The 57,671-nt window shown below is 45.1% G+C and carries 35 protein-coding genes (1 of these 35 running past the window's edge); 19 read left to right on the top strand and 16 right to left on the bottom strand.

Annotation, left to right across the window (positions count from 1 at the left end; all coding sequences use genetic code 11):
- A protein-coding gene (locus tag KJB35_RS22955) for a TonB-dependent siderophore receptor (protein WP_005382608.1) crosses the window boundary here: on the top strand, positions 1–86 show its 3' portion. Its footprint begins 1,921 nt before the window's first position; only the last 86 of its 2,007 coding nucleotides appear in the window; its start codon lies beyond the left edge, outside the window; its stop codon occupies positions 84–86.
- 41 nt (positions 87–127) lie between these two features.
- Entirely contained in the window at positions 128–409 is a 282-nt protein-coding gene (locus KJB35_RS22950; RefSeq protein ID WP_005376622.1) for a DUF2218 domain-containing protein, read from the top strand.
- Between the two features lie 88 nt (positions 410–497).
- Here the strand turns inward: KJB35_RS22950 and KJB35_RS22945 are convergent, their stop codons facing one another.
- Positions 498–749: a YgjV family protein gene (locus KJB35_RS22945; RefSeq protein WP_005376619.1), complete on the bottom strand. Its 252-nt coding sequence runs from the start codon at positions 747–749 to the stop codon at positions 498–500.
- 861 nt (positions 750–1,610) lie between these two features.
- Here KJB35_RS22945 and KJB35_RS22940 point away from each other — a divergent pair.
- Entirely contained in the window at positions 1,611–20,228 is an 18,618-nt protein-coding gene (locus tag KJB35_RS22940) for a retention module-containing protein (RefSeq protein ID WP_285358051.1), read from the top strand.
- A 184-nt stretch (positions 20,229–20,412) separates the two neighbouring features.
- On the opposite strand, the gene KJB35_RS22935 is transcribed toward KJB35_RS22940, so the two are convergent.
- From KJB35_RS22935 to yccS, 3 genes are all read right to left on the bottom strand, one after another.
- Entirely contained in the window at positions 20,413–20,715 is a 303-nt protein-coding gene (locus KJB35_RS22935; RefSeq protein ID WP_017635368.1) for a hypothetical protein, read from the bottom strand.
- 80 nt (positions 20,716–20,795) lie between these two features.
- The gene (locus KJB35_RS22930) at positions 20,796–21,026 is read right to left on the bottom strand and encodes a hypothetical protein (RefSeq protein WP_005376575.1); all 231 of its coding nucleotides are present in this window, start codon (positions 21,024–21,026) and stop codon (positions 20,796–20,798) included.
- 189 nt (positions 21,027–21,215) lie between these two features.
- Complete coding sequence (yccS, locus tag KJB35_RS22925) at positions 21,216–23,369, bottom strand: YccS family putative transporter (RefSeq protein WP_033906473.1); 2,154 nt, start codon at positions 23,367–23,369, stop codon at positions 21,216–21,218.
- 324 nt (positions 23,370–23,693) lie between these two features.
- On the opposite strand from yccS, the gene helD reads away from it, so the two are divergent.
- On the top strand, positions 23,694–25,763 hold the full coding sequence (helD, locus tag KJB35_RS22920; protein ID WP_033906474.1) for a DNA helicase IV: 2,070 nt from the start codon (positions 23,694–23,696) through the stop codon (positions 25,761–25,763).
- A 77-nt stretch (positions 25,764–25,840) separates the two neighbouring features.
- Here helD and KJB35_RS22915 read toward each other — a convergent pair whose 3' ends face one another.
- On the bottom strand, positions 25,841–26,296 hold the full coding sequence (locus tag KJB35_RS22915; protein WP_005376571.1) for a methylglyoxal synthase: 456 nt from the start codon (positions 26,294–26,296) through the stop codon (positions 25,841–25,843).
- Positions 26,297–26,360: 64 nt separating this feature from the next.
- Positions 26,361–27,410 (bottom strand): TMAO reductase system periplasmic protein TorT, encoded by a 1,050-nt coding sequence (gene torT, locus KJB35_RS22910; protein ID WP_285358068.1) that lies wholly within the window; start codon positions 27,408–27,410, stop codon positions 26,361–26,363.
- A 43-nt stretch (positions 27,411–27,453) separates the two neighbouring features.
- On the opposite strand from torT, the gene torS reads away from it, so the two are divergent.
- Positions 27,454–30,417 carry a TMAO reductase system sensor histidine kinase/response regulator TorS gene (torS, locus tag KJB35_RS22905; RefSeq protein ID WP_064369292.1) on the top strand — a complete coding sequence of 988 codons (2,964 nt, stop codon included), beginning with the start codon at positions 27,454–27,456 and terminating at the stop codon, positions 30,415–30,417.
- A gap of 50 nt (positions 30,418–30,467) precedes the next feature.
- Here the strand turns inward: torS and KJB35_RS22900 are convergent, their stop codons facing one another.
- The 3 genes from KJB35_RS22900 to KJB35_RS22890 all read right to left on the bottom strand — a co-directional run bounded on the left by KJB35_RS22900 (position 30,468) and on the right by KJB35_RS22890 (position 33,499).
- Entirely contained in the window at positions 30,468–30,659 is a 192-nt protein-coding gene (locus tag KJB35_RS22900) for a hypothetical protein (protein WP_005376565.1), read from the bottom strand.
- 18 nt (positions 30,660–30,677) lie between these two features.
- A complete protein-coding gene (locus KJB35_RS22895; protein WP_054701750.1) occupies positions 30,678–33,032 on the bottom strand; it encodes a fatty acid cis/trans isomerase in 2,355 nt (784 codons plus the stop codon).
- An 80-nt stretch (positions 33,033–33,112) separates the two neighbouring features.
- A complete protein-coding gene (locus tag KJB35_RS22890; RefSeq protein ID WP_005376561.1) occupies positions 33,113–33,499 on the bottom strand; it encodes a winged helix-turn-helix domain-containing protein in 387 nt (128 codons plus the stop codon).
- Between the two features lie 306 nt (positions 33,500–33,805).
- On the opposite strand from KJB35_RS22890, the gene KJB35_RS22885 reads away from it, so the two are divergent.
- Positions 33,806–35,353: an arylsulfatase gene (locus KJB35_RS22885; RefSeq protein ID WP_005376560.1), complete on the top strand. Its 1,548-nt coding sequence runs from the start codon at positions 33,806–33,808 to the stop codon at positions 35,351–35,353.
- A 135-nt stretch (positions 35,354–35,488) separates the two neighbouring features.
- Here KJB35_RS22885 and KJB35_RS22880 read toward each other — a convergent pair whose 3' ends face one another.
- Entirely contained in the window at positions 35,489–36,346 is an 858-nt protein-coding gene (locus KJB35_RS22880; RefSeq protein WP_025767859.1) for a LysR family transcriptional regulator, read from the bottom strand.
- 140 nt (positions 36,347–36,486) lie between these two features.
- On the opposite strand from KJB35_RS22880, the gene KJB35_RS22875 reads away from it, so the two are divergent.
- The 11 genes from KJB35_RS22875 (at position 36,487) to yegS (ending at position 48,592) form a co-directional block, all read left to right on the top strand.
- The gene (locus KJB35_RS22875; RefSeq protein WP_285358057.1) at positions 36,487–38,013 is read left to right on the top strand and encodes an arylsulfatase; all 1,527 of its coding nucleotides are present in this window, start codon (positions 36,487–36,489) and stop codon (positions 38,011–38,013) included.
- A 106-nt stretch (positions 38,014–38,119) separates the two neighbouring features.
- Positions 38,120–39,421, top strand: coding sequence for an anaerobic sulfatase maturase (locus KJB35_RS22870; RefSeq protein ID WP_053303500.1), 1,302 nt, complete (start codon positions 38,120–38,122; stop codon positions 39,419–39,421).
- 85 nt (positions 39,422–39,506) lie between these two features.
- Positions 39,507–40,490 carry a MoxR family ATPase gene (locus KJB35_RS22865; protein ID WP_005376549.1) on the top strand — a complete coding sequence of 328 codons (984 nt, stop codon included), beginning with the start codon at positions 39,507–39,509 and terminating at the stop codon, positions 40,488–40,490.
- A gap of 12 nt (positions 40,491–40,502) precedes the next feature.
- Positions 40,503–41,465, top strand: a complete 963-nt coding sequence (locus KJB35_RS22860) for a DUF58 domain-containing protein (RefSeq protein WP_005376547.1) — start codon at positions 40,503–40,505, stop codon at positions 41,463–41,465.
- Positions 41,466–42,044 carry a DUF4381 domain-containing protein gene (locus tag KJB35_RS22855; RefSeq protein WP_005376546.1) on the top strand — a complete coding sequence of 193 codons (579 nt, stop codon included), beginning with the start codon at positions 41,466–41,468 and terminating at the stop codon, positions 42,042–42,044. It begins immediately after the preceding gene.
- Positions 42,037–43,107, top strand: coding sequence for a VWA domain-containing protein (locus KJB35_RS22850; RefSeq protein ID WP_005376545.1), 1,071 nt, complete (start codon positions 42,037–42,039; stop codon positions 43,105–43,107). The genes KJB35_RS22855 and KJB35_RS22850 overlap by 8 nt, the downstream gene beginning before the upstream one ends.
- The gene (locus KJB35_RS22845; protein ID WP_206954607.1) at positions 43,100–44,830 is read left to right on the top strand and encodes a VWA domain-containing protein; all 1,731 of its coding nucleotides are present in this window, start codon (positions 43,100–43,102) and stop codon (positions 44,828–44,830) included. The genes KJB35_RS22850 and KJB35_RS22845 overlap by 8 nt, the downstream gene beginning before the upstream one ends.
- Positions 44,827–46,128 carry a BatD family protein gene (locus tag KJB35_RS22840; protein WP_005376543.1) on the top strand — a complete coding sequence of 434 codons (1,302 nt, stop codon included), beginning with the start codon at positions 44,827–44,829 and terminating at the stop codon, positions 46,126–46,128. The genes KJB35_RS22845 and KJB35_RS22840 overlap by 4 nt, the downstream gene beginning before the upstream one ends.
- Positions 46,129–46,177: 49 nt before the next feature.
- Entirely contained in the window at positions 46,178–46,603 is a 426-nt protein-coding gene (locus KJB35_RS22835; RefSeq protein ID WP_005376542.1) for a bifunctional diaminohydroxyphosphoribosylaminopyrimidine deaminase/5-amino-6-(5-phosphoribosylamino)uracil reductase RibD, read from the top strand.
- A gap of 172 nt (positions 46,604–46,775) precedes the next feature.
- Positions 46,776–47,681, top strand: coding sequence for a LysR family transcriptional regulator (locus KJB35_RS22830; protein ID WP_005376541.1), 906 nt, complete (start codon positions 46,776–46,778; stop codon positions 47,679–47,681).
- 8 nt (positions 47,682–47,689) lie between these two features.
- Positions 47,690–48,592, top strand: a complete 903-nt coding sequence (gene yegS, locus KJB35_RS22825; protein ID WP_005376540.1) for a lipid kinase YegS — start codon at positions 47,690–47,692, stop codon at positions 48,590–48,592.
- 81 nt (positions 48,593–48,673) lie between these two features.
- Here the strand turns inward: yegS and KJB35_RS22820 are convergent, their stop codons facing one another.
- The 4 genes from KJB35_RS22820 to KJB35_RS22805 all read right to left on the bottom strand — a co-directional run bounded on the left by KJB35_RS22820 (position 48,674) and on the right by KJB35_RS22805 (position 52,752).
- Positions 48,674–49,009 (bottom strand): NirD/YgiW/YdeI family stress tolerance protein, encoded by a 336-nt coding sequence (locus KJB35_RS22820; protein WP_285358064.1) that lies wholly within the window; start codon positions 49,007–49,009, stop codon positions 48,674–48,676.
- 15 nt (positions 49,010–49,024) lie between these two features.
- Positions 49,025–49,672, bottom strand: a complete 648-nt coding sequence (locus tag KJB35_RS22815; protein WP_238843164.1) for an AcfA family outer membrane beta-barrel protein — start codon at positions 49,670–49,672, stop codon at positions 49,025–49,027.
- A gap of 165 nt (positions 49,673–49,837) precedes the next feature.
- Positions 49,838–51,451 carry a VRR-NUC domain-containing protein gene (locus tag KJB35_RS22810; RefSeq protein ID WP_213907692.1) on the bottom strand — a complete coding sequence of 538 codons (1,614 nt, stop codon included), beginning with the start codon at positions 51,449–51,451 and terminating at the stop codon, positions 49,838–49,840.
- A 68-nt stretch (positions 51,452–51,519) separates the two neighbouring features.
- Complete coding sequence (locus KJB35_RS22805; protein WP_005376536.1) at positions 51,520–52,752, bottom strand: OFA family MFS transporter; 1,233 nt, start codon at positions 52,750–52,752, stop codon at positions 51,520–51,522.
- 576 nt (positions 52,753–53,328) lie between these two features.
- On the opposite strand from KJB35_RS22805, the gene KJB35_RS22800 reads away from it, so the two are divergent.
- On the top strand, positions 53,329–53,685 hold the full coding sequence (locus KJB35_RS22800; RefSeq protein WP_005376535.1) for a hypothetical protein: 357 nt from the start codon (positions 53,329–53,331) through the stop codon (positions 53,683–53,685).
- A gap of 102 nt (positions 53,686–53,787) precedes the next feature.
- On the opposite strand, the gene dcuC is transcribed toward KJB35_RS22800, so the two are convergent.
- Positions 53,788–55,155, bottom strand: a complete 1,368-nt coding sequence (gene dcuC, locus KJB35_RS22795; protein WP_005376528.1) for an anaerobic C4-dicarboxylate transporter DcuC — start codon at positions 55,153–55,155, stop codon at positions 53,788–53,790.
- A gap of 359 nt (positions 55,156–55,514) precedes the next feature.
- Positions 55,515–56,639 carry a fatty acid desaturase gene (locus KJB35_RS22790; RefSeq protein WP_171345645.1) on the bottom strand — a complete coding sequence of 375 codons (1,125 nt, stop codon included), beginning with the start codon at positions 56,637–56,639 and terminating at the stop codon, positions 55,515–55,517.
- Between the two features lie 271 nt (positions 56,640–56,910).
- On the opposite strand from KJB35_RS22790, the gene KJB35_RS22785 reads away from it, so the two are divergent.
- Positions 56,911–57,459 carry a GNAT family N-acetyltransferase gene (locus tag KJB35_RS22785; RefSeq protein ID WP_005376525.1) on the top strand — a complete coding sequence of 183 codons (549 nt, stop codon included), beginning with the start codon at positions 56,911–56,913 and terminating at the stop codon, positions 57,457–57,459.
- The last annotated feature ends 212 nt before the right edge of the window (positions 57,460–57,671 follow it).

Here is a 57,671-nt window from a genome sequence, read left to right as displayed (position 1 = left end):
CTCGTTCGGGTACTGCACGTGGCTTCACGCTTGATGACTACGAGCCGGGTCGCAACTTCAAGCTCTCTGCAGCTTATCAATTCTAACAAGGTTCTTCATAGGACGTTTCAAAGTAACGAGTAAGTTCATGATTAAAGAAAGCACCCGAATAGATAGTGAACACGCTGACAAATACTTAGTGACGCTTTGTCGGCATTTTGGACGAAAGGTTCCTGCTACTTGGAATGAAAATAGCGGTTTGGTGACATTTCCGACGGGAAAAGCGGAGTTTAACCTTTGTGCATCTAGCCTAACTATAACCTGTGAGGCGGATTCAGAAGAGAAACTGAATACGGTTAAGGCGATCATTTCATCGCATGTGGACATGTTTTCTCGTCGAGAAACATTAGCACTTAGCTGGGTTCGTTAGCGCTCGTTTAAGGATGCTGTGATAGAAAGGGAATGTTAAAAGCAAAAGCCCGCAATCTTATGATTTGCGGGCTTTTATTGTTTGAATGCTATTGCGCTTTCTCAGGCTCTAGGCTTTTTTTTTCCTGCTGCATTTTTGCTAGGAAGTAGATGTTAACGCAAGCTATAAAACCGTTAGTTAGTACTACAGGCCAAGAATCAATCATTAGTCCGTAAGCGGTAAATAGCGCACAACCAATAAAGTTAAGGATACGAAGCTTAACAATATCTTTCATAGTTAGCGAAATAGCGACCATGATTGAAGCTGCATAACCTAAAATCTCAACCATATTCATGTCCATTTTTTGACCCTCTTAAAATCTGCCGAATTTTGTCGGTACCAATTCTTCTCATCTTGAGATTAATGAGGAAGCTCCATGCCTCGAATGGTCTTTTTTTGTTGTATGGACGCACTATATCAATGGAAAAACCGTGATAAAAGCCTCAAATCAAGGTTAAGAGAAGGTTAGCGATTACGCAAACGTTTAGGACTGGAATTACTGATAATTTTACTTATTGTGTTGATTGATAATAACGATGACATTAATAGCTCAAACACCATTGAAAGTAAGGGAATATTTACATATGATTGAAAATGATAATTATTTTCAAGTGCTGTGTTTATGTATTTTATTATTAGCTTGGTCGTGTTTTTTTTGTTGTATATCAGAACAAAACCGAACTCGTGGTGTGCGGGGATTCATATCGTAAGCCACATTTTTATCGTTGCATTTTGTCCTGCAATTTATGTTGTTCAATATTTAATCGTTACGTTTTTTTCGTCACCGATATTGATTAAGCTGTCATCACGCTCCGGTGTATACAACATTCTCATTGCTTTTCTTCCATCATTGATCGCAACCGGCAGTCTGGCGTTTAGCTGAATGATTTCATCTTTCTTCTTTTCTTAAAACAACTACACTTAATTAGAATAAGGTATCAATTTCATATAATTATTCGATATCTACGCGTCAGCACATGTGTCACATTTCTGTGACTACGAGTAAGTTTTACTTATGTTGCTCGGTAGTAGGGTATTTATCGATTGTTTAATGATTCAATACTTAGTTTAATCGCATAAAGGTGTGCAGTATGCCGCACTAAATTAATAAGAAATTATCTAAAAAGGTTAATGGGAAACGTAAGCCATTAGCGGAGGTCAGATGAGTACGCACACGGTACCGCAGAGCGCGATTGTAAATGCTGTCAAAGGTGAAGTTTTGGTTTTGGGCCTGGATGGAAACGTTAAGGTCATAAAAGCGGGGGATGAGTTAAGACCTGGCGAGATTATTATCACAGAAAATAATGCTTCTCTCGACGTACAGATAAATAATGAGCTTTATCTGGTCGATGCAAATTGTGTTGCTTGTCTTCCTGTGCCTTCTTCTGAACCGTTAGAACCAGTATTGGTACAATCTCCAGTTAATGGCTTGGTGACTTTTGACCCAACGGCTATTGGAAGTGCTGACTTCGACGCCAACGATATTGCCGCTATCCAGCAAGCTATTTTAGACGGAGCTGACCCTACCGCTATCTTAGAAGCAACAGCTGCTGGCGCAGGTGCTGAAGGCTCGGCTAATGCTGGCTACGTGACGGTTGAATATAATAACCCGGAAGTACTCGCGTCTACTTTTTTTGAAACGTCTGCGACTCGCAGCGGAGAAGATGATCGCGACGAAGATGACGGTTTGAATGTCACGATCTTTGCTGATGGTGGGCAGTCACTGCAATCTAGCGTAACAGAAGGCTCAATTTCTCTATCTAGCTACCCGCAAACCATTTCTTCTAGTGTGCTGGTTGAAGCAGGGGATCTCGCACTTGATACTGCTTCATTTGTGCCTGAAACGTCCTCATTAGAGTCTTTGTTAACCGAGTTAAACAGTGACATTACCTCTGGTGGTCAGCCAGTAGCGTTCGTTTACGACGAAGCGCAAAATGCCATTATCGGCACTCAAGGTGGTAACGAAGTGCTTCGTATCGAGATCGAAGCGACATCTTTAGGCCGTGATTTAGAGTTAGAGGTCGTTACCACGATTAGCCAGGGTATTGACCATGTGGCGTCCATCGCTGATGGCCAAGTATCTATCGTCGGTGATCAAATCAATATCGCTTTTGACATTACAGGCGCAGATATTGGTGGTAATAGCATTCAAGCGCCTATCGATTTTACGACAACCGTTATTGATGGCGATGATCCTGCGCCGCAGAACGTTACTTTTGAAAACGTTGAATCTTCTTCTACACCAATGACTGGCACTTTTGTTGATATTGGTAGTGATCAATTGGCAACGGTCACGTTTAATCAAGAAGGACTTAGTCAGTTCGATGGCCTACTGAGTGATAATCAGGCGACAGAAGCGGTACTCTCTGAAGACGGCAGTACTATCACCTTGTCCATTGCGGGCTCGAATGAAACCGTCTTAACCATCAGTTTGAATACTGATGGTACCTACCAATTTGAGCAATTTAAGCCGTTAGAACAAACAAACGGTGAAGATACGATTGAGCTCTCTTTGCCAACCACAATCGTCGATTTCGACCAAGATACGGCAAGCAACACCTTTACGATGACCATCCTCGATGGCGATAATCCAGTGATTGAGAACGTGACGGGCTTGTCTTTAGACGAGGCGGGGGTTGACCAAGGTTCACAGGAAGGCGCGGCAGTAACAAGTGGTACTGGGTCGATCACGACAGCGGTCGGAAGTGACATCATTGATCACTATGAGTTGGAACCTACAGAGTTCAATGTTGGTGGAGAACTCCAATCTCAAGGGCAGGTTGTTCAACTAGAACTAGCGTCCGAGAGTAACGGCGTACGTACTTACGAAGGCTTCATCGAGCTGGATGGTGTGCGTATTACCGTATTTGATGTGGCGATTGATGCACCTGCATTGGGCGAATACCAATTCAACTTGTATGAACAACTTGACCATACGGGTGCTAACGATGACTCGCTCACTTTCTCACTGCCAGTTTACGCGGTAGATGCGGATGGTGACCGCTCCTCGATTACCGACGGCTCGAACACACCAGAAGCAGCGCAAATTGTCATTCAAGTTCAAGATGACGTTCCTACGATTGGTGGCGTTGAGGCTCTAGCCGTCGATGAAGACGATTTATCAAGCATAGGCTCCGATCAAAGCGACTCTGTGCTCGCGCAAGGCAACTTCACGACGACTCAGGGCTCAGACCGTGTCGTAAGTTATCAATTAGAGAGCGGCACTGATCCACTCAATGGGTTGGAATCACAGGGTCGATCTATCTCTCTGACGGAAACAACCAATTCAGATGGCAGCTTTACCTATTCTGCAACAGCTGAAGGGGATGCTATCTTCACCTTACAAGTGAACCCTGACGGTTCTTATTCATTTACCCTTGAAGGTCCAATCGATCATGCTGCGGGTAGTGATAGCTTAACTCTAGACTTCAATATTGTCGCAACGGACTTTGACGGTGACACCAGTTCACTTGTTCTACCGGTTACCATTGCTGATGATGTGCCAACCATTAACAACGTTGTTGCTCTTACCGTCGATGAGGATGACTTGAGTTCGGTAGGCTCTGACCAATCACAGCCAACGCTGGTTGAAGGTCAGTTCACGACGACTCAGGGTTCTGATGGCGTCGTACAGTATCAGTTGGATGTAAACGCTGATCCTTTAAAAGGCCTGCAATCTCAAGGTCAGACCGTCTCCATTGCCGAAACGCAAAATGCAGACGGCAGTTACACCTACAGCGCAACGGCAAATGGCAGCGCAGTTTTCACATTAATTTTGAATACCGACGGCTCGTACAGTTTTGAGCTGCAAGGTCCAATCGACCATGCGGCAAATAGCGACAGCTTAACCCTCGATTTTAATGTTATTGCTACTGATTTCGATGGTGACACAAGCCAAATCGTATTGCCTGTTACCATCGTGGATGATAAGCCGACCATTACCGACGTCGATGCGATTACCGTTGATGAAGATGACTTAGGCACGATTGGGTCAGATCAGACTGACCCGATTTCAATCGATGGCAACTTCACCACCACACAAGGCTCGGACCGAGTAGTGAGCTATCAGCTCGATGCTTCTGCAACACCAGTTGACGGCCTTACATCACAAGGCGTGGCAGTTACGCTGACTGAAACCGCAAACGGTGATGGCAGCTTTACTTACGAGGCGACAGCGGGTAGTGAAGCGGTCTTTACGCTGACGGTGAATACTGATGGTAGCTATAACTTCACGCTTGAAGGTCCAATCGACCACGCGGTAGATAGCGATGAGCTGACACTCAACTTCCCAATCATCGCAACAGACTTTGATGGCGACACCACAAATGCCATTATCCCAGTGACAATCGTGGACGATAAGCCTGTGATTACCGACGTCGACACCATTACGGTTGATGAAGATGATCTAGCGTCAATTGGCTCAGACCAAAGCAATCCAATTTCTATTGATGGCAACTTTACTACCACACAAGGCTCTGACCGAGTGGTGAGCTACCAACTCGATGCTTCAGCAACACCAGTGGACGGTTTAACATCGCAAGGCGTGGCTGTCACACTGATAGAAACCGCAAATGGTGATGGTAGTTTCACTTATGAAGCGACTGCGGGTGGCAACCCAGTATTTACTCTGACAGTAGATACTGATGGCTCTTACAACTTCACGCTAGAAGGGCCAATTGATCACGCGGTGGATAGTGATGAGCTGACACTCAACTTCCCAATTATCGCAACCGACTTCGATGGCGACACCGTTACTGAAACCATTCCAGTCACGATTGTTGATGATGTACCGACCATCACAGCGGTGGATGCGTTGAGTGTCGATGAAGATGACCTTAGCGGCGTGGGCTCAGACCAAACTGACGCTGTGTTCGTTGAAGGCGCGTTTACCACTATTCAAGGCTCTGACCGAGTGGTGAGCTATCAACTGGATTCAACGGCTGATCCTGTTGCGGGGCTAACGTCTCAAGGTGAGGCGATTACCTTGGTGGAAACCGCGAATGGCGACGGCAGCTTTACTTATGTTGCGACCGCAGATGGCAATCCTGTCTTCACGTTGAATGTAGCAGCAGATGGTACTTACGACTTTACGCTGCAAGGCCCGATTGACCATGCAGCTAACAGCGACAGCCTGACGATTGATTTCCCAATTATTGCCACCGATTTTGATGGTGATACGACTTCGGCGACCATTCCAGTCACCATTACGGATGATGCACCAATCATCGATAATGTTGTGCCTCTGGCTGTAGACGAAGATGATTTATCAGGCATTGGTTCAGACCAAAGCGACGCTGTGTTTGTTGAAGGCGCGTTTACGACCACCCAAGGTTCAGACCGTGTGGTGAGCTACCAACTTGATTCAACTTCTGATCCTGTCGCAGGTTTAACTTCTCAAGGTGAGCCTGTTACTTTGGTAGAGACGGCGAATGCCGATGGCAGCTTTACTTACGTGGCTACCGCGGATGGCAATCCGGTTTTCACCATGAACGTGAATGCTGATGGCACATACAATTTCCGTCTGGAAGGGCCGGTCGATCACGCGTTAAACAGCGATGAATTAGTACTGAACTTCCCAATCATTGCAACAGACTTTGACGGCGATACGACGACCGCGACCATTCCCGTCACGATTACTGATGACGTTCCAACTATCGACAACGTTGTTCCACTCACGGTGGACGAAGATGATCTCGCCTCAATTGGCTCAGACCAAAACGATGATGCGTTTATGTCGGGTTCTTTCACCACAACTGAAGGCTCAGACAGCGTTGTTAAATACCAGCTTGATGCAACAGCAGATCCAGTATCTGGGTTGACCTCTCATGGTGAGCCTGTCGTGCTTGCTGAAACTGCTAACGGCGACGGTAGTTTTACTTACACAGCCACGGCAGATGGCAATGCCGTATTTGAATTGATTGTGAAGCCAGATGGCAGCTACAACTTTACACTGCAAGGTCCACTAGACCATGCGGTGAATAGCGACAGTCTGCAAATCGACTTCCCGATTATCGCAACAGACTTTGATGGCGACACCTCATCGGAGACGTTACCTGTCACTATCGTTGATGATAAACCAACCATCACTGACGTAGACGCAATCCGTGTGGATGAAGATGACCTAGCGACGATTGGCTCTGACGGCTCAGATCCAATTTCAATCGATGGCAACTTCACTACAACGCAAGGTTCTGATGGGGTAGTAAGCTACCAATTAGATACTGCTGCAACGCCAGTTGATGGCCTAACATCGCAAGGTGTGGCAGTGACGCTGACGGAAACTGCAAACGGCGACGGTAGCTACACTTATGAAGCGACAGCAGGAACTGAAGCCGTATTTACGCTGACCGTGAATACGGATGGTTCATACAACTTCACGCTTCAGGGGCCAATTGACCATGCGACAGACAGTGATGAGCTGACACTGAACTTCCCAATCATCGCGACGGATTTTGATGGTGATACCACCACAGAAACGATCCCAGTCACCATCGTGGATGATAAGCCGACCATTACCGATGTCGATGCGATTACCGTTGATGAAGATGATTTAGGCACGATTGGCTCAGATCAAACTGACCCGATTTCAATCGATGGCAACTTCACCACCACACAAGGCTCGGACCGAGTGGTGAGCTATCAGCTTGATGCTTCTGCAACACCAGTTGACGGCCTTACATCACAAGGCGTGGCCGTCACGCTGACTGAAACCGCAAACGGTGATGGCAGCTTTACTTACGAGGCGACAGCGGGTACTGAAGCGGTCTTTACGCTGACAGTGAATACTGATGGTAGCTATAACTTCACGCTTGAAGGTCCAATCGACCACGCAGTAGATAGTGATGAGTTGATACTGAACTTCCCAATCATCGCGACCGACTTTGATGGCGACACCACAAATGCCACTATCCCAGTGACGATCGTAGACGATAAGCCAGTTATTACTGACGTGGATTCCATTACGGTTGATGAAGATGATCTAGCGTCAATTGGCTCAGACCAAAGCAACCCGATTTCTATTGATGGTAACTTCACCACCACGCAAGGTTCAGACCGAGTGGTGAGCTACCAACTCGATGGCACATCAACACCAGTTGACGGTTTAACCTCGCAAGGTGTGGCTGTCACGCTAACAGAAACTGCAAATGGTGATGGCAGTTTTACCTACGAAGCAACAGCGGGCTCTGAAGCGGTCTTTACGCTGACTGTGAATACTGATGGCTCTTATAACTTCACGCTAGAAGGGCCGATTGATCACGCGGTTGATAGTGACGAGTTGACACTTAACTTCCCAATTATCGCAACCGACTTTGATGGCGACACCGTTACTGAAACCATTCCAGTCACGATTGTTGATGATGTACCGACCATCACAGCGGTGGATGCGTTGAGTGTCGATGAAGATGACCTTAGCGGTGTGGGCTCAGACCCAGGCGGCGATCTGTTCGTTGAAGGCGCGTTTACGACCACACAAGGCTCTGACCGAGTGGTGAGCTACCAACTGGATTCAACAGCAGATCCTGTTGCGGGGCTGACATCTCAAGGTGAGGCGATTACCTTGGTGGAAACCGCGAATGGTGACGGCAGTTTTACCTATGTGGCTACCGCTGACGGCAATCCTGTCTTCACGTTGAATGTCGCTACAGATGGTACGTACGACTTTACGCTGCAAGGCCCGATTGACCATGCCGCTAACAGAGACAGCCTGACGATTGATTTCCCAATTATTGCCACCGATTTTGATGGTGATACGACCACGGCAACCATTCCAGTCACCATTACGGATGATGCGCCAATCATCGATAATGTTGTGCCTCTGGCTGTTGATGAAGATGATTTATCAGGCATTGGCTCAGACCAAACTGACGCTGTGTTTGTTGAAGGCGCGTTTACGACTACTCAAGGTTCAGACCGAGTGGTGAGCTACCAACTTGATTCAACTTCTGATCCTGTTTCAGGTTTAACTTCTCAAGGTGAGCCTGTTACTTTGGTAGAGACTGCGAATGCTGATGGCAGCTTCACTTACGTGGCTACCGCGGATGGCAATCCGGTCTTCACCATGAATGTTAATGCTGATGGCACATACAATTTCCGCCTTGAAGGGCCGGTGGATCACGCGTTAAACAGCGATGAATTGGTTCTGAACTTCCCAATCATTGCAACAGACTTTGATGGCGATACGACAACCGCGACTATTCCAGTCACGATTACTGATGACGTTCCAACCATCGATAACGTTGTCCCACTAACAGTAGACGAAGATGACCTTGCCTCAATTGGCTCAGACCAAAACGATGATGCGTTTATGTCGGGCTCTTTCACCACAACTGAAGGCTCGGACAGTGTTGTTAAATACCAGCTTGATGCAACAGCAGATCCAGTAGCAGGGTTGACCTCTCAAGGTGAGCCTGTCGTGCTTGCTGAGACAACAAATGGTGATGGCAGCTTTACTTACACTGCCACAGCAGATGGCAATGCCGTATTTGAATTGGTTGTGAAGCCAGATGGCAGCTACACCTTTACCCTGCAAGGTCCATTAGACCATGCGGTGAATAGCGACAGCCTGCAAATCGACTTCCCGATTATCGCAACAGACTTTGATGGCGATACGTCGAAAGAAACACTGCCTGTTACCATCGTTGACGATAAACCAACCATCACTGACGTAGACGCGATCCGTGTGGATGAAGATGACTTAGCGACGATTGGCTCTGACGGCTCAGATCCAATTTCAATCGATGGCAACTTCACTACAACGCAAGGCTCTGATGGGGTGGTGAGTTACCAATTGGATGCTGCTGCAACGCCAGTTGATGGTCTAACATCGCAAGGTGTGGCAGTGACCCTGACGGAAACTGCAAACGGTGATGGTAGCTTCACTTACCAAGCGACGGCAGGTTCTGAGTCGGTCTTCACGCTAACAGTAAACACGGATGGCTCATACAATTTCACGCTTCAAGGTCCAATCGACCATGCGGTAGACAGTGATGAGCTGACGCTGAACTTCCCAATCATCGCGACGGATTTTGATGGTGATACCACCACAGAAACGATCCCAGTCACCATTGTGGATGATAAGCCGACCATTACCGATGTCGATGCGATTACCGTTGATGAAGATGACCTAGGCACGATTGGCTCAGATCAGACTGGCCCGATTTCAATCGATGGCAACTTCACTACCACACAAGGCTCGGACCGAGTGGTAAGTTATCAGCTTGACGCGTCTGCAACACCAGTGGCTGGCCTTACATCACAAGGCGTGGCAGTCACACTGACGGAAACCGCAAATGGTGATGGCAGCTTTACTTACGAGGCGACAGCGGGTACTGAAGCGGTCTTTACTCTGATAGTGAATACTGATGGTAGTTACAACTTCACGCTTGAAGGTCCAATCGACCACGCAGTAGATAGTGATGAGTTGACACTGAACTTCCCAATCATCGCAACAGACTTTGATGGCGATACCTCTGCTGAGACAATTCCTGTCAAGATCGTTGATGACAAGCCGACACTTGGTGGAATCGAAGCAACAAGTGTGCAAACGGTTGATGAGGATGATATCCCAACAATCGGATCTGATGGTACACAGTCGAACAGCATTGCCGGTAACTTCATCGCGACTGATGGTTCTGATGGCATTGTCGAGTACAGCGTTTCTGACCTAACGACGCCAGTACAAGGCCTGACCTCTGGTGGTCAATCTCTGGTTATGGTTGAAGTATCAAACGCAGGTGGCGTTTCAGTTTACGAAGCTCGTATTGATGGCACGACGACACCAGTATTCCGTGTAACCCTCGATGCCTCTGATGACAGCTACACGTTCGATTTGCTCGCTCCTCTCGATCATCCAAATGCTGATGGCCAGAATGAACTGATCATAAATTTACCGATAAACGCGACTGACTTTGATGGAGACGTGTCGAACAACATCACCTTACCAATTACGGTTGTGGATGATGTTCCGACCATTGATGGTTTGCTAGCAGGCAGCGAACAAACCGTTGATGAAGATGACCTACCAGCAGGTACGGATGCTGCAAGTGCAGAAGATACTGTTATTTCAGGTACTTTTGATATCACCGAAGGTGCTGACCAAGTTGCTTCTATTCAGCTGAGTGACCTGACCACGCCAGTTGCGTCACTGACTTCAGATGGTGACGCTATCACCTTAGTTCTGTCTTCTAGCGCAAACGGCGTGAACGTATACCAAGGTGTCGCTGGCAATCCTGCTGAAGTGGTTTTCGAACTGACGTTGGATGCAACGAACAACACCTACGAGTTCGATTTACAGAAGCCGCTTGATCATCCAGATGGTAATCAGCAAAACGAGATTGTTATTAACCTCCCTGTGACGGCGACAGATAATGATGGTGATACTTCACCAGCCTTCACATTGCCAATTACCGTTGTGGACGATGTTCCAGTTGTTACCAATATTGAAAGTCTACGTGTCGACGAAGATGACTTACCTCTTGGTTCTGATGGCACTAAAGAGCCGTTAACGGTATCAGGTGAATTCGAAGTCACTAGCGCAGATGGTATTGATGCTTTCGAATTGGATCTGAGCTCAAATCCTATTCCGAACCTGAAATCGGGTGGAGAAGAGGTAACACTTTCTCAAGACGTTGGCGCTTCAACTGCTGACGCGCTTGTTTACGTGGGACAAACTCCGGGTGGAGTGACGGTCTTCACGTTGACACTTCATCAAGATGGTAAATACGACTTTGAGTTATCTGGTCAGTTAGATCACGCGGTTAACTCTGATGAGATTTTGTTGAATCTACCTGTGAAGATCACGGATGGCGACAACGATACCATCACTGCGACCTTGCCAGTTACGATCGTAGATGACAAACCAACCATTGATGCTATTAGCTCTGGTAGTACCTTGTCTGTGGATGAGGATGATATTCCAAGCCAAGGTTCGGACGACACGCCAGAATCCAATATCATTGGTGGCAACTTTGACGTTACTGATGGTGCCGACTCTATCGTTAGCTTCCAGTTGGATAGTTTAACATCGCCTGTTTCTGGCCTTACCTCAGGTGGTCAACCGCTTGAGTTGGTTGAGTTTTCAAATTCAAACGGTGTGATTGAGTACCGAGCTTATGTACAAGGTACGACGGACACCGTCTTTAAACTGACGCTAAATGGTTCAGCAGACAGTTATGAATTTGAACTGTTGGGTGCACTTGATCATCCTGCGGGTAACGATGAAAACTCGTTGGTCATTAACTTCCCAGTCAACGCGACTGATTTTGATGGCGATGTGTCCAATAACATCACCTTGCCGATCACCGTGGTGGACGATGTCCCAGCTATTGTGAAAGTGACAGACTCTAGCCAACAAACCGTTGATGAAGATGATCTTTCCGGTGGCTCTGACACGACAAGTAGTGATTCAACGGTATTGAACGGCGGATTTGAGGTCGTTGCTGGTGCAGACAAGATTGTCAGCTACCAAGTTTCAGACCTCGATGCAGTCGTGTCTGGTTTAACGTCGAACGGCAGCAGCATCGAGTTGAATCTAGTAAGCACGAATGGTGGAATAACCAGTTACGAAGCGGTTATTACTGGCACATCAACTAAGATCTTCACGCTGTCTCTTGATGCGAATAATGACAGCTACCAATTTGAGCTGTTGGGACCAATCGACCATGACGCTGTTCAAGGTGAAAACAACCTTGTCATTGATATTCCAATTACAGTAACAGACTTTGATGGTGACACGTCATCATCACTGAATCTTCCAATTACCGTAGTTGATGACATTCCCGAAATTAAATCAGCAGATGCTTTGGCTGTTGATGAGGATGACCTTGCCAACGGCTCTCAGGCAACCAACAAAGACAGCCTAGAAGCAACGGGCAATTTCGATACGGTGGAAGGGGCAGATACCGTTGTCTCTTATCAGCTGGATCTTACTTCTAACCCGATACCAGGAGTAACTTCAGGTGGTTTTGCGGTGACGTTAGTTCAAACCGCGGTAAGCAACAACAACTTTACTTATCAAGGTCAAACACCTGATGGTAACTCAGTGTTCACACTAGTTTTGAACGCTGACGGCTCTTACAAGTTTACGCTTGAGGGTGCGCTAGATCACTCAACTCAAGGCGAAGATACACTCATACTTGATCTCCCAGTCTTTGCGACCGATGTCGATGGTGATACGGCAGGTATTAACTTACCAGTGACGATTACCGATGATGTTCCAACCTTGCACGATGCATCTATTTCGCGTGTTGAGGGGCAAGGCAGCCGCACGGTTCGTTTATTCCGAGACCCTGTAGAGGGGGATGATGACCTTGGTGCTGACGGCGCACAAGTGACTTCATTCTCGGCTGATGATTCAGGCATTTACTTTAAGCAAAACGGTGTTGATTCTGATTCTGTCGATTTGAACGGCAGCGACCAAGTCGTATTTGTTCACAAGGTTCTTGACGGAGTGGATACTGAAATCGGTCGTTTGGTTGTTCGAACCGATGGCAGTGTGTCATTCCGTCCGAATGACGACCTTGACCATACCGAAACCGACTCGATTGATTTCACCATCAACGTTGTTGCAACCGATGGTGATGGCGATATCGCAGATGCCGATGTGGATATCTCGATAAGAGACCGCAATGCGCAAATTGACACGTCTACCGTTACTGCGTTCGAAGACCAAGGGCGTGATGGTGTCGTTGTGGGCGTTGACTCTGCAAATACTCAGGACAACTTGTCGACGCTGGATGTTAGCCCTGCGAAAGTCGACTTGGTTATCAATTTACACGATATCGACCGTAACGAGAGCTTAGGTGACATCACTATTCGAGATGCTGATACTCACAACGGTACGTTCTACTACAGAGACGGCAGTGGCAACTACATTGAATTAACATCTGTGGGCAATACGGTTGTTCTCGACGCATCAAATGTTGAGCAGTCATTCAATGGTGAGCTTGTCTCGCTAGATAACTTGTACTTCGTACCAGATCGTCATACATCAACCGATCCTTCTGGTATCGATCCTCGTATCCGCGTGGAAATTCTTAACAATGGTACGCCAGATCATACGATTAATGGTCGTTTAGACATTGAAGTTGCTGCCGTTGCAGATATTGCAACGTGGACGGCAAGCAGCGAATTTAACTACTCGGTTGATGAAGATGGAAACAATGTCGCACTTAACATCACGGCTGAAACCCAAGACACTAGTAACCCTGAAGGCATTGTGTACGAGCTTGTCTTTACACAAGGAGAAGGTAACGCAGAGTTAGTCTATTCAGATGGTAGTGCGATACCAAAATCCAGTGGTGTTTATCTGGTGGATGCAAGCCGAATTGATGAAGTTCAAGTTGATCCGATAGATAACTTCTCGGGCGAAATCAGAATTGATGTCACCGCTATTACGACGGAAAACAACAATCCACTGCTTGGGAAAGATACCGCTCGCTCAGAAACCGAAACCATCATTATTGATGTAAACCCAGTTGCGGATAAAGGTAGTTTTACTGTAAACCGAATTAATGTGTTTGAGGATAATGCTCGAACTCAAAATACGGTAGACCCTGTCACTGATCACGACCCACTCCAATTAAGTGAAGTGATCACCATGAAACCATCAGCGGACTTAGATGGTTCTGAAGCGTTATTTGTGCGCATTTCTAACTTCTCAATTGATGGGGTTACTTTGGTGTGGCTGGACTCAGCAAACCCAAGTCAGATAGTAGAAGTGACCGACTCAGGCGGCAATGTACTTTATTACGAAGTGCCAGAGTCTGAATTAGCGAACGTCGAAGTTCTTCCTCCGTTGCACAGCAATGATGACTTTACTTTCAATGTCGAAGGCATTGTGAAAGACACAGCATCATTGTCTACCGGTACGACAGAAGATGTGTTGTCACTGGGCAGTAAGACTGTCATCGTTGGTGTAAAAGGTGTTGCTGACATACCAGACACGGTATTAATTGACGCGGGGAACGTTTGGAACCGATTCGTAGACGGAGATGTGGCCGGGATAGAGACGACTATTGAAGAGAATGGTGTTGTAAACCTCAACTTCTCGGTTGTATCAGGTGAAGTTGCCGATAGACCTCTGGATGATTCAGAAGCCATTACTGTTATCCTGTCCAACATCCCCGATGGTGTTCGTGTCGTAGATTCAGACGGTTCAAGCGTTGACCTCACCTTTGTTGGCTATGATGGTAACGGTCAACCGATTTACGAAGCAAACATCACTGGGCTGAATTTTAATTCCGGTATTCAAATTATTCCAGAAGCCTCTTCAACCGAAAACATTGCGATTACAGGGACGATCATTGTTACCGAAAATGATGGTCATAGTCGTGTGATTGAAAGAGAGGTAAGGATCAAGGTCGAACCCGTTATTGACGCTCAAGATAACTACGTTGTTCGATCTGAGGGAGATGAAGATACGCGCTTTGACATCGATTGGAAACCGACGCTCGTACAAAGCCCTGATACCGATGAATTCTTTAGTGATGTAACCATCTCTGGATTTCCTCCAGGCAGCACGGTCTATGTAGATGGTGTGGCACAAACGCTTGTTTCTGGAACACTAACGCTTTCACCGCAAGCCGGTGAATCAGAGCAAGATTTTTCCGCTAAAATCTCTCAAAGTGGCTATGTTCAAGTCCAGTTGGAGCAGGATTCAAGTACTGACTTTGACTTGACCACGACCGTCACTGTGAAAGAGATTGACCATGAATATGTTGACGCTTCGAATCCCGGTGAAGGTATCGCTGAGAAAACCATCAATGGTACGGTGAATGTCCAAGTTAATCCAATCGTTGAGCCAGAGGATAAAACGGGGGCAATAGATGACCAAACCCGTCTGCTTGTCACTGAAAGTGGTGGTGGTGCTACCGATATCGTGAAGTCAGACGATCAAGGTAACATTGACTTTACGATCAACACTTCTATGGGGGGCGAATCTGGTGCTCATATCATTAAATATCAAGAGTTTGATGTGTCTTCAGATGAAGTGGTGACTCAACTTGTTGTTCAATTTCACAATGTGGACCCTGAGATCCTCAACCAATTGGTTATCGTCGGTGCACTAAATGAAGGTGGAGGTCGTTGGACAGTAACCAATGAAGACAACTTCTCAATTAAAGCGCCGTCTGGACTTGATTTAACACCAAACGATGACAGTGACGATGGCGATAACGGTGGTCTCTCTCAAATTGGCTTAACCATTTACGCAGAAGTAAATGATTTGGGCGAAGATTTGGGCAACGAAAAAGATGCGACGGTCGTGCGTCAAACGGATGTGACACTAGAGTTTCCAACCGTCCTCACACCGAAAATGAGTGTAGCGGCAGAGATTCAGGTGGCTGATGATGTCCAAATTCAAGCGTTGGAAGACAATTCTATTAACCTTGGTGCTCAGTTGACGTCGAAAGTCGATGCGATTAATGCAGATGGTGTGGAAGATGTCTTAACTATTATCGTCGACCCGACAGCTCCTGGCATTCCTCCTGGTTTGGTGATCACGGGGACGGATGTTGATTTTGTCAATGGTAAATACGTGTTCCAAGCCCATATCGATGCGAGTGGAAATATTACTGGCCTTGATGGCTTGACGATGCACTTGGCAGAAGATTACGCAGGTGATTTCGAATTACCAATTCGGTTTGTCACTAAAGACACTGAGTCCGGTGATGAAAAAGAAAATAATGTCCAGTTTCCAGTTCAGGTTTTACCGGTTGCAGACGTTCCGAGTTCAGCCGGGGATCAGCCGTTGGATAGCGATGTCACACCAAATGTAAGAGTAGATATCGTCGGTACTTTCGGCTTGGATGCAAACAAACAACCTGTAACTGATCTAAATAACGACGTTCCCACGGCGGATGGTGTTGGTTACGAAGATGGCTTAATCCAACTTAACTTGAGTGTTGATTTTGCCGATCAATTTAACAACACTCAAGGTGGTCGAGAAACACTAACGAACATCAAGTTAGAGCTTGATGACACAACATTAGGTGAGTTTGTTGATGCCAATGGTAACAGCTTAGGAACCAGTATTGAGTTTAATGAAGCTGAGATTTTAGCTGGTGCGCTTGACAATGTTCTGTTTAAGCCAAAAGAAAATTACCCCGTAGGTAGTGGCCAAAATACCGTCAAGATTAATATCGAGGGAGAAATTACTGATGAAGCTGTGTTTGATCAGTCTATCTTGAATAACTCTGGCGATAATATAGATGTGAGAACCTTCACTGACGATGTCACATTTGAAGTTACGCCAGTCGTTGATGACATTACCATTACAGGTGCCGATCCGACGCAGCCAATCACGGTGATTGGTGACGAAGATACTTTAATTTCGCTGAATCAATCGGGCTCTGGTGTTTCGATCAGCCTGAACGATAATGACGGTTCTGAGAGTTTCGTTTCACTCAAGTTAACGGGGCTTCCTGATGACTTTATCGTTAAATCCAATTCCTCTGATTATGTTGTTAAGAACAACGGTGGGGGCGAATGGAGTATTCAACTAAAAGATCTCACTCAGACGTCCATTGACCTGAGTGACATCCAAATTAAACCGCCAAAACACTTTAGTGGCGAGGCTGAGATAGGTATTACGGTCTTCATTCAAGAGGAGTTGCTACAAGTTCCAACGGAACGAAACAACAACTTTACGCTTATTGTCAATCCTATTGGTGATGATGTTGATGTGAATCCCGATACTTCGGCTGCAGGTAATGAGGGCGAAGACATTGTTATTAATGTAAATGCGTTAGTGGTTGATAACAAAGAGTCCATCGGAGATGGTGCAAACTACCAGGAAAATGATCCAGAGACGCTGAGAGTTGAGGTCTCCAATGTCCCTGATGGGGCGAGTGTTTCATTACCTGATGGGACAGTGTTTACTGACCAAGGCGGCGGCATTTTTGTCTTAGAAATCAATGCTCAAGACTTGGATCAAGTGGTGTTTAATTCTGGGGATCGCAACGATAACTCATGGGATGGTTCGCTGCATTTCAAAGTGCAAGCCGTTGATACTGGGCTCGATGGCAGTCAAAGCTTGGGCTCCGCAGAGGAGTTTGATGTCACTGTTGATGTTGAAGCAGTGAACGATCGTCCAGAGTTCGTCAATACCGTGGATGTGGAAACACCAGAAGATACGCCAATGCTGCTTGATGGTTTCAGCATTACCGATATTGATGCCGTACTCGATGATCCGAATGCTGAATATGTACTCAATGTGAACGTCGACAGCGGTATCTTGGAGCTTAATCCAACGCTCATCGCTACTTACAACCTAACCGTGAGCGGTGATGGTACGGACTCCGTTGAACTGAAAGGTACAGTGGCCGATCTAAACAATGCCATTGCAGACGGTCTGATTGAGTTTAATCCAGACCTGAACTTCTTTGGTGACGTTCAGGTGGACGTGACAGTCGATGACCAAGGTAATGAAGGTATCGTAATTGGTGGGGTAGATGACACCCTAAATACCAACAGCAGCAGCTTCAATATTGAAGTGACAGCGGTGAATGATACCCCAGAAACTACGCCAGTGACGCTACCGGATATTGAAGAAGATAGTGGTGTGTTCTCCATCTCTGAAGCGGATCTTATTGCGAATGCGACAGACGTAGAGAACGATAACCTCACGGTCAGCAATGTTCAGTTAACGGATCCGAATTCGGGTAGCATTACTTTCAACAGTGGTACGGGAGAGTGGGAATTTACCCCAGCACCAGATTACAACGGTCCAGTTGAAATCACGTACACCATTACAGATGATGGCACGACAAGTGGTGCATCCGATCCTAAATCGGTTAACGGCAACGCATCGTTCAACGTAACGGAAGTCAATGATGCTCCAACGACGTCTGAAGTGGTACTTTCTGATATCGCAGAAGACAGTACGGCGGTTGAAATTACCCAAGCTGATTTGTTAGCGAATGCTTCTGACATTGAAAACGACACCTTGATGGTGAGTAATGTCCAGTTGGTTGACCCAAGCAGCGGCACATTGGATTTCGACAACGTAACAGGTACATGGTCATTTACTCCTGCGCCTGGCTACAACGGCAAGGTCGATCTGACCTACGACATTACCGACAACGGTACAACGAACGGTGTTTCTGATCCTCAAACGGTGTCAGGAACGGCGACCTTCGAAGTCACTGAGGTGAACGATGCACCGGTAACATCAGAGGTAACGTTGAGTAGTACCGAAGAAGATGGTGGTTCGGTAACTATTACGACTACTGAGTTGCTGAGCAACGCAAGTGATCCTGAGTCAGACAACTTGACCGTCGATAATGTTGCGTTAGTGGACCCAGCTTCCGGCACGCTGACTCAAGTGAGTGCGACAGAGTGGACGTTTGAACCCGCAGCAGATTTCTTTGGTGACGTTAATTTCACTTATGAAATCACAGATGACGGAACCACTAACGGCGCTCCAGACCCAATTACAATCGCGGGCACAGCAGTGTTGAATGTTGAAGCGACCAATGACGCACCTGAAATCACTGCAGCATCGGTAACGGATACGATCAACGAAGCCGATGGCCAGAAAATAACGGGTATTAGTGTAAGTGACATCGACTTCACTGGTGCGCAGGCGAATGAAATCATGACGGTGACTCTTACAGTTACCGAGGGCGACCTTCGTGTCGAGCCGCCAGCAGGTAGTGGTGTGACTGTTGGGGCGGGGATGGCTGGTGAAATAACCCTAATGGGCACACCAGATAATATTAACTCCGTTCTTGGAGCAACAGACGCTTCTGAGGGTGTATTTGTGGATGCAGGAGATGTCAACGCAGCTTCAATCACTTTATCGGTGAAAGTCGAAGACAACGGCGTGTACTTCGAAAATGCGGGTACCGCATTGGAAGCGAATCAAGATTTCACTATCAATGTGACACCTGTAGCTGATGCACCTACATTGAGTATAAATCCTCAGTTTAATTACATTCGTCAAATTGCGGCTAGCCAAACCGCGAGCAGTCAAGGTTTAGCGATTGTCGGAATCATGGCGGCGCTTACTGATATTGACGAGGTGCTGTCTTTGGAGCTAACGGGCGTACCAGCTAGTGCTGAGGTAACAAGTGGCGTTTCTCCATCAGGCATTAGCTTCGATGGTACCACTTGGACAGTACCAAGCGATGAAATTGATACGCTAGAAATTGTCGCAACAGATACTAACAGTGGTATTGATGTCGGTTCTTACGATATTTCGCTTACGGCGATATCAACGGAATCTAATGGCGATGAAGCGCAGTCTTCACCTGTCCAAATTAGTTTGGATGTGAGTAGTGATAGCGACGATATTGACCAGTCAACCGCAGTGGACGACAGCTATTTAGTCGGCGGAGACACAGGTATCAACTTGATTGGTGGAGACGGTGACGACGTTATTCTGGGTGGTGATGGTGATGACGTGCTTATCGGTGGCTTAGGTTCAGATATCTTAACGGGTGGAGACGGCAGCGATATCTTCAAGTGGACGGTAGATTCCGTTGATGAAGGGGCAGTGGATACCATTACTGACTTCACTGTTAACGAAGACAGTATCGATTTACGTGAAGTTATCTCTGATCTCAATAACTCAATGATCGACATGGATGATCTGCTTGGTCACATTTCAGCAGACTACGATGCATCGACGGAAAGTGTTTCTCTGAACATTACGACGGATGCAAATGTTCAGCAGACTATTGTCGTGGAAAACTTAGGTACTTCAATCGACTTCAACGGTCTCAGCTCCAACGAGATTGTAGAGTCATTGCTGAACAACGGTGTTATTGATAACGGATAAACCTGTATACAACACAAAAATGGGCGGCTCTGATAAGCCGCCCATTTTTTTCGGGAAAGCTTGATTTTAAACAGGAGATATTTGAATCGAAATAGAAAGAAAGAGCGAAGCAAAGGGGTTATCTTGTTACGACGTTATAGTGATAGTTGGAAATTAAAATAGCGATAATTTGACGTTAAATCGCCTAAACGTGGATGTCTAGCAAGCTGCCAATGATTTCATTGTTTTTCTCTATGACAGACGCGCCAACTCGGTTATAACCAGCGGCTTGTGCTAGGTTGATGAGAGATTCAACTTTTTGAGAGGGAAGGCTAGGTGTTGAGGCTGTTATTGCGACATCCGCAACCGCAGCTAAATCGATGTTGTGATCAGAAAGCTCTTCTTTTACCTTACTTACATTATTGTAAATGCCATGTGCAGCTTTCTCGGCCATTTGTTGTGACATCTGAACGATGTGGTGTCCAGATTGAATTCCTGATACAGGCATATCACTACTCCCAACATTATGATAGTGAGAGCATAGGTGGAGTTTATAAAACGTTCAAGTGTTTTATATCAATGACTTGATTAGGCAAACAGTTTGGCAAGCATTTCTCTTTCTTCACCAGATAGAACCGGTTTTTGCGCTTTATTTAGTTTCACGCTGATCTCACCTTGTAATGACTTTAACTGACTTGCCGTTAAATCACTGAGCTTTTGTTTAAGTTCATTAAATTGTTGTGCGTTCATCTCAATACCTTCGTCGTGATTCGGTTTATCCGTCGTTGCCCGAAATTCTTCATCCTTTGGATACAACATATTTATTCAACCAAAATAGATTAGAATTTGATCGATTGCTTTTTGTCCGAATATTGTCAAGGTGTGTTAAGTGATACGTCAGATTTTTCCTAAGAAGGTACATAATTACCCACTTTGGGGTAGATGGAAGCGTAAAAAGAAAAAGGGAAGCGATATAGCGCTTCCCTCTTACATATGGTTTGAATGTTACTAACTTACCCTGACGGCAAACTTACTAGCAAGTGAATGAAGCTCTGGGAGCATGCGATAGATAAGATGAAGTTGCTGCAATACCATGCGGGCAGAGCTGTCGTCTTCATCGCGCCATTCGTTTAAGCGTTGCTCGAGTCCAGCATCATCAATATTAGATAGGTCACACTCCTCACAATGCTGGTGAAGCTGTTTATGAAGTACATCCAGATGCTGATGAATACAACGGTGAGCATCTAAAACGAGTTTATGAATTGACTCATCTTCGATGCGAGTTCTGTGCGCGCCTAATGCAGAAATATAGTTCAACATTGCGTGATTTAACGTTAGGAAGCGAAAACTTTCATCAACAGCTGCGCGATATTTGCCAGGCTCCGCCAGCATCGTACTAATCGCAGAAGAGAGTGAGGCATCATTATTATGGGCCTGGCGGCGAGCGATACGGTAGCTCAAATTGTCTTTCTTGCCGATTCTATACTGACCAATGATCTGATCGAGATACTGCTTGTTCGCCTCTATCGCATCCGACATAACTTTGTGAAGCCTTCTCGACTGCCAGTCGGGCAAAATAACTAATACTGCTCCTACTGCAAGCACACACCCGATGAGGGTATCTGCTAGTCGAGGAAGGACAACTGCGTAACCTTCACCTAGTTGATTAAATAAGAAGAGGACGAGCAGTGTAATAAAACCAGTCGCGTACCCATAGTTGTTCATCCGGAAGGCGAAAAACATCACACCAGAGATAACGATAAATACTAACTGGCTTTCTTGAGAAGGGAAAAAAGTCAGCAATGGTACACCAATCAACAAACCAGCTAATGTACCTATTACTCTTGCCGTCAATTTTTGGCGAGTGGCACTGTAGTTCGGTTGGCATACGAATAAAGTGGTTAAGAGTATCCAGTAACCTCGGTCGATGTTGAATATTTGAATGATTCCATAGCCAATCGTTAAGGCAATTGACATACGTAATGCATGCCGAAACAGCATCGAATCTTTGTGTAAATTTGCTGATATACGCTGCCACATCGCTTTTAGCGTGTGTGGGTTGGTATCGGCGAGGGTATCTTCTTCGAGGCCTTCAACATCTGGGTTGTTAATGTTATTAAGTTGTTTTTCTACCGTCGCTAAGTTATTGAATAAATATGTTAACTGCATCAGCAGACGTTTCCAGTGCCCTTGCTTTTGTTCTTCTAGATAAGCAAGAGAGTTTTGTACTTCAGCTAATGCCAGAATAGATTGATCGGTATGGGAGTATTCATTTCCTAGCTGAATGGCTAGTGCAATATCACGACACGCTTGGGCTTGAGACTCCAAAAGATATTTAAAACGAAACAGCACATCAGAACGTTCAAATTCGGTCGCTAAATCCTGATAGCGATAATGGCTAGAACTGACGCGTTCGTGAATGTCTTGAGCGATGAAATAAATATTTAAAAATCGGTCACTAGGCCCATCAATGTGACCCCGTTTCGATCGGTTAAGTAATGTGGTTTTACAAGCGTTTAGTGCCGTAACCGTGGCAGCATTGCATTTTGCAGCTTCAATCCGCAGCGGTTGTGGCGTCAAGTTGGTCACAGGGTGAAAAAGCTTGGCTTTCGCATCAAGATAATTCGCCATTTGGAAGAACACATTGGCTAAGCTTTGTTGCACCGGTTGAAGAGGCCAAAATATCTGCCAAATCATGGACATGAAGTAATACCAGGCGGCACCAGTTAAAAGCAGTAGTGGCTGAAACCAAATGTTGGTGCTTTCATGTGCGCCAAGCATAGTATAAATAGCGATCAGCAACGAACCAAAAGCAATACTCGCGTACTTAGGACCTATCGCTCCAAGAATGATGAAGCCGAAGGTTGAGATAAATAATCCCAACGCAAAAGCCCAAGGGGTATCGAACAAGATTTCAATTGAAAAAGCAGCAAGCGCAAAACAGAGAAAGGTGAGAGTCAGAGCCTTGATGCGTCCAGTGAAACTGTCATCACTTTCAGCCAAAGCAGCAGCAATAACACCTAATATTAATGGCGTTATCAGCGTGTTTTGCTCGAAGTACCAAGTTGGGATAACCACACCCAGTAAGGTAATAAGGATAAGAACGCTGTAATTTATCGTCTTGTTTGCCCAATATAGCCGAAATTTAGAAGTTGCTTGCACAATGCGCCTTATGTTTCCGATGAAGAACAGGGGGAATACTACCAGACCCACTATAGCGCGTTTATGATTTACTTTAAGAAAAATTCGTGGTTGTTGATAAAATCAGCAGGGATGTCATCGACTTATATTAAAACTGCCAGGTCATGTATTGAGGATTGTAAAGCCAGCTTCAAATAACCTCAGCTTTAGGTTATTAAATCGACAGTAATGTGAATTTTATTAAAGAATAGAAGAAGAAGCTTACTTAGGAGCTCGCCGTTGCTACAATTTAGCGCCTTAAAATGATATAAATCGACAACTTCTAAACTAAAAGGCGCACGTTTCATGCAGCTTACTGCCACTAGCAAAGCACAGTTTTTTATTCAAAATGAGTACCATCACGTCGAAATAAAAGAGAACAGTGTTTTATTAAGCTCGATAGGCAGTGAAGAACATATTCCTTTTACGATCTGGAATGGCAAAGTTAGCGTAAAGCGTGGGTTATTATGGAGCTCTTTACAGTTTTTTGCTCATGAACACGAAGGCAAACAACAAAGCTGGCTAGTCCAAGGTTTACCGTGGCCACAATGCCGAAAGTTCGCGCTTGAGGCCGTTCGTCAATATCAAGAGTGGCACAACACTCAGTGCCGAAAACTGGCTGAGTATCTACCTAAGTGGGAAGAAGAGCTTTACAAACTAAAGCACTTGCCTGCTTACTTATCGCATTCTCAAGTGGTCTCCTGGGTTGAAAGCCTTAACCAAGAGTTAAGCGAGATGAAAACCACCCTAGAAGAAGCCAAAATGCGAATGCCGAATCGTATGTCGCAAATAGAGCCTTGGCTCATTGATACCTCTGAGGCGCTTGGTGAGCGTAATCGCGATTGGCTAGAAGCAGAACGTCCAAATTGGGAAGTGCTGTTTAATCAAATTGAATCCTCTCCTTTGAATTTATCCCAGCAATATGCGGTATTGCTCAACGACGACCACAACTTAGTTCTTGCTGGGGCCGGCTCGGGCAAAACCAGCGTTTTAACCGCACGAGTTGCCTATTTGTTGCAAAGCCATCAAGCTCAAGCAGAAGAGCTTCTCATGTTAGCGTTCGGTCGTGATGCGGCGACTGAAATGAAAGAACGCTTAGTAGATAAAGTGGGCATGGCGGCAGACGGTGTGCGCGTAAACACATTCCATCAGTTGGGTTTGTATATTCTTAAACAAGTCGAACAGCAACCTGTCGAAATTAGTCCTTTAGCGTTGGACGAAAATCAACGAACAGCATGGTGTGTAGACTGGTTGAAAAAACATTGGATGACACCCACCAACTTTAAACGTTGGCAAAAACATTTAGACAAATGGCCGATTGCGTACCTAAAAGGGGATGATGAGTTAGGAAGCCATTCAGAAAATCCAAAACTGATCGCTTGGCTAGATTCGCAGCTGTCTCATTTAGCGTCGGTAGGGTTGACCAAAAAGCAAGTACAAGAAAAGCTCGTAAACCACCAAGACTATACGCGTTTAAATAGTGAACTCGCCTTATGCTGGCCATGTTTTACAGCGTGGCAGAAAATGCTTAAAGAAAGCAACCAAGTGGATTTCCCAACCATGATCAGTCGTGCGACAGATTATGTGAATAAAGGGAAGTTTGTCTCGCCATGGCGCTTTATTATGGTCGATGAGTATCAAGATATCTCTCCAGATCGTCTGGCATTGATTGAAGCACTGTGTGAATCCACTCAGAAACAAGCAGGTGCCACGTTATTTGCTGTTGGCGACGATTGGCAAGCGATCTATCAGTTTGCAGGAGCGGATGTCGATCTTATCACTGGCTTTAAAGAACGCTTTGCTCACTCTACCGTTCATCACTTAGATACAACTTATCGTTTCAACAATCAGATTGGTGATGTAGCGAATACATTCGTGCAGCAAAACCCATCGCAGTTGCCGAAAACACTAAACAGCCACAAACAACGCAAGCAGAAGAGCGTACATACCGCGCCGAGCAATCAAGTGGAAAAGATCTTGGATCACTTGAATCAGCAAGCCAAGCAAACCAAGTCAGTTTTATTGCTAGGACGTAACCATTACCATAAGCCCGATTTGTTCGACGATTGGTTGCGACGTTTCCCTAATCTCGATATTCGCTTTATGACTTGCCATGCGAGTAAAGGACGCGAAGCTGACTTTGTGATTATTCTTTCTGTGGATGAGGGGCAATTCCCCGCTAAGAAGAAGCAAATTCACATTGATGGTGCGTTGACGGAGTCCAAAGACAAATTCCCTTACGCAGAAGAGCGCAGGCTATTTTACGTGGCGATTACACGTGCGAAAGAGAAGGTTTGGATCACGCATACTGGCGCGGGATCTGCATTCGTTCAAGAGCTCGTTAATGGTGACTATCCCATCGTGACTTCCCGTTAAATGCAACGTTTAGAATGTTAAAAACAGCAAGGGCGATACTTGGTATCGCCCTTGCTTTATTTGGTTGGCATCAAAGCTTACATGCGCTCAGCAAGATAGGCTTCGTAATCCGGTACTTCGATGTCTACTTCTTGCTCAAGAAGAGGGGAGTTAAACAGGAACTTAGCTGTGGCTCGGTTCGTTGCTACAGGAATATTCCAAACACTAGCAATACGAAGAAGCGCTTTAACATCTGGGTCGTGAGGTACGGCATTCAGTGGATCCCAAAAGAAAACGAGAACGTCGATTTTGCCTTCTGAAATGAGAGCGCCTAGTTGTTGATCACCGCCCATCGGACCACTGATCATGCTCTTGATCGCAAGTCCAGTTTCTTTACTCAGCATGTGTCCTGTCGTGCCAGTTGCGTAAAGGAAGTGACTCTGTAGCTTTTCTTTGTTTTCTTTTACCCAGCGAAGTAGCTCAGGTTTGCAGTTGTCGTGAGCGACCAAAGCCACATGTTTATGGGTTGGCATGGTACGAATGGTTTTTTGCATCAAGATGTTTCCGTTTGTATGATTTTAAAATTGTTGTGACTCAATAGAACACGTTTTTGGTCTTTCAATCAACAGCCTTAACACGGAATGTCGGCCTATATTCTGACGGAGATAACGATTCTTCGATCGTGTCGTCATGAAGCGTCTTCGGAGTCAGTGGTTTGATGGTTGGTGAGGCATGTTTGTCATAAGCTTCACCTCTTAAGTAATGCGTTGCTTGCATCACGGAAAGCCGACCTTGCTGCACCATTTTATCTGTTGGTGCGAAGAGTACTTTGTTACGTAACAGGCCTCGATATACACCATGACTTAAGTACACAGAAACTAAACCGATCTCCTCAGCTTTGCCGGCACTGCGCAGCTCACTGATGGCCGCTTCAATCGCCACTGCACTGCCAACAATGTAATCTATATTTCCCATATCGATCACACGTTGAACTAGGTTACGTTGTAACTCCTTGTCGTTGTCTGCCCAAAATGAGTCAACAATGTTGATATCACTTCCTTGTATCGCTTCATAAAATCCGGCAGTAACGGGTTTCGTACCACCACGAGTTCGCGGCCCCAAAAGTAAGGCAATGTTGGTTTTTCCTGACCCCTTTGGATGGCGAGCTGCCAAATATTGACCCGCTTCGTATCCCATCCAATGCCAGTCAACACCGACAGTCCCTTTTAGCAACTCACTTTGTTCTTCATCCAAGTCGAGTTGGTTCACAGTAGCAAAAACGGGAGTATTCCCCACCCAATTTTTAAGTGAATGCTCGTAAGCCTGTGGGTCCACGGTCCCAAGGATAACCGCATCTGCTCCCCATTGGTTACACAGTGCGAGTTGTTGTTCTTGACGGGTTTTGTTTGGGTAGCCGCCCGCTTCAAGGACTCGTAGCTCGACACCTTCTCTTTTCGCTTCGGACACCATTCCATAGTTTACTGACAACCAGTATGAATCCTTTAGGTGAGGGTATATTGCACATACTTTCTCTGCGGCAACCGCTGGCAAAGAAGCAACTAGGGTTAAAGTGGCTGCAGAATGTTTGAAAAATGTGCGAAATGCGTGTTGATTTTTAACCATGAAATGAAGTTCGTTGGCATAGATTAAGTAAACACTGCAAAATATAACGTAATATGTCGCTGAACACGAACATTAAGGTCATGAAAATATGCTGCTAGCAACTGCAAGCATCGGTCGTAAACTTTTGTTGTCTTTCATTGCGATGGCAATACTGGTCATGTTATCGGCACTTATTGGTGTGTCTGGATTTTCTTTGGTTGCCAAAACCGAAAGAAATGTCGTGGATTCTGCGATTCCCGCCATGATTGAGGCGAGGCAAGTCTCTGAGTTGAGTACTCGTATTATTTCGTCTGTACAAATGTTGTCGAACGCAAGAAACGAGCAGGAAAGAAAGGAGTCAGGGCGAGTGCTGTTCGAACAGCTCGAGTCTTTACTCACTCACATCAAGGAGCTCGGGAGTGAGTCGTTCGATTCTCAATTGTTAGAAGCTTTAGAGAATAACGTCCAGAACGTTATCGACAATTTGGCAGAACTCGGTGTTTCGGTTGAAAAAAAGCTGTGGCTTGCAAAAGAGATAGATACTCGTGTTGAAGAAATGCGTCTGCTCAGTGAAGAGCTAGAACAACTAACTCGTACGCAAGTTCAGAATACAAGCACCATTGCTGTTGCTAACGTCACGCATATTTATGACTTATTAGAATCGAATAAAAAATCGCAAGTTTATCAGGCGCTAGATGCACTGGTGGAGGTCGATCTTGATCTGACTGAGCGATTGCATGAACTGCACTTGTTGGCCTTTAAAATGTTGAATCAGATTGAAGAGGCTCGGACATTAACGAATATTGAGCGAATTCAACAGGTTCAAAGTGATTTCGATAGCAACCTCAAAATCATGCAACGCCGTGTACTCGCTGTGGAAGATCCTACGCGCTCTAAGCAAATGAGCCAACTGCTCATAGAGCTTGGTAAGCGTCAGGTCGTATTTTCTATACTGATGCAGCAATACGAGAATAACGAACAGTCACAACAACTGATGCAAAAGACATTAGAGTTGTTCTCAGAGCTTAATGGCACGGTCAACAAATTGGTTGATGATTCAAACAAAACCACTACCGTCGCTGTAGACCAATTGACCAGCACACTGAAATTCGCTCAGTGGTCTTTAACCGTTATTTCAATTGTTGGTTTGATTGTATTGGTGCTGATTTTATGGCGTGTGGTGTACCTTTCTGTTGTGAAGCGGTTAGCTGAATATTCCGCTGCGTTGCTGTCTGTGGCGCAGGGTAACTTAGCGGTTGAGTTGGAAGTGAAAGGCAAAGATGAGTTGGCGCATATGGGGCAGGCCATCATCACGGCTCGTAATACCGCGCAAGCACTAAAAGTGGTAGCAGAGGGTGAAGCTCAAGCCAAGCGAGAGCTTGAGGAGCATAAAGAGCATTTAGAAGAGCTCGTTGAGCAGCGCACTTCGCAGTTAAAACAAGCAAACCGCCGTTTGAATGAAGAGGTTTTGAATCACGCTAAAGCTCGCAAGCAAGCAGAGCAAGCGAGCCGAGCAAAATCGGCATTCTTGGCGACGATGAGCCATGAGATAAGAACGCCAATGAACGGAGTGTTGGGGACAGCACGCTTGTTGATTGACTCAGGCCTCAACCCAATTCAAAAGCGTTATGCGGAAATCATTAATCGTAGTGGTAAAACGTTGCTCGCGATCCTTAATGATGTACTGGATTACTCCAAGATTGAAGCGGGGCATTTAGAAATTCGTCACATGGGCTTTGATTTACACCAAATGGTGGAGGACACTTTCCAGTTAATGAACAGTCGAGCACAAGAGAAGAAGCTGCTGTTCTCCTACCATATTGAAAGTGATGTTAGTCGCTACTGGAAAGGGGATGTCACCAGAATCAGTCAGGTGCTGAACAATCTTGTTGGTAACGCGATTAAGTTCACTGACGAAGGAGAAATTGATATCTACGTTAGCCTGAACCCAGAGGACGAGTCGCAAGTCCTATTTGAAGTATCAGACACTGGAATAGGAATTGCCAAAAAATACCAGAGAACGTTGTTTGATGCCTTCACGCAAGCTGAAGGTGGGATGAGCCAAACTGGAGGCACGGGGCTTGGACTTGCTATCAGTAAGCGAATCATTGAAGCGATGGGCGGTGTTTTAGAAGTCGATTCCGAAGAGGGAAATGGTAGCCGATTCTGGTTCTCTATTCCGTTAGAGGAAAGCGAACCTGTTGAAACAGGAACCGTGGCAACCGCACGTTGCAAAGTGAAAGCAAAGGTCTTGCTGGTAGAAGATAATGAAGTCAACCGAGTGGTCGCGGAAGGTTTTCTAGAAAGCATGGGGCATCAAGTCGTGATGGCAGAAAACGGCTCACAAGCAGAGCAACTGATCAGCACACAAGATTTTGATATCGCTTTGGTCGACATCAACCTCCCTGATTGTGATGGAACTGAGTTGATCCAACGCTTAAAGCGGATTGAGTGTGATAAGCCGGCCAATAAAGCGCTTGCCGTCACGCCAATGATTGCAGTGTCTGCGCACGTTTTTGCGGAAGAAGTTGAGCGCTATCTAGCCGCTGGTTTTGACGGATACTTGCCTAAGCCATTGGCAAAAGAGGCACTCGCGGCATTGATTCAGGATGCGCTAGACGGAAAGCCGTTGTTGTTGCCACAAAATGCCGACTGTACCCCGTTTGATCAAATTTCGCCTCAAGAACAAGAGCTACAATTAAAGGTCGTTCAAGCACCTAAAACAAAGGAACCCGATGTGGTTATCATTAATCCGAGCGTGATTGAGTCCGATATGAAAATCTTGGGCAGAGATAAGATGTTGCACATTATTAATCTGTTTAGAGCCACCAGCACCGATGTATTAAGCAAGCTGCAAGCGTCTGCTGAGGACAATGATAGTAAAGAAGTAAAGAACCTTGCCCATAAATTAAAGGGCAGTGCAGGAAGTTTAGGACTAACTGCGCTAATGAACGCTTGCCAAGCAATTGAAGCCGCGCCTCAACCTCTAGATACCTATAATGCGACTAAAGATGATTTAGTTTCTCAAGTGTCTGCATCAATTCAAGCTCTGGATGAGTTAATGGCGAAGTAATCCATCGAGCATTGAAAATAAAAAAACCTCCGGCTTTCCGGAGGTTTTTTCTATTCGGTCATGTCATCTTCCCACTCGAATCGAGTGTCTAGGGCATAAGGGTCATCATCAAAAGGATGTTCCACTTTGCCACGTAAGTATTCGAGTTGATGCTCAAGCATATTGACCGTTTCGTAGTCTCCCTCAGAACAAGCAACGTAAATCTGTTGTTCAAGAGCGGCAATGTTATCTCGGATACCCATGAGAACCCCCTTAAATCATCATCGATTCTCAAAACGATTATAGTCAAGTAATCCAAATTCGATCGGTTGTTTTGTACGGTACCAATTGTGTAAACGATCGCTAAATGACCAGAATTTTTCTGAGCTTCTACGAATCGCAAAATTATCCAATAACTTAACGTAATCGGACTCGTTTTGGATGGCACTAAATTGATCGACAAAATCTTTTACTTGGTTTTCGTTGATCGAGAAAAATGCCGCAGGGTAGCTTCCCACAACGCCGCGTACAATGGTCATATCATCGTTAGCAAAGTCACGGTTACTTTCTTCATCAAACAAGCTAGAGATGTTTGTGTGTGCATTGTTGTGAAGTAAGGTGAACAGTTCATCTTCCCCTGATTGACTTCTCACCATAAGCATAGTGATTTGCGGAACGGTTTTTAGGCCTTCACCACGAACGTGGTCAATACGTTTTAGTTGCTTTTCACTACTCGCAGAAAGAGCCGTGTCTTGAATTTCGTAGCGAGGCAGAAGCACATCTGAAACATGTTCGCTCAACAACTCCACCAACTCCGTTTTTGGATCGTCACTCTTATACTGAACGCTGGTTGGTTGGTTAAACGGCTTCACATTTCGTTGTAAAAAGTCACTCAACTGCGGGCTTTGATCTTTATACCAGCTAGATTGAAGTTCATGGCGCATATCGGTGGGTAACAACGAGATAAAGTTACTTTCGCCTTCTAGACGCAAGAAGTCCATAAACATTCGTGTCATGAGCTGATGGCCGAAGTTACCGTAAACGTCAAACCCAGCAACAAGCAAATAGTGGATACGCTCTAGTAGCGCGTAGTCAAGAATCCACACTGTTTTAGGCTGCTCACCAACTAACCCTTGAACAACAGAAGCACTATCAAAATGGCGGAATATCGTTAATGCCGCATTATGGTTGGTGCCATTACCATCCCAAATTACATCGGTGGATAGGTTTTCACCTTCTTTAAACCAGTTATTAGTGAACTCAGATTTAGCCTCTAGGTAGCGAGCTTGTTGACGCGCGTACTTGACCCAGTTGGTAACAGGTAGCGTGTTACTTTCTTGCTCTGCCGGTAGTTTTAGATTATCAGCCTGAGATCGGTAAAACTCATTTACTTCTGGGATGTCTGCTTTATCTGGATCAAGGAAAAACACCCAAAAGCGATCATTGATAACATTCAATGCCAGTTGGCCACGACAAACTGGGCCTTTGATGTATGCCATTATTGTATTTTGTGCATTATCTAGCATGAACTTAAAGCGCGACTTCACTGGAAGGTCGATGAATGATGTCATCGGGTTTGCAGCAACTTCTGGTTCATAACTCGGTAGCTGACTAACCATGTAATCAGCATCAATAAACCAAGTTTTCCAGTTCTCTATGCGTTGCTTGTTTAACGCGAATGGCATGTGAGTTTTATCTACTATGGTCCCTTGCTCTGGAATAATTCGATAAAACACACGTTCAACCCCTGGATCATCGTACGGGCGACGCGTTGAAATACGTTTGACGGGCTGTCCTGGTGGTGTAGCAGAGCGGACGAGCGTGAAGAATCGGGGATCTTCATCGAGTTCCGAAAAGTAGAGATGAGATAAAAATAAATGCTCATATATATACCTAGCCATCAGCTGATTTTTCAAATCAGAGTGGTTAAGTAATGCTTCGTACTTATCTATTTGCGCTTGCTCTTTCTCACTAACAGGTCGGTGAACGTTCATTATTGCGCCGTTTTCCAACCAAGTCATGAGTGTGTGGTATTCACTGTTTGATAGGTTTGGCATACCAAAAGGCATTCCCCAGGTCGGGTTATCCTTTTCGTATTGCTCGTATTCTTCAATCGTCGGACAGGTTTGCTCTCGGTCTATCGAAAAGTCAAAGCCTTCTAACTGGACTTGGTCAGGCAATGGGTGGCGCTCTTTTTGTTGTAGCAAACGTGCGATAAGGCCTGCATCAATGTTGGCTGCCATGCTTTGATCACGTTCGTTGAGAACCGGATGAAAACCCGCATCGCGCCACTCTTGGGTTGTTTCTGCATCTTCGAATAAGCGTGTTGGTGCTGCGGCTGTGAGTCTTGTTCCTTCATATACCAGTGCTTTACTCGCACCACGGTCAATGCCCTCAACAGAAGAGAGCTTAAGTTGACATGGTGCATCGTAGCACGCGTGGCAGACGACACAGCGGTTATCCATAATGGGTTTAACTTCGCTTTGGAAGAAGTTTGCTTGAGGGGTTTCCACGTCAACTGTGCGTTCACGCACGAGCTGTGGACCAAACAGTTGGTCATAGTTAAGACCAGCATAGGTTGCACAGCCGGCAAACAAAGTAGCAATGCAAAGTGTAAAAATTAAGCGCAAATTCATTGAGTTATTTTACGTGATTCGAATTTGCATTAATTAAAGCAAAATAAGCGGTCAATTACCAAAAGTTGGGCCAATTAGCGTTAATTTTTCTGTTGATTGTCTGAGCGCTTGAAAATGTAACCCTGGCGGTGGACTGTCTGAATTCTGTCTGTTGGAACGCCTTCGTGAACTAGACGCTTTCTCATTCTGCTCATGTGCATATCGAGTGCTCGATCATGTTCAGTAAATTCACGTTTTAGTACTGTTTCGTAAAGAAAATGCTTACTAAGTACTTGATCTTGATGGTGAGTGAGAGTTTGCAGCAGCTTAAATTGAATGCTTGTTAACTGAACAGATTTCTTGTTTGGCAAGTAATTGAGTACCACAGAGTGAGTGCGCTTATCTAGTAATAGCTCCTCATCATTATGGTGAACGCCGTTGTGTTGGCATTGGGAAGTTTTTCCATTTGAAACCTTGGAGTCAAGCACACGGGTACCTTAATTATTAATAGTAGTAAAACGTATTATCATTAATATTTATATAAAAGCAATCAGGTACTTTATGAGCACTGTGATATGCGTAGACAATCTTAATACTTGAGATTAACAGTAGTGATGAATGGTGCGATGGCGCTCTGAACTAAAGTGCTATTGGAGTGCGTATTAGCTACAAATAACGGTGTAATGTTAGGCGAAGATAGAAAGAATTCTCATTTAGTAAATTCGCTTATCCGCTATTTGTGAACTATACATTCTGTTGCAGGAAGCACTTTTCTAATACACACAGAGGTTTATATGACAGCGAAATATGGCGTTAAACGCCGATTAGCGATTCTTGCCGCCGCTTTAATCGGTGCGACAAGTAGCAGTATCGCAGCAGAGAAACCAAATATTCTCGTCATTTGGGGTGATGATATTGGCCAGTCCAATCTCAGTGCTTACACGTTTGGCTTGATGGGGTACAAAACACCAAATATAGACAGTATCGCCAAAGAAGGCATGATGTTCACTGACTATTACGGTGAGCAATCTTGTACAGCGGGCCGTTCTACTTTCATTACAGGCCAAACCGTTCTTAGAACAGGTTTGAGTAAAGTGGGGCTTCCAGGTGCTGATCTTGGCTTGAAGGAAGAGGACGCAACCATTGCCGAAATGCTGAAGCCGATGGGCTATATGACAGGGCAATTTGGTAAAAACCACTTAGGTGATAAAGATGAGCACCTTCCTACTAATCACGGCTTCGATGAATTTTTTGGCAACCTTTATCACTTGAACGCCGAGGAGGAGCCAGAAAACGTCGATTATCCTAAAGATCCTGAGTTTCGTAAAAAGTTCGGTCCGCGCGGCGTTATCCGTTCGTACGCTGATGGCAAAATTGAGGATACAGGACCTCTAACCCGCAAGCGCATGGAAACCGTGGATGAAGAGACGTTAGATGCGGCACTCGACTTTATGGATCGTGCAGTCAAGGCTGAAAAACCTTTCTTTGTCTGGTGGAACGCAACTCGTATGCACTTCCGTACTCATGTGAAAGAAGAGAACTCTGGAAAAACAGGCATCAGCGAGTATGCAGATGGTATGGTCGAGCATGATAATCATGTAGGTCAGCTGCTGAAAAAAGTGGATGATTTGGGTATTAAAGACAACACAATCGTCTTTTACTCCACCGATAATGGCCCACACATGAACTCGTGGCCAGATGCAGGCACAACGCCATTCCGTGGAGAGAAAAATACCAACTGGGAAGGTGCGTACCGAGTTCCTGCGATGGTACGTTGGCCGGGTAAAATTAAAGCTGGCTCTGTTTCGAATGATATCATGCATCACATGGACTGGATGCCAACGTTCGTTGCTGCCGCGGGTGATGACAATATCAAAGAGAAATTGCTCAAAGGTTATAGTGCGAATGGTAAGAAATTCAAAGTTCACCTAGACGGCTATAACTTCCTACCATATTTGACTGGTAAAGAGGATAAGGCCCCACGTGAAGAAATTTTTTACTTCTCAGATGATGGAGACTTAACTGCACTTCGTTATAACAAATGGAAGCTGGTCTTTATGGAGCAACGAGCAAAAGGCACGTTGCGTATTTGGGCTGAACCATTCACCACACTTCGTGTTCCTAAGATCTTCAACTTGCGTATGGATCCTTACGAAGTGGCTGATATCACTTCTAACACTTACTATGATTGGATGCTAGACCGTGCTTACATGCTTGTTCCTGCGCAAGCTTACGTTGGCAGATTCCTTGAAACGTTTAAAGAGTTCCCACCAAGGCAAAAAGCAGCAAGCTTCTCGCTCGATCAAGTGATGGAGAAACTAAAAGAGAACCCAAATAAGTAAGAAAAGCTAAGTGAAGTTCCACATCTAGAAAGAGGCTCATTAACGTGAGCCTCTTTTTTTATCTGTAAAATTCTATCTATTAAGGTTTGTAGAAAGCTTGATGACGAAAACGCCTAACGCTTCAATTGACAAGATTTATAAACAAATTGGTTCGTAGTGGGCTGCCGTTAAGTTGGCTTTGATTTTTTCACGTAGAGCGATGTGGGCTGGGTTGTTTACCTCTCGCTTATGGTAAACGAACTTGTAAGGGATAGAGCGTATCGAAATGGGGCAGGGCAAAATTTGAAGTTTGAGCGCTTTGCTCCACTTGTTTGCAAAAGATTGAGACACGATCCCTAAACTGTCTCTTTGGGCGACATACAGCGCCATGCCCGCTAGCGAAGATGTGATCAAGTCGACTTTTCTTTCTTGAATTGTTTCCTTTGCTAGTTGCTCGAACCCCGACATGTTGTTCCATTTTCCTGAAAATAAACAGTGAGTTTCCTCATAAAATTGCTCTTTTGTGAGCGTGCCGTGTACACGGGGATGGTTCTCACGACAGATAACCACGGCTTCTTCCTCATAGGCATCTTCAATAATAAACGCTGCATCTTTCGTGATCACCGTATCGATTACTAGATCGACTTTTTGTTGTCTTAACAGCTCAAATAATAGGAATTTTTCGGGTGGTGATTCATAAAAAATAGTGTTCTTTATCGGGTCCATAATGTGCAACAAAATTTCCGAACAACACACTTCAAAATGATTTTTATCAGATATCGCATTGTCAATAATATTAACCGCTTGCTGGAATTGCGGCAGTAATTGATAAGCGGTGGAGGTTAGTGCGATCCCTCGTCCTTTTTTAACGAATAATTGCTTATCTACGACTTGCTCTAAACGCTTTATTGCAGCGCTCACAGCAGGTTGTGTAAGCCCTAATTGTTCCGCGGCTTTTGTATAAGATTGAAACTCCGCAACAACAAGAAAAGTTTGGATCAAATTTAAGTCCATAACGCCACTCATAAATTTAATTTATAGGTTAACTAATTTTGACTGCATTTATCGCCTGAAATTAGTGCTTTATCTTATATCAACAATGGTATTGAAAAGCGAATACCATTTTTACGCACTAGCGAACTCTTGGAGATAATATGAAAAATGCGACCAAAACGAGCAGTAAAAAACTCGTACTTAACGCATGTACGTTAGCTTTGGGCGCTGCATCTGCAGTTGCACATGCAGCGGACAAACCCAACATTCTTGTCATCTTTGGTGATGATGTTGGTTACTGGAACCTTAGTACCTATAACCAAGGCATGATGGCGTACAACACGCCAAACATCGATAGCATTGCTAAAGAAGGTGCGAAGTTCACTAACTTCTACGCACAGCAAAGCTCGACAGCAGGCCGTTCTGCATTCATCACTGGTCAAATGCCAAAACGTACAGGTCTATCAAAAGTGGGCTTACCAGGCGCTCCGGAAGGTATCTCGGAAAAAGATCCGACGATTGCAACCGTGCTTAAACAAATGGGTTACGCAACCGGACAATTTGGTAAGAACCATTTAGGTGACCGAGACGAGCATCTTCCTACCAACCACGGTTTTGATGAATTCTTCGGCAACCTATACCATTTGAACGCAGAAGAAGAGCCAGAGAACGTGGATTACCCTAAAGATTCGGAGTTCAAGAAGAAATTTGGCCCTCGTGGCGTTATCCATTCTTACGCTGACGGCAAAATCGAAGATACCGGTCCACTAACGCGTAAGCGTATGGAAAATGTTGATGGTGAGTTTCTTGATGCCGCAGAGAGCTTCATAGAAAAGCAAGTAAAAGCGGACAAGCCGTTCTTTACTTGGTTTAACACCACTCGCATGCACAACTTCACACATGTTCCTGAAGAATACCGAGGTAAAACAGGTGCCGGTTTCTACGCGGATGGTGTTAAGCAGCACGATGACCAAATCGGTCAGCTACTTAACAAGATCAAAGAGTTAGGTGTGGATGACAATACAATCATTGTTTACACCACTGACAACGGCCCTATGGTTGATTTGTGGCCGGATGCAGGGATGACACCGTTCCGCTCAGAGAAAAACACTGGCTGGGAAGGGAGTTTCCGTGTGCCAATGTTGATTAAATGGCCTGGAAAAATTGAGGCAGGTAAAACATTCAACGGCATGATGTCATTAGAGGACTTTTTCCCGACACTAGTTGCTGCGGCAGGTGATACCAAAGTTAAAGACGAACTGCTAAAAGGCAAAAAAGTTGGCGATATGGACTACAAAGTTCACCTAGACGGTTACAACCAACTGCCATATTTAACGGGTAAGTCAGACAAATCCGCACGAAATGAGTTCGTTTACTGGAGCGACGACGGCGATCTTGTGGCATTGCGCCAAGGAAAGTACAAGTTCCACTTTATGATTCAAGAGAATGAAACGGGTATGGATGTATGGCGTAAGCCGTTCACTAAACTTCGTGTGCCACTGATCTTTGACTTGAGCATTGATCCATTTGAACGAGGCGATCAAGGCATGGGTTATTCTCGTTGGATGTACGAGCGTTCATTCTTAATGATGCCAGCAATGGATACAGTGAAAGAGGTGATGGGTACATTCAAAGAATTCCCTCCTCGTATGGAAGCAGGTTCGTTCGTACCTAAGTCTTCTAAGTAAATTAAGATTATATAGCGCTTTTTGGAGCGCTATATACCCAAATAGCTTCACTTTTGCTGTACAGCGCTCACGAGGTTATTTGGGTATATGTAATAGTGAGAAACGTATGAGTAAGATTTCCCCTCGCCATTCTACTACTATGCCTATTGTTCCTCTTAAAACGGCGTCTAAAGCGCCGGTTCTGGGCGCGTATGACCGTCGATTCCATGTGATGGCAAAGCCAGGCGGAGCAAAGTGCAACATCGATTGTCAGTACTGCTTTTATCTGCATAAAGAAAATCTACTGCACCAAGAAAAGCAGCCAAAAATGGACGACGCAACACTGGAAGCGTTCGTGAAAAGCTATATCGAAAGTCAGGATGGCGAAGAAATTGTATTCTCATGGCAGGGCGGGGAGCCGACGCTGCTTGGGTTGGACTATTTCCGCAATGTCGTAGCTTTGCAAAAGAAACATCAGCCGAAAGGCGTTCGCATTGAAAACGACCTTCAGACCAACGGCATTTTGCTAAACGATGAATGGTGTGCGTTTTTAAAAGAGCACAACTTCCTAGTTGGCTTGTCGATTGATGGGCCACGAGAGCTGCACGACAAATATCGCAAAACCCGCAGCGGTAAGCCAACGTTTGATCTCGTGATGAAAGCGGTAGATAAGCTCAAAGCGCATGGCGTGAAATTCAACGCGTTGGTCACGGTGAATCGTCACAATGCGAAATACCCGCTTGAAGTATATCGATTTTTAACCCAAGAATTGGGTGTGACTTATATTCAGTTTGCGCCGGTGGTAGAAGCCAACAACTTCCAAACAACCGCGCCGCAGTTTTGGAACGAACAGATGATCCCAACCAAAGGCAGTGATCTGGCTAAACCGGGGCATCCAATGTCGATTGTAACGGATTGGTCAGTCGATCCTGAAGACTGGGGACGCTTTTTAATGGCGACCTTTGAAGAGTGGGTGAATAACGATCTTGGCCGTGTGCTGGTTAATCTGTTTGAAACCGCGGTGGCGCAAGTAATGGGGAAACCGTCTCAGCTTTGCGTGACGGCGGAGTTTTGTGGCAAAGGGTTGGCGATTGAGCACAATGGCGACGTGTTCAGTTGCGACCACTATGTGTATCCAGAATACAAACTCGCCAACATTCATGAACACTCACTGAATGAAATGGCCTTCTCTACAAGACAATATACTTTTGGCATGGCAAAACGCGATTCATTGCCGACGTATTGTAAGCAATGCCCTTACTTGCCTTATTGTTGGGGTGAGTGCCCAAAAAACCGTTTGATCAAAACGCCGAATGGTGAGAGTGGTCTAAACTATTTGTGTTCGGGAATCAAAATGTTCTTTGATTATGCGTTACCGATGTTGGTTGGTCTTGCACAACTTCTCCAATCTCAAGAACCGCAAAGATAACATAGTGAATATAACCTTAAGTTATTTCATTTGTTCTTATACTTAACTATCGAAAAGACGGCTTAAACCATTGAAAAGGTATCCTATGAACCACGCACAACAAGCGATAAAAGAACTCATCGAACAAACAGAAAAAAGCGTCATTGGACAAAGCCACGTGGTTCGAGCTTTAGTCATCGGGTTATTAACAAATGGGCATATTCTGCTAGAAGGTTTACCGGGAACGGCAAAAACACGTTCCGTAAAATCGTTGGCGAACTTGTTAAACACCAGTTTTGGTCGAATCCAGTTTACGCCGGACCTTTTACCATCTGACGTGACGGGTACTGAGGTTTATCAAGAGCTGGATGGCAAGCCGCAACTACACTTTCAGCCAGGGCCAATTTTTAACAGCATTGTACTTGCTGATGAGGTCAACCGTGCACCAGCCAAAGTACAAGCGGCACTGCTTGAAGCCATGGCCGAAGGCACAATCACGGTAGGCGATAAAACTCACGTATTGCCGGACTTATTTATGGTGCTTGCAACGCAAAACCCAGTAGAGCAAGAGGGCACGTACCCACTGCCAGAAGCGCAAATGGACCGCTTTATCATGAAGGTTACCGTCGATTATCCAGAAGATGACGCCGAACGTGACATCATTCGTTTGGTGCGCAGTGAAGAATTGGGTGCGGAAACCAGCAGCGAAATTATTACGCCAAAACACATTGAGCCAGACGTGGTGCTAGAAGCGCGCCGTCAGTTACCAAACATCGTGGTATCGGACCTAGTGGAAAACTACATCGTTGCGTTAGTGATGGCGACTCGTAAGCCAGAGCGTTATGCCGATTCAAACTTAGCAAAATGGATTGAGATTGGCTCTAGTCCTCGTGCTTCCATCGCACTCGACAAATGCGCTCGTGCGTATGCGTGGATGCAAGGACGTGACCATGTGACTCCTGACGATGTGCGTGCCATGGTTCCGTCTGTATTGGGCCACCGTTTTTCTTTGACCTACGACGCACTAGCAGACGGAGTCGATCACCAACGAGTCGTACAAGAGCTGCTAGATTGTGTAGAAATTGGGTAAGTGGGAGGCATTATGGCTAAGCCAACTCTTGCGCCAAAATCACAGGGGATGGATCCCCGTTTGTACTGCGATTACGCTCGTTTAGTACGTCTGCAAGCACAAGCAGAATCATTCAGTTTACTTCCTCACCTAAAGGCGGGTAGCGTACTCTCTGGCCGACACAATTCGTTGTTTCGCGGTCGTGGATTGAACTTCGAAGAGCTGCGCCATTACCAATTGGGTGACGATATTCGTAACCTTGATTGGAAAGTTACGATGCGTACGGGTAAGCCGCATGTACGCAGTTATACAGAAGAAAAAGATCGCAACGTAATCGTGTGTGTCGACCAGAGAAGCACAATGTTTTTTGCTTCGACGCAAGTAATGAAATCAGTTGTCGCGGCAGAGATCGCAGCGATGTGTGGGTGGCGAGTATTAAAAGATGGCGACCGAGTCGGTTTTGTCATCGCATCCCAGCAGGCGTTGTTTCACAGCAAGGCACAGCGTTCGCAAAACGATCTTCTGGCGCAACTTAAACGTCTCGCTAAAGCCAATCAATCGCTCAATGTGGACTCCCGCAATTCCGAAAAAGTAACGTTCAGTCAATGGATTGAGCTTATTAAACGCATGAAGCTCAAGCAATCCACTTTGATTTTTATCAGCGACTGGAGCGACTGCGAGGAGCACCACCTTGATCACCTTAAACAGCTACAACAGCACAACGATGTTCTTGCTGTGATGGTCAGTGACCCATTAGAACAAGCGCTACCAGACGATTTGGCAAAATCGAAATGGGTGGTTGGTGATGGGCAGTATCAACTCAATTTAGACAGCAACGCAAAGGTAGAAGCTGCGAGCGCAAAGCTTGAGGCTCGAACTAGCTTACAGCGTCAATCACTCTCTCAACTTATGGCGATGAAACACCTTCCGCACATCGAACTCGATACGACAGGTGAGCACATTAAACAATTCCAAAAACTGGTAGGAGGGCGTTAAATGAGTGATCTTCCTACGCCTCCGAGTACCTACATACTCAGAGAGCTGCATGATGTGGCTGTACCATCTAGCGTGAGTTGGTACCCGCAAACTATTGGCTGGAAAATTTTAGCGGCGGTTGTGCTCATTGCATTGGTGTATGTCGTATATCGATTGGCTCGGCAATGGTGGCATAATCGTTACCGAAAAGAAGCTCTACTGGCGATTTCGCAAATCAAATCGAGCGACAAAGACATGCCAAAAGTATTGTTCTCTGTGCTTAAAGTAGTGCTGATTCATATTGATAGCCGCAACGCGAAATTGTTTGATACCGCCTTTCTGCGCAAGCTCGATGCGCTGTATCCGCAAACCGAAGATTCTCAAGCAAACTCGCAAATGGTTTTTAACGATGAGCTTTCAAAGTGCTGGCTACAAAGTATTGTTGACCCAAGCGTTACGCTAACCAACGAAGAGCGAGTAACGCTTATTGCTCGTGCGAAAAACTGGGTGAGTGAGCACCGTTGTGATGCTCAAAAAAGCGCGGCAAATAAATCACCACGATTGAAACGCAAAGCACATCAGGGAGGTCAACATGAATGATCTTCTTGCATCGATAACTGGTTTGTCAGGTTTTGAATTTGCTCACCCAATGTGGTTTCTGGTTTTGCCCTTGCCGTTGGTGGTGTACTACTTGGTGCCCGCATATCGCACTAAGCAAATGGCGATCAAAGTGCCGTTTTTTAGTCAGCTGGTGGAAGCGATTGGCGAGACGCCATCAGAAGGTGCAAGCCAGTTGACCCCGAGTTGGTGGCAACGAGCAACGTTAATTCTTTCATGGCTTTTGGTGGTGTGTGCGATGGCAAAACCCACCGTGTTAGGCGAGCCTCAAGTTCGCGAGAGTTTAGGCCGCGATGTGATGGTGGTGGTGGATCTTTCGGGCTCCATGGCCGAGCCAGATTTCACCTCACGTACAGGCGAAAAAATTTCTCGTCTTGATGCGGCAAAAGAAGTGCTGTCGGAGTTTGTTCAGTCTCGTAAAGGTGACCGATTAGGCTTGGTGCTTTTTGGTGATGCTGCTTTCGTGCAAACGCCATTTACCGCAGACCAAAAAGTGTGGCTCGAACTGCTTAACCAAACCGATGTGGCAATGGCAGGGCAGAGTACCCATCTTGGTGATGCGATTGGCTTAGCGATTAAAGTTTTTGAGCAAAGCGATCAGTCGCGTGGTGCTTTAGAACAAGACCAAAACCGTGAAAAAGTCGCGATTGTATTAACCGATGGTAACGACACGGGCAGTTTTGTTGAACCGATTGATGCGGCGAAAGTTGCGAAAGCCAAAGGCGTGAGAGTACACGTCATTGCGATGGGCGATCCGGAAACGATAGGTGAAACCGCGTTGGATATGGACACGATTCATCGCATTGCGAAAGAATCCGGCGGTGAAGCGTTTGAAGCACTCAACCGTGATGAACTATCGGCTGCCTACGACGAAATTGGCAAACTGGAACCTCAACTTTACGAAAGCACCACATACCGCCCAAAACAAAGCCTTCATCATTACTTGATGGCGTTAGTGGTCATCATGCATTTGCTCGCGTTCAGCGTCGCAACACTCAAAAGAAGGGCTGTTACACGATCATCATTAGGAGATAGCGATGTTTGATTCTCTTAGTTGGACGCAATTCTTTACGCAGTTTCATTTTATTCGACCACTGTGGTTACTGGCTTTGGTCCCCATGTTTTTCTTGGTGTGGTTACGCTGGCGAGAAGAAAGCAAGCCAAGCTGGAAGGATATTCTGCCCGAACATTTACGCAATGCTTTGACGATAGGTGAGCGAGGTTGGCGTAAGCAACTGCCGCTTAAGCTCTTGATGCTGATTGTGTTCATCGCCATTGTGATTTGTGCAGGCCCAACGTGGCAACGTGAATCTTCCCCCTTTGGCGAAGATAAAGCCTCTCTGCTGGTGGTGCTTGATAACAGCGAATCGATGCTGCAAAAAGATCTCCCACCAAACCGCCTTGAGCGTTCCAAACAGAAAATACGCGATTTGCTAGCCGTGCGAAAAGGCGGAAAAACGGGGTTAGTCGTGTTTGCGGGCAGTGCTCATGTCGCGATGCCTATAACTCAAGACAGTAAAGTATTTGACCCGTTTTTGGCGGCCATTACGCCAGAAATTATGCCCGTGCAAGGTAAGCTTGCCGAAAAAGCCTTGCCGTTAATTGACCAACAATTGCAAGGTCAACCAGGCTCTACCGTTCTGTTGGTGAGTGATGGCGTTAATCCAGCCACGATTGAGCAATACCAAGCGTATTTCTCGGGCAAATCTTATCAACTGTTAATTCTTGCGGCAGGGAATGCTGACATTGTGAGTAACAACCCAATGGATTTGGATTCTCTACAAGAACTGGCTAGTCAGGCTAACGGTCGATTGGTGGAAGTGACCGTCGATAATAGTGATATCGAGCAACTGAATCGATACGTTGAGCGCAATATGCAGCTTAATGGCGAATCTTCAATGCCTTGGAAAGACATGGGGTATCAAATTCTGTTCCCAATCGCGCTGATCATGATGCTGTGGTTTAGAAAAGGGTGGTTAGTGCAGTGGTGCGTGATTGTAATGGTGAGCGGCACGTTATTGATGCCAACAAGTGCATTGGCCGAGAACATTTCAGTTAAAGCCGAGCAGCCACAAGTTGTGCAAAAAGTGACGGCTTTCGACAAGGTGGCGCAATGGTGGTGGGATTTGTGGCTAACGCCAGATCAACAAGGACAGCGTTTGTTCAACCAACAAGCGTATTTAGAAGCTGCAAAACACTTTGTCGATCCATTACGTAAAGGCACGGCGTACTACTACGCTAGCGAGTTTGAGCTCGCGCACAGTGCGTTTTTGGAAATGCAAAACGACCCGTCCGAAGAGGTTAGAGATTACGGTCTTTACAATGCGGCGAGCGCATTGGCGCGTCAGCGAGAATATTTGGCTGCTCGTGACTTGTTAAAATCCCTAGCCAGTAAGCCAACGTTGAGCGAGTCGTTAAGACCTGATGTTGAGCACAACTTGAAAGTGATTGCTGGCATCGTCGATGAGATAAATCAGATGAGTGAAAGTCAAGCCGGAACAGAGCAAGAGGCGTCAACCGAGCTAGGCGACAACCCTCAAACCGCAGAAGGGGCGGATGAAAAAACGTCAGCGGAGTTGATGATTAAAGAGACGTTAAGTGCAGACGACATCTTAGGTAGCCAAGAATTAGCCGACAAATGGTTAAAGCGAGTCGAAGCGGATCCTAAATACTTCTTAAATGCGAAGTTTCAGATTCAATTGCGTTCAATAGAAACCGGAGAATCAACCTCTACTGCGAACGAAAATACAGAGGAGGCGGTGCAATGATGAAAAGCCACCGTTTTACGCACTTTGCTTTACCCTTGTGGTTAGTTATCTGTTTCGGTTTCCTCCTGAGCAGTAGTGTGTTGGCTCAAGATATTCGTGACGTTCAACGAGAGCATGGTGTTGAGTTACAAGCGTGGGTTGGTAAACAACCAACGGCTGGAGAGAAGCGGAAAACACCAAGTTTTAGCGTCAATGAGCAAGTTATTTTAACCATCGAAGTGGCAACGCCGCGTTGGTTTACGGGTGGTACGAGAATTGGCAATATTGAAATACCCAATGTTATCGCCAAACAGCGTAATCAACTAGCAACCAACTTTACTGAGCAAAAAGAGGGACAAACTTGGTCGCGTCAACGCTGGGAAGTGACTTTGTATCCTCAAGCTTCTGGTGATTTTGTGATTCCACCTGTCGCAGTGGGCGTTCAGGTGTCGGCGCCGGACGGCGAGAAGGTGTCAGGCACACTTTACACCCAGCCGATTAAGTTCAAAACCGTATTGCCATCGGGCCTGCTGAGTGGTGAGACACCTTGGTTTTCTGCAACAGATGTAGAGGTAAAGCAAGAGTGGGATACCTCCACTGAGTCACTCAAAGTTGGGGATGCAATCACGCGTAAAATCACCATTTCGGCTCAAGATTCACTATCTGTATTGCTACCAGACTTGTTGAAAGGAGAATCAACAACCCGTTATCAAGCGTATCCTCAACCCCACCGTTTGACAGATACGCAAACACGTGGTGATTACCAGTCAACACGCACAGAAGAGAGCGTGTACGTGATTCAACAAGGTGGTGAATTAACCCTGTCGGATTATGAGTTCCGTTGGTGGAACAGTAAGACTCAGCAAGTGGAAACGGTGATGTTAGAGGGCAAAACTTTTGCCGCGAAGCACACGTTGAAGTCCTTCATCAGAACGTACTTTGAATGGATTGTTTCCACGCTTGTGTTGCTGGGTTTTGTGATTATTTCATTGGTAGCCATTAAACGTTACTACCGCAACAGACCGACACCAGCATGGCTGACGTTCCACCGTTTGTTAAAGGCTAAACGTTGGTCTGAAGCAAGGACCATATTGTACAAACAATTGCGTTTAAATACGGCCGAGCTAGAAATGACCAAAGCCGATACGAGTGAATCGTGGCAAAAAAGTGCGTCGCGAATGCAAAATGGTGAAAATAGCGCTCATTTACTGAAGTCGATGTGGCGCAAAGTCCAGACCAAACAAAAACGCTTTAAATTCCGTATTCCGCGAGCGTTACCAGAACTGGACAAAGTCATTGGAAGAGATGACAATGAATAAAACGGGGCGCTAATATAGCGCCTCGTTTTTATTAGAGAATAGAGTTCAAATGAGCCAAGAGTTTATGCGCCGCGCATTGGAAGTGTCCAAAAATGCGCTTCCTGAATGTCAACCCAACCCGCCGGTTGGCTGCGTGTTAGTGAAAGACAATCAAATCGTTTCTGAAGGTCATACTCAAGCGATTGGTGGCAATCACGCGGAAGTGGAAGCGCTGAATGCGTATCAAGGCTCGTTAGAATCGGTGACGGCATACGTTACGCTGGAACCGTGTTCGTTTGTTGGTCGCACGCCAGCTTGCGCGGTGACATTAGTCAAATCCGGCATAAGCAAAGTCGTCGTAGCCATATTGGACCCCGACCCGCGCAACAGTGGTCGAGGTATCGAGATTCTAAAACAAGCAGGTATAGAGGTAGAAACGGGTTTGTGCGGCGAGGAAGTCAGCGAGTTTCTTACCCCTTACCTAGGCAAAGCCTAAGTCAAGCTTTACGTTGCACTATGGTGCCAGTTTATGTGGTGAATGAAGTGCGTCAAAATTGAGTTAAAACTCATTAAAACAAGCGATACCGCCCATTTATTGCACTTGGCTACGTGAAGGATCATGCTGTTAGATTAAAATAGAGAAAGTGACTTTTGAAAAATTTAATAGCATGAAACCGACCGACCTTAATCTTATTCCCATTTTCACTGCCATCTATGAAGAGCGTAACTTGTCTCGGGCGGCGGCGCGTTTAAACATCACCCAGCCTGCGGTGAGTAAAGCGCTAGCAAGGCTACGTGATATCTACGATGATCCATTGTTTCATCGTTGCGTTAAAGGTGTCGAGCCTACCTCGTTTGCGATGGATATTTATCCTGCTCTTCTAGCTTCAGTACAAAATTTCACTTCGACATTATCGGCCTCTAGTGAGTTTGACCCTAAAGTGTCGAATAGAGTGTTTTCTATTGCCTGTGTGTCCGTTGCAAGCTTTGAGTTGCTACCTCAAGTCATGAAACAAATCCGTGTGTCGGCGCCAAATGTTGCATTAGAAGTACATCCGCTTTTTACGGAAGATTTTGAAAGTGATCTGCGGTTACAACGATACGATTTGATCATTGATATCACACCAAGAGCAAGAACGGTGTTAAAACTGGAAACTGTACTTACGGAGCGTTTGGTGGTGGTATGTAGCGAAGCGCATCCACGCCTGAATGACGAGATTACGGCTGAACAATTTTTTGAAGAAGAACACGTAGTGGTTTCGCAGTGGCAGAGTCGTAAGAGCTTGTTAAACGCCGATGACATTGTCGACTTGGATAAGAGAAAGATTAAGTATCGAGCCTCAGGCGTACTAGAAATGCTCCCAATTATTTGTGGTAGTGAATACATTGGTTTAATGCCAGAGTCGATGATCAACTTGTTCAATAACACCTATCATGTTAAATCTTTATCAATGCCATTTGATGAACAAATGTATGAGCTTTGTACAATCTGGCATCCTAGTCGCACAAACGACAGCGCCCATCAGTGGTTACGTTCACAGATTAAGCAAGCAGGAAAAGTCATCAACCAATAGGAAGTGCAATGAAAAAGACAATACGTGCCATCCTTAACGGAAAAAAAGCTGGGAATCCAGAGTTAAGAGATGCAATCATGAAAATGAGAGAAAAAGGCATCGACGTACAGGTGCGTGTGACGTGGGAATCTCAAGACATGCCGCGGCTAGTTAAAGAAGCGGTTGATGAAGGCATTGAACGTATTGTTGTCGCTGGTGGCGATGGGACCGTCAATGAGGCGGCTTCTGCGATTATTCAAATTGACAAAGAAAAACGCCCTGAGTTAGCCATTATTCCCCTTGGTACCGCCAATGACTTTGCTACCGCTATTCAAGTACCTAATTCCATTAAGGCGTCTTTATCTCTTGCTGTTGAGGGGCAGTCCGCTTTGGTCGATTGCGTCAAAGCGAACGATCGCTGCTTTATTAACGTGGCAACAGCAGGGTTTGGTGCAGAAGTTACAGCAGAAACGCCTGTTGAACTCAAAAACTTTCTTGGCGGCGGAGCTTACACGTTAACTGGTGTTATAAAAGCACTTGGCTTTAAACCATATGACGGAACAATAAAGATTGAAGGTGGCGCGTATCAGGGAGAAATGTTGCTCGGTGCGTTTTGTAATGGGCGCCTTGCTGGAGGTGGGCAAGAGTTAGCTCCAAAAGCGATGATTAATGATGGGATGATGGATCTAACATTGGTGCGCCCATTTTTACCTCATGAGCTGCCTAAAGTAATCGACGAGATCAATAACCCGAGTGAGAAAGGAGAGTTTGTGAAGTACACTAAAGCAAGCTGGTTGGAGATAGATTTTCCGAATCCATTGCCTCTTAATTTAGATGGAGAACCTTATCATTCGAGAACCATTAGATTTGATGTTCAGCCTAAGAGTATACGATTAGTCGTACCGCAAGATTGCCCTTGCTTGACTAGCTAAACGAGCGTTTTCCATGATTATTGCGTAACACAGCCACTAAAATGTGGCTGTGTTATTTGTGTTGAGGTATTAGTCAACTTCTTAACGTTTTTGAATGGTCTCAACGTCTATTTGCGTAGTTGTCCAATCTGAATCAACCTCTCCTCGAATCATTACGGTATCTTTTGGTGTCACTTCTTGACCCATCCAATCTTCGTTGTCGATCTCTACTTCGATCTCACCAGTGTTGTCTTTGAACAAGTAAGTCTCGTTACCAAATGATTGAACAATATGCCCGGTTAGCACTACAGCGCTGTCGTCGGTTGCGTTGCGCGCCTCTTTCACCGTATTGATTGCACTGACTTCTGGACCATTAAACGCGGCGAAAACCGAGCTTGAAAGTAGGGCAAGCATGGATGTTAACAATACTCTTCTCATTATCATCTCCTTATATTAGAAGTAATAAGTTGTGCCTACGTTAAAGGATGCAGTGTTCGCGTATCGGTCTAGTTGATATTTTGCGTTTACACCTATGGTGAGCTGCGGGAAAATTCTGTATTCCGCACCCACTGAGAACATTGCGCCTAGCTCGTTGTTTTTCTCCGAGCTATGGAAAAGCGTGTTGGTCATTTCCACATCGTCGTTCGTGACAAGTTCGTATTCTTGATGTTTAGAAACCTTGGCGTTGTATTCCGTGTACGTTAGACCCGCTTTGAATTTTGTTGTCCATTTATCATTTAATGCATAGTTAAACACAGGAGCCAACGACACTTGCTTGGCTTTGATTGACGCATCCCAATCCATTTCATGATGGTAATCTTTGCCATCGATTGACTTGATACCTAGGTTTTTTGAACGACTATCATCAAGGTCAAACTGGCTGTAACCCAGTTCCAATGCCCAGTTGTCATTAAATGCGTAACCGACAAAGCCTGAGAAAATACCGTCTTCAAGCTCAGGGTTGAGTGTTACGTTGTCAGTTGAAAAGTGAGGTTCCAAATCATGGTCAGTGGTGCCTAGTCCATATTCCAGACCTACATAAGGAGCCGCAGATACCGAAACTGAGCAGGTAACAAGTAACGCAAGAAGTGTTTTGTTCATTTTATTTTGCCTCTTCAAATCAACTTAGTGAGTAGAAGCGCATTTTGTGTGAAGAAGCGTGAAGCGATCGTGAAGAAACGAAAAAATGTTTAGAAAAAAGAGCAAGGGGCGATAACCGAGGGGCGGTTTGAGTGAACAAACACCAAGCTCTTTATATAGAGTAAGTTAAGTTGCTGCGACGTAACACACCGCAAACGGGACATTAAGGCGAGTAAACTCTTTGATCCAACGCCATTGGTTATCCTGGAGTTTATCGCCTGGCCCTTTTACTTCAATCCATTCGAACTCGTTTCCTCTAAAAGCAATCAGATCAGGCATCCCATTGCGGTAAAGCTTTAGGTCACTCAATTGTATTTTAAATAGCGCCATCAACATGTTAGTTGGGATTGTATCGAGTGCCATTTCGAGTAGCTCTTTACTTATTAAGCTCCAATGCACAAATGGATTGCTGATACCAAACTTCTCATCGTACTTTGTCAATAACGTATGAGTGTTACCCGTTTCCAATTCGTCAAACGCCGCATCTATCAAAGCTTGGCGCTTGGTAACAAAATCAGAATGGTACAAATCCAGAGGACGATGTTGATAGGCATTGATGAATGCGCCTTCGATGGGAGCGAAAATCGCATCCCAAAAAGTGAGACCAAGTAATGCATTAAGCAGTGCATTTTCGGTGTAAAATACTGTCCAGCCTAAGGACTCAAAATACGCTTTGCTGGCGAGTTCGACTCTCTGTTGAGATAAATCCAGTTCAAGGCGGTATTCCGTACAGGTTGGCTTCGTCACTCTTGGCACTTTCTCGCCTTGTTTTCGTTTTAACCGTTGCTCAAGTTTTTGTGCAACTTCGAGCTCAGACACATCGATCGGTGAGTTAAGCATATCTGTGACAATGTCACCAAATAAATCATCATGGTTTAATTTGTCATAGATACGTGCGCGTCGTTCTCGGCTCGGTGTGAGTTGAGTTTGGCCAAATAGAGATAGGGCGGTCTCTAGATCATTAAGCCGTTCGTAATCACGTGCTATGTCATTCAACATGTGCTCGCGTTTACGATCTACGTAACGGTGTTTAACGGGCTGAGGCATTGCCTCAATTAATAAGTCGAGATTGGCTTTGTCTTTTCGGTCAAATTGCCAGTACAGGTTGGCCAACTGGCTCAGTTCAATTAAACGGTCTATTTGCTCACGTGAATCAAAGAAACGGCGCACTTTACTCAATTGATATTGCTCGAACTGATGCAAACCTAAGTCATCAAGCACAAACTGACTTAAGTCTTGATGGGTGTTGGCAAAAAACAGAGTGAGCAACACGTCGATCATATGAGCTGAATTGAGTTTGACGATCGTAAACTCAAGCTTCTCTATACGATCAAATTCCGTATTACTCAAACGTTCGACAAGGGCGTCTTTCTTGAGTGATTTCGGCAGTTCGGGATAAAGCGCAGAGATTTCTGGTTTGGTCAGTAAATTGGCCGCTAACTCTTGATGAGAAAGGGGTGGGGAAAGGGCTACAAACTCATGTTGACTCAATTCCGTCAGCGCTTCATTGATAGAAGGTATTTCTTGATAACTCAGCTTATCACTTCGAAACCAACATCCCTTTCGGCTGTATAAACGTACCAAAAGGCACTGGGCGTGTTTGCTCAAAGAATCAAACGAGCAAAGCCATGCGTGTTCTTCCTTGGTCAGTAAATCGCTGTACCAAGTTACTGCGTGATGAGTCAGCTTAAAGAAGTTCTCTAGATAGTAGTCTGGTGCAAGTTCGATAGGGCTTTCCATAAACGACCGATAACAAAAAAAGGCTTAACCCATAGGTTAAGCCTTTTTGCTATCAAATCAATTCGCAATTATGCGTTTTTTAGCTGTGCTACTTTCGCTTCAGACAATGGCTTAGTGATGAACGCAAGTACGATACATACTGCCATCATTGCTGAAGAAATTGTGTAAGCCAAGGTGTAGCCGTCGCCATTTGTCATCGAGAAACCAACAACCGCTGCGCCGATTGCACCACCAATACCCCATGCTGTGTAAAGCACGCCGTAGTTAGTGCCGTAGTTTTTCAGACCGTAGAACTCAGCCGTTAGAGTAGGGAATACCGCTAGAAGTGTACCGTAACCTACCGCTGCGATTGCTGTACCGATGATCAGTGTAAACTCAGAGTCGAACGTCGCGAACAGTACCATGTTTACGCCTTGTAGAACGAACGCAAGTAGAAGCGTACGAACACCGCCGATTTTATCTGCAAGCATACCCGCGGCAACACGACCGCCAGAGTTGAATACAGCAAGAATAGACGCTAGGTAAACCGCGTTTGGCAAGTTTGCTTGAACGCTTGCGATTGTCGTGATGTTACCAATGATCATTAGACCAACAGAAGCTGCAAACGCGTACATGATCCATAGAGAGTAGAACTGTGGCGTTTTCAACATTGCTTTCCAAGTTAAGTCATCTGACTTTTTCACCGCTTTAGGTGCTTGGCCTTCTTTTACTTTAGGCTCCGCAGGTGTGTAGTCTGCTGGTGGGTTGTTGATGGTTGCTGCAAGAGGAACCGCAATCGTTAGGATACCAACACCAAGAACCATAAAGCTAGTTTGAATGCCCATGCTGTCTATTAGCGCAGAAGTTACTGGCGCGAGGTAAATAGCCGCTAGACCAAAACCTGCCGCAATAATGCCGTTAACCATACCTTTCTTCGAAGCGTGGAACCACTTCATCGCAGAAGGTGATAGGCATGCGTAACCAAAACCGATACCTGCACCTGTGATCACGCCGAATGTAATGTTCAGCATGAGTGGAGTGTCAACAAAGCCAGACGCGATCATGCCCAGACCTGTAAGAACAGTACCTAGGATAAGGATCATTCGAGGGCCCATGCGGTCTTGAAGAATACCTGCAATAAGAAGACAGATAGAGAAAGTGATGGTTGCAGTTGCGTAAGGTGCAGAAGCTTCTGCAGCACTCCAGCCTGATTCAGTTACCAGTGCCTTGTTGAATACACTCCAAGCATACAGGATGCCAAGACAAAGGTTGATACAGAACCCTGCTAACAGGATGCGCATAGCTTTATCAATCTTGCTCATTTTTATTCTCAGTTTTTCCTCTTATTGGCAATGCCGCAAAGAAGGTTGGTTTAAAGATGTTTTTTCTCAAAATTAGTTTGCGTTTTTCAACGTTTAACGCAATGAGCGCGGATTATAACCAATAAATATGTGATTGGAATCTCTTTTTACGGTTACTGATAAAATAATTTGCAACATTAAAAGTGGATGTGAATTCATGGTTTTGTATGTAGTAAGAACGTTGTAAAAAAGTGATATTTTTTGTTCGCTAATAACGAATGATGAGTCAAGACAGAGAGGTTTTACGCTGTTGAGTGCACAGTTCACATTTCAAATAAAAAATTTCAAAATGTTTCCATGTTAACCGTCTGTAACAAAAATGGCGAATTTATCATCTAACTGTCGTAAGTATCAGATGCAAAGGGTTTCTTAATTTTTAATTGTTAACCTTTTGTAATAATTGAAGCTGATTAGCTTTTATGTTCATTAAGTGAGCAAAAAAGTAACTTGTAATTGCTGATTTTAGGCGCAGAATATAGTGAAAAATGAGTTTTCATTTATGAAGGGATGCTTTTTAGATTTGTTGTGAGGTGACTTATGAAACTGTTCCTATTACTCATGGCTTCGGTATCCGCTGGTATCGCATCAGCAGACCACATCCATTCATTTATGTTGGGCTTATCTATTGCTTCTTTAGCGGTAGGTAGCTGTTATTTCTTCGCATTTCGCAGCTCGCGCTTTCCACAGCTTGCTTTATTCCTACTCATTTGCGGTATGCTTTCTAAGTTGACGATAACCGTAGTCGGTGTGATGTGGGGAATGTCCGCGGAATTAATCACGTCTCCAATCGTATTCGCACTTTCATATTTATTCTTTTCGCTTGCCGTTACCTACTTATGGTTTAGCTACAGAGAGAGCATCACTAAGATTCCTGACCGATTTAAGTCAGCGTAAATCAACACATTAGAATAAAAAAACGCCAGCACATTTGCTGGCGTTTTTAATTAAACGTAATTTTGTTCGGATATTGCTTTTAGTTTGATCGTGGCAATACCGTTAGGCACTCATTGGAACAAGCACCATAGTACCAATAATCACCGTGATAAGGCCTGCTAGAACTGGAACGGATGTGCGTTTTACAACCTCAAACGGGCTGATGTTTGCCATACCTGATGTCGCAACGATTACGCCAGATACTGGTGAGATAGTGCGGCCTAGGTTTGATGCTTGAAGCATCGGGATAATTAGGAAAGCAGGGTTTAATCCCATTTTCGCAGCCAAAGATGGTGCTAACTCCACGAACGCATAAAAAGGCGCGTTACCCGAACCCGTTGCAATTGCTGCTGCAACTGTCAATGCAGTTAGAATAAGCATTAAAGCAACGCCGCCTGCACCAGCATTATCTGCTAGATGAAGTAGGTTATCGATAGCTCCGATAGACATCAGACCTTGTGCAAAAACCCCTGCGGCAACCAAAAGCATCACAACGCCTTTGAACGCGTCAGCCATGCCTGCGTAACAAGAATCTAAATCTTCTAGTGATTTCTTACCATCGAACTTATTTACAACATAATGGATCAGAGCTCCAAGGAAAATCGAACCAACCACAATAGTGTAGATGTCTAGACTAAGTCCTGGAATGGTACGACCGTTGAATAGGAAAACGCCGATGATAGGTAGAAAAGGAAGAGCTGCATAAAACGCTGGTGCGTCAGCTTTGATCTCTGATACATCAATTTTTTCCATTGGTGTATTTTCTTTCTTATCTAAGTATTTGTTCCAGAAGAACGCTGCCGCTGCCATGACGATGATTGCGCAAATAGAAACAGGCAACACAGTTTGTACCGCAAACACATCAAGCTCTAAACCAGACTTTTCTGCTGCGATAACAACATCACCAGAAGTAGGAGAAAGGATGATTGCCGCTGGAGAGGCACACACTGCAACGGCTGCTGGACGAGAAATGCCCATCGCGACCATCATTGGGAATAATGTCGCCATTAATAGTACGCCAAGGCCTGTTGCAGAACTTACCGCAAGAGACATTAAACACGCCACAATGTAAGCCGCTACCAAAAGGACGTAAGGAGACTTGATGACAGAAAGCGGTTTAGAGAACTGTTTCACTACCACGTTGTTCGCGCCGATATGAGTCATGTATGACGCAAAACCACAAAGCAGCATGATTTGCATACCAAGACCGCCACCGCGGTATTGAAGCATGTATTTCACGTATTCAAGCGCATCTGTCACCATGTTACCAGTTGAGGTGATTTTTGACGGCAGCACGTCGTGCCCCAAAACGCCAGTCATAAGAAGTAAAGCAATACCAGCGGTCAGTAACACGCCCGCAGCTTTATAGCCTTTGACAATAAAGTAACCCACCGCAATGGTAACCACTAAGCCAATTAAGAGCTCTAACATAGGGATCTCCGAATGTTATGTGAAAAAGAAAGAAACTGTTTCAGTTTATGACAAGGAATTTACAGAATTCTTAGCTGTGGCACGAGACAAATATGGGGCTTGCATGATCTGAGACAAATAATAATTTAATAAATAATTTCGTTAGATTGTATTGTTGGAATTTGGTTTTCTAAGTGTTATGTGCTGGTTTGAAGCTATTTATAGGAAGGAAAATATGACTAGGAAAGTGAATGAATAAAGAGTGAATTGATTCACAATAGGAAAAAGACTTTACTCAGTAAGCAATTATTGGAAAACACTCTTCACAACAAAAAAGCTTCGCCGAAGCGAAGCTAAGTAATCGTAAGAATGAGGATAAACTATGCGTATCGACGAACCATAAGGTTCCAACTACGCTGCTGCCGTTCGAACTCTGCTTTAATTTGCTGGTACTTCATTTTCGTTACAGAACATTCGTATTTTTTTACCACACTGGCAGTTTTGGCACCGAGTACTTCTTTGCGCATCTCGTAGTATTCCTGCATGTGATGAACTAAAGTATCAAACTCGTGCTGTAGCTGATCGAGGATTGTTTGCGTGTTCGGTTTCGATTCTAGCTTTTCTCTTGCTTTCTTCAAAAGTTGACTCGCACGGGCTTTTTCAATTCTAAATGTAGGCGTTGTGCGCAACTTAGATGTGAGTCCTAGCCAAGAACATGACTTTATCAACCACTTCGTTGGGTCGTAATGCCACCAATACACGCCATTGCGATAGTCATTCTCGAAAATATGATGGAAATTATGGTAACCCTCTCCAAATGTGAAAAAGGCGAGTACACCATTATCGCGAGCAGTGTTTTTGTCTGTGAAAGTTTGCTTACCCCAAATATGTGCGAGGGAGTTAATGAAAAAAGTCGTATGGTGACTCATAAAGAGTCGAGCCGCACCAACGACCAATAACATCCCCCAGATATCACCGTAGATCAGTCCGAGCATGACTGGGAAACCAATATTAGTCAGTAGGGCAAGTGGAACATAATACTTATGCTGCCACATGACGATTTTGTCGCGCTTTAGATCACGGCAGTTTGTATATTCGTTTTCCTTTGATTTATTGTAATCACGTAACATCCACCCAATGTGAGAATACCAAAAACCCCGCTTGGCTGAGTACGGATCTTTACCGTTATTGTCGACATGTTTGTGATGCACACGATGATCAGAAGACCAATGTAATGCACTATTTTGCAAAGAAAATGCTCCTCCAATCGCAAAAATGGCGCGCAAAATAGGATGAGCTTCGTATGTTTTGTGGCTCCAGAGACGATGATAGCCTGCTGTAATAGAAAGGTTAGTAAAACTAAATGCAATCACTCCCCAAATTAGATGTTCCCAACCCAGTCCAAAATGATATGCATACCAAGGCATTACAATAAAAGTCAGAACAAAACTGGCAGAAAATATTAATGTATTCAACCAGATAACAGGTGGTTTGTTTTGAGTCACAGGTGTATCCCTAACTTTGAGCTAACAACTGTTCGCCAGAATATCAGCGTACACATGTAAGTCAAATTAAAGTTAGACAAATGTGACTATTCCTTTGGGTGTAGATTAAGGAACTTGATGGGATATTTTGCTTTTAATTGAATAATGAGTAGTATTAAAAAATGAGCTCTGGCTTAAGGTGTATAAAATCTGCCAAGAAACAAGTGTTATAAAGGTGGAATATACCGAGACTCTATAAAGAAGCAAAAATGTAAGAAAATAGGAATACGTAATGGATTTACGATTAGCGGAATATAAGGACTACGAGCGCATTGCGCATCTTCATGCGGATAGCTGGAAGCGTCATTACCGTGGCATTCTTAGTGATAACTATCTTGAGAAAGAAGCGATTGACGACAAACTACTGATTTGGCAAACCCGTTTGACCAACCCACCATTCAATCAGCACATTGTCTTGGCGGAGGAGGGAGGTTTGCTACTTGGCTTTGTTTGTGTGTTCGGCAACCATGATTTCGAGCGTGGAACCTTTATTGACGCATTGCATGTTGATGACAGTTACCGTGGTCGTGGGATTGGTAAGCAGCTATTACTTGCTGTCGCAGAATGGCAACAGCAGTACTTTAAAGACACAGGTCTTTATTTAGAAGTTGTGTCGCAAAACATTTCTGCGATTGAATTCTATCGCCACATTGGTGGTCAAGAGGATCAAGAGCGAACTTGGCGCGCACCTGATGGCAAAGAGGTGTTAGAAAAAGTATTCCGTTGGAAGAACGCCCAGTCATTAGTTAGTGGGATTGAGGAAAACGTGATTTACTCCTAACCTAGCGTTCTAAAACATTAGATAAGAGCAGTCTCAACACTGCTCTTTTTTGTTTTCAGCCCTAAACCACCTACTTCAGTAGGTGGTTATCATCCGCTTCGGCTTTGCCTGTAAAACTACTCATGCTAAATGCATCTTTGATTTTTCCAGAAGTCAAAGAGGACGAATAACATGAGTAGATACAATCAAGCTTCCCACGTACATTTAGTTGT

Source organism: Vibrio sp. D431a (assembly GCF_030248655.1).
GTDB lineage: Bacteria > Pseudomonadota > Gammaproteobacteria > Enterobacterales > Vibrionaceae > Vibrio > Vibrio alginolyticus.
The sequence above is the reverse complement of the archived record's forward strand: the minus strand, read 5'-3'. Positions and strand labels throughout refer to the sequence as shown.

What these genes read in the sequence shown, in the direction of transcription:
- KJB35_RS22935 (WP_017635368.1), bottom strand. Translation starts at nt 20,715, where the DNA reads ATGCCTGTATCAGGAATTCAATCTGGACACCACATCGTTCAGATGTCA.
- KJB35_RS22885 (WP_005376560.1), top strand. Translation starts at nt 33,806, where the DNA reads ATGACAGCGAAATATGGCGTTAAACGCCGATTAGCGATTCTTGCCGCC.
- KJB35_RS22860 (WP_005376547.1), top strand. Translation starts at nt 40,503, where the DNA reads ATGGCTAAGCCAACTCTTGCGCCAAAATCACAGGGGATGGATCCCCGT.
- helD (WP_033906474.1), top strand. Translation starts at nt 23,694, where the DNA reads ATGCAGCTTACTGCCACTAGCAAAGCACAGTTTTTTATTCAAAATGAG.
- KJB35_RS22855 (WP_005376546.1), top strand. Translation starts at nt 41,466, where the DNA reads ATGAGTGATCTTCCTACGCCTCCGAGTACCTACATACTCAGAGAGCTG.
- KJB35_RS22785 (WP_005376525.1), top strand. Translation starts at nt 56,911, where the DNA reads ATGGATTTACGATTAGCGGAATATAAGGACTACGAGCGCATTGCGCAT.
- dcuC (WP_005376528.1), bottom strand. Translation starts at nt 55,155, where the DNA reads ATGTTAGAGCTCTTAATTGGCTTAGTGGTTACCATTGCGGTGGGTTAC.
- KJB35_RS22805 (WP_005376536.1), bottom strand. Translation starts at nt 52,752, where the DNA reads ATGAGCAAGATTGATAAAGCTATGCGCATCCTGTTAGCAGGGTTCTGT.
- KJB35_RS22950 (WP_005376622.1), top strand. Translation starts at nt 128, where the DNA reads ATGATTAAAGAAAGCACCCGAATAGATAGTGAACACGCTGACAAATAC.
- KJB35_RS22880 (WP_025767859.1), bottom strand. Translation starts at nt 36,346, where the DNA reads ATGGACTTAAATTTGATCCAAACTTTTCTTGTTGTTGCGGAGTTTCAA.
- KJB35_RS22800 (WP_005376535.1), top strand. Translation starts at nt 53,329, where the DNA reads ATGAAACTGTTCCTATTACTCATGGCTTCGGTATCCGCTGGTATCGCA.
- KJB35_RS22940 (WP_285358051.1), top strand. Translation starts at nt 1,611, where the DNA reads ATGAGTACGCACACGGTACCGCAGAGCGCGATTGTAAATGCTGTCAAA.
- KJB35_RS22875 (WP_285358057.1), top strand. Translation starts at nt 36,487, where the DNA reads ATGAAAAATGCGACCAAAACGAGCAGTAAAAAACTCGTACTTAACGCA.
- KJB35_RS22830 (WP_005376541.1), top strand. Translation starts at nt 46,776, where the DNA reads ATGAAACCGACCGACCTTAATCTTATTCCCATTTTCACTGCCATCTAT.
- KJB35_RS22835 (WP_005376542.1), top strand. Translation starts at nt 46,178, where the DNA reads ATGAGCCAAGAGTTTATGCGCCGCGCATTGGAAGTGTCCAAAAATGCG.
- KJB35_RS22845 (WP_206954607.1), top strand. Translation starts at nt 43,100, where the DNA reads ATGTTTGATTCTCTTAGTTGGACGCAATTCTTTACGCAGTTTCATTTT.
- torS (WP_064369292.1), top strand. Translation starts at nt 27,454, where the DNA reads ATGCTGCTAGCAACTGCAAGCATCGGTCGTAAACTTTTGTTGTCTTTC.
- KJB35_RS22870 (WP_053303500.1), top strand. Translation starts at nt 38,120, where the DNA reads ATGAGTAAGATTTCCCCTCGCCATTCTACTACTATGCCTATTGTTCCT.
- KJB35_RS22895 (WP_054701750.1), bottom strand. Translation starts at nt 33,032, where the DNA reads ATGAATTTGCGCTTAATTTTTACACTTTGCATTGCTACTTTGTTTGCC.
- yegS (WP_005376540.1), top strand. Translation starts at nt 47,690, where the DNA reads ATGAAAAAGACAATACGTGCCATCCTTAACGGAAAAAAAGCTGGGAAT.
- KJB35_RS22840 (WP_005376543.1), top strand. Translation starts at nt 44,827, where the DNA reads ATGATGAAAAGCCACCGTTTTACGCACTTTGCTTTACCCTTGTGGTTA.
- KJB35_RS22810 (WP_213907692.1), bottom strand. Translation starts at nt 51,451, where the DNA reads ATGGAAAGCCCTATCGAACTTGCACCAGACTACTATCTAGAGAACTTC.
- KJB35_RS22930 (WP_005376575.1), bottom strand. Translation starts at nt 21,026, where the DNA reads ATGTTGTATCCAAAGGATGAAGAATTTCGGGCAACGACGGATAAACCG.
- KJB35_RS22850 (WP_005376545.1), top strand. Translation starts at nt 42,037, where the DNA reads ATGAATGATCTTCTTGCATCGATAACTGGTTTGTCAGGTTTTGAATTT.
- KJB35_RS22915 (WP_005376571.1), bottom strand. Translation starts at nt 26,296, where the DNA reads ATGCAAAAAACCATTCGTACCATGCCAACCCATAAACATGTGGCTTTG.
- KJB35_RS22945 (WP_005376619.1), bottom strand. Translation starts at nt 749, where the DNA reads ATGGACATGAATATGGTTGAGATTTTAGGTTATGCAGCTTCAATCATG.
- KJB35_RS22900 (WP_005376565.1), bottom strand. Translation starts at nt 30,659, where the DNA reads ATGGGTATCCGAGATAACATTGCCGCTCTTGAACAACAGATTTACGTT.
- KJB35_RS22820 (WP_285358064.1), bottom strand. Translation starts at nt 49,009, where the DNA reads ATGAGAAGAGTATTGTTAACATCCATGCTTGCCCTACTTTCAAGCTCG.
- KJB35_RS22865 (WP_005376549.1), top strand. Translation starts at nt 39,507, where the DNA reads ATGAACCACGCACAACAAGCGATAAAAGAACTCATCGAACAAACAGAA.
- KJB35_RS22815 (WP_238843164.1), bottom strand. Translation starts at nt 49,672, where the DNA reads ATGAACAAAACACTTCTTGCGTTACTTGTTACCTGCTCAGTTTCGGTA.